At 43.2% G+C, this 48,782-nt stretch carries 51 protein-coding genes and 1 other RNA gene; 15 read left to right on the plus strand and 37 right to left on the minus strand.

Annotated features, from left to right (window positions below; translation table 11 throughout):
• The 3 genes from BP27_RS0110225 to BP27_RS0110235 all read left to right on the plus strand — a co-directional run.
• A partial coding sequence (locus BP27_RS0110225) for a transposase (protein WP_150112031.1) occupies positions 1-341 on the plus strand: 341 nt, incomplete at its 5' end.
• A gap of 245 nt (positions 342-586) precedes the next feature.
• Positions 587-2,251: a sensor domain-containing diguanylate cyclase gene (locus tag BP27_RS0110230; protein ID WP_027851472.1), complete on the plus strand. Its 1,665-nt coding sequence runs from the start codon at positions 587-589 to the stop codon at positions 2,249-2,251.
• A 68-nt stretch (positions 2,252-2,319) separates the two neighbouring features.
• Positions 2,320-4,029, plus strand: a complete 1,710-nt coding sequence (locus BP27_RS0110235) for a sensor domain-containing diguanylate cyclase (protein WP_027851473.1) — start codon at positions 2,320-2,322, stop codon at positions 4,027-4,029.
• On the opposite strand, the gene BP27_RS0110240 is transcribed toward BP27_RS0110235, so the two are convergent.
• From BP27_RS0110240 to dmeF, 4 genes are all read right to left on the minus strand, one after another.
• Entirely contained in the window at positions 4,026-5,294 is a 1,269-nt protein-coding gene (locus tag BP27_RS0110240; protein WP_027851474.1) for a 2-oxo acid dehydrogenase subunit E2, read from the minus strand. The two genes, BP27_RS0110235 and BP27_RS0110240, sit on opposite strands and share 4 nt — an antisense overlap.
• Positions 5,295-5,305: 11 nt before the next feature.
• Complete coding sequence (locus tag BP27_RS0110245; RefSeq protein WP_027851475.1) at positions 5,306-6,283, minus strand: alpha-ketoacid dehydrogenase subunit beta; 978 nt, start codon at positions 6,281-6,283, stop codon at positions 5,306-5,308.
• The gene (locus tag BP27_RS0110250) at positions 6,280-7,467 is read right to left on the minus strand and encodes a thiamine pyrophosphate-dependent dehydrogenase E1 component subunit alpha (protein ID WP_027851476.1); all 1,188 of its coding nucleotides are present in this window, start codon (positions 7,465-7,467) and stop codon (positions 6,280-6,282) included. Before BP27_RS0110250 ends, BP27_RS0110245 begins: the two co-directional genes overlap by 4 nt.
• A gap of 164 nt (positions 7,468-7,631) precedes the next feature.
• Positions 7,632-8,621, minus strand: coding sequence for a CDF family Co(II)/Ni(II) efflux transporter DmeF (dmeF, locus tag BP27_RS15955; RefSeq protein ID WP_051610508.1), 990 nt, complete (start codon positions 8,619-8,621; stop codon positions 7,632-7,634).
• A gap of 178 nt (positions 8,622-8,799) precedes the next feature.
• Here dmeF and metG point away from each other — a divergent pair, with 178 nt between their 5' ends.
• Complete coding sequence (gene metG, locus BP27_RS0110260) at positions 8,800-10,860, plus strand: methionine--tRNA ligase (RefSeq protein ID WP_027851477.1); 2,061 nt, start codon at positions 8,800-8,802, stop codon at positions 10,858-10,860.
• Between the two features lie 19 nt (positions 10,861-10,879).
• On the opposite strand, the gene BP27_RS15960 is transcribed toward metG, so the two are convergent.
• The 3 genes from BP27_RS15960 to BP27_RS0110275 are packed head-to-tail and all read right to left on the minus strand — an operon-like array spanning position 10,880 to position 13,267.
• On the minus strand, positions 10,880-11,635 hold the full coding sequence (locus BP27_RS15960) for an EI24 domain-containing protein (protein WP_036240052.1): 756 nt from the start codon (positions 11,633-11,635) through the stop codon (positions 10,880-10,882).
• A 31-nt stretch (positions 11,636-11,666) separates the two neighbouring features.
• Positions 11,667-11,933, minus strand: coding sequence for a helix-turn-helix domain-containing protein (locus BP27_RS0110270; RefSeq protein ID WP_027851478.1), 267 nt, complete (start codon positions 11,931-11,933; stop codon positions 11,667-11,669).
• Positions 11,933-13,267 carry a HipA domain-containing protein gene (locus tag BP27_RS0110275; RefSeq protein ID WP_027851479.1) on the minus strand — a complete coding sequence of 445 codons (1,335 nt, stop codon included), beginning with the start codon at positions 13,265-13,267 and terminating at the stop codon, positions 11,933-11,935. The genes BP27_RS0110270 and BP27_RS0110275 overlap by 1 nt, the downstream gene beginning before the upstream one ends.
• 217 nt (positions 13,268-13,484) lie before the next feature.
• Here BP27_RS0110275 and BP27_RS0110280 point away from each other — a divergent pair, with 217 nt between their 5' ends.
• Positions 13,485-14,864 carry a class II fumarate hydratase gene (locus tag BP27_RS0110280; protein WP_027851480.1) on the plus strand — a complete coding sequence of 460 codons (1,380 nt, stop codon included), beginning with the start codon at positions 13,485-13,487 and terminating at the stop codon, positions 14,862-14,864.
• A gap of 107 nt (positions 14,865-14,971) precedes the next feature.
• Here the strand turns inward: BP27_RS0110280 and BP27_RS0110285 are convergent, their stop codons facing one another.
• The gene (locus BP27_RS0110285; RefSeq protein WP_027848657.1) at positions 14,972-15,175 is read right to left on the minus strand and encodes a cold-shock protein; all 204 of its coding nucleotides are present in this window, start codon (positions 15,173-15,175) and stop codon (positions 14,972-14,974) included.
• Between the two features lie 219 nt (positions 15,176-15,394).
• Positions 15,395-15,856: a YaiI/YqxD family protein gene (locus BP27_RS0110290; protein ID WP_027851481.1), complete on the minus strand. Its 462-nt coding sequence runs from the start codon at positions 15,854-15,856 to the stop codon at positions 15,395-15,397.
• 93 nt (positions 15,857-15,949) lie between these two features.
• On the opposite strand from BP27_RS0110290, the gene BP27_RS0110295 reads away from it, so the two are divergent.
• Positions 15,950-16,417, plus strand: a complete 468-nt coding sequence (locus BP27_RS0110295; protein WP_027851482.1) for a flavodoxin family protein — start codon at positions 15,950-15,952, stop codon at positions 16,415-16,417.
• A gap of 40 nt (positions 16,418-16,457) precedes the next feature.
• Here BP27_RS0110295 and ffs read toward each other — a convergent pair.
• The 7 genes from ffs to BP27_RS0110325 form a co-directional block, all read right to left on the minus strand.
• An RNA gene (gene ffs, locus BP27_RS16990) (signal recognition particle sRNA small type) lies at positions 16,458-16,554 on the minus strand.
• A gap of 162 nt (positions 16,555-16,716) precedes the next feature.
• The gene (locus BP27_RS0110300; protein ID WP_027851483.1) at positions 16,717-17,097 is read right to left on the minus strand and encodes a putative zinc-binding protein; all 381 of its coding nucleotides are present in this window, start codon (positions 17,095-17,097) and stop codon (positions 16,717-16,719) included.
• A gap of 175 nt (positions 17,098-17,272) precedes the next feature.
• A complete protein-coding gene (locus BP27_RS17135; protein WP_150112051.1) occupies positions 17,273-17,431 on the minus strand; it encodes a YaeQ family protein in 159 nt (52 codons plus the stop codon).
• 34 nt (positions 17,432-17,465) lie between these two features.
• Positions 17,466-17,954 carry a GNAT family N-acetyltransferase gene (locus BP27_RS0110310; RefSeq protein ID WP_027851484.1) on the minus strand — a complete coding sequence of 163 codons (489 nt, stop codon included), beginning with the start codon at positions 17,952-17,954 and terminating at the stop codon, positions 17,466-17,468.
• Positions 17,955-18,626 (minus strand): glutathione S-transferase, encoded by a 672-nt coding sequence (locus BP27_RS0110315; protein ID WP_027851485.1) that lies wholly within the window; start codon positions 18,624-18,626, stop codon positions 17,955-17,957. It lies immediately after the preceding gene.
• A 7-nt stretch (positions 18,627-18,633) separates the two neighbouring features.
• Positions 18,634-18,972, minus strand: coding sequence for an MliC family protein (locus BP27_RS0110320; protein ID WP_027851486.1), 339 nt, complete (start codon positions 18,970-18,972; stop codon positions 18,634-18,636).
• 32 nt (positions 18,973-19,004) lie between these two features.
• A complete protein-coding gene (locus tag BP27_RS0110325) occupies positions 19,005-19,883 on the minus strand; it encodes a mechanosensitive ion channel domain-containing protein (protein WP_027851487.1) in 879 nt (292 codons plus the stop codon).
• Positions 19,884-20,031: 148 nt separating this feature from the next.
• On the opposite strand from BP27_RS0110325, the gene BP27_RS0110330 reads away from it, so the two are divergent.
• The 3 genes from BP27_RS0110330 to BP27_RS0110340 are packed head-to-tail and all read left to right on the plus strand — an operon-like array spanning position 20,032 to position 23,549.
• Positions 20,032-21,543 carry an aldehyde dehydrogenase gene (locus BP27_RS0110330; RefSeq protein WP_027851488.1) on the plus strand — a complete coding sequence of 504 codons (1,512 nt, stop codon included), beginning with the start codon at positions 20,032-20,034 and terminating at the stop codon, positions 21,541-21,543.
• Between the two features lie 25 nt (positions 21,544-21,568).
• Complete coding sequence (locus BP27_RS0110335) at positions 21,569-22,564, plus strand: response regulator (protein WP_027851489.1); 996 nt, start codon at positions 21,569-21,571, stop codon at positions 22,562-22,564.
• Entirely contained in the window at positions 22,557-23,549 is a 993-nt protein-coding gene (locus tag BP27_RS0110340; RefSeq protein ID WP_036240053.1) for a sensor domain-containing diguanylate cyclase, read from the plus strand. Before BP27_RS0110335 ends, BP27_RS0110340 begins: the two co-directional genes overlap by 8 nt.
• A gap of 15 nt (positions 23,550-23,564) precedes the next feature.
• Here the strand turns inward: BP27_RS0110340 and dbpA are convergent, their stop codons facing one another.
• The 3 genes from dbpA to BP27_RS0110355 form a co-directional block, all read right to left on the minus strand.
• Positions 23,565-24,959 carry an ATP-dependent RNA helicase DbpA gene (gene dbpA / locus BP27_RS0110345; protein WP_245597838.1) on the minus strand — a complete coding sequence of 465 codons (1,395 nt, stop codon included), beginning with the start codon at positions 24,957-24,959 and terminating at the stop codon, positions 23,565-23,567.
• Between the two features lie 107 nt (positions 24,960-25,066).
• On the minus strand, positions 25,067-25,993 hold the full coding sequence (locus BP27_RS0110350) for an electron transfer flavoprotein subunit alpha/FixB family protein (protein ID WP_027851492.1): 927 nt from the start codon (positions 25,991-25,993) through the stop codon (positions 25,067-25,069).
• Positions 25,993-26,742, minus strand: a complete 750-nt coding sequence (locus BP27_RS0110355) for an electron transfer flavoprotein subunit beta/FixA family protein (protein WP_027851493.1) — start codon at positions 26,740-26,742, stop codon at positions 25,993-25,995. Before BP27_RS0110355 ends, BP27_RS0110350 begins: the two co-directional genes overlap by 1 nt.
• 360 nt (positions 26,743-27,102) lie before the next feature.
• Here BP27_RS0110355 and BP27_RS0110360 point away from each other — a divergent pair, with 360 nt between their 5' ends.
• Complete coding sequence (locus BP27_RS0110360; protein ID WP_027851494.1) at positions 27,103-28,755, plus strand: electron transfer flavoprotein-ubiquinone oxidoreductase; 1,653 nt, start codon at positions 27,103-27,105, stop codon at positions 28,753-28,755.
• Positions 28,756-28,833: 78 nt separating this feature from the next.
• Here the strand turns inward: BP27_RS0110360 and ppnP are convergent, their stop codons facing one another.
• Positions 28,834-29,118: a pyrimidine/purine nucleoside phosphorylase gene (ppnP, locus tag BP27_RS0110365; RefSeq protein WP_027851495.1), complete on the minus strand. Its 285-nt coding sequence runs from the start codon at positions 29,116-29,118 to the stop codon at positions 28,834-28,836.
• Between the two features lie 327 nt (positions 29,119-29,445).
• On the opposite strand from ppnP, the gene BP27_RS0110370 reads away from it, so the two are divergent.
• The 3 genes from BP27_RS0110370 (at position 29,446) to BP27_RS0110380 (ending at position 32,363) form a co-directional block, all read left to right on the plus strand.
• Positions 29,446-30,441 carry a DUF1852 domain-containing protein gene (locus BP27_RS0110370; protein ID WP_027851496.1) on the plus strand — a complete coding sequence of 332 codons (996 nt, stop codon included), beginning with the start codon at positions 29,446-29,448 and terminating at the stop codon, positions 30,439-30,441.
• Positions 30,442-30,497: 56 nt separating this feature from the next.
• Entirely contained in the window at positions 30,498-31,526 is a 1,029-nt protein-coding gene (locus BP27_RS0110375) for a methionine synthase (RefSeq protein WP_027851497.1), read from the plus strand.
• Positions 31,527-31,598: 72 nt separating this feature from the next.
• On the plus strand, positions 31,599-32,363 hold the full coding sequence (locus tag BP27_RS0110380; RefSeq protein WP_027851498.1) for a TrmH family RNA methyltransferase: 765 nt from the start codon (positions 31,599-31,601) through the stop codon (positions 32,361-32,363).
• Positions 32,364-32,370: 7 nt separating this feature from the next.
• Here the strand turns inward: BP27_RS0110380 and BP27_RS15965 are convergent, their stop codons facing one another.
• From BP27_RS15965 to BP27_RS0110455, 15 genes are all read right to left on the minus strand, one after another.
• Complete coding sequence (locus tag BP27_RS15965) at positions 32,371-34,476, minus strand: ATP-dependent helicase (RefSeq protein ID WP_051610509.1); 2,106 nt, start codon at positions 34,474-34,476, stop codon at positions 32,371-32,373.
• Positions 34,476-35,045, minus strand: a complete 570-nt coding sequence (locus tag BP27_RS0110390) for a DUF1285 domain-containing protein (protein WP_027851499.1) — start codon at positions 35,043-35,045, stop codon at positions 34,476-34,478. Before BP27_RS0110390 ends, BP27_RS15965 begins: the two co-directional genes overlap by 1 nt.
• A gap of 1 nt (position 35,046) precedes the next feature.
• On the minus strand, positions 35,047-35,718 hold the full coding sequence (locus tag BP27_RS0110395; protein WP_027851500.1) for a TetR/AcrR family transcriptional regulator: 672 nt from the start codon (positions 35,716-35,718) through the stop codon (positions 35,047-35,049).
• A 66-nt stretch (positions 35,719-35,784) separates the two neighbouring features.
• Positions 35,785-36,609, minus strand: coding sequence for a TatD family hydrolase (locus tag BP27_RS0110400; protein WP_027851501.1), 825 nt, complete (start codon positions 36,607-36,609; stop codon positions 35,785-35,787).
• A 17-nt stretch (positions 36,610-36,626) separates the two neighbouring features.
• On the minus strand, positions 36,627-36,962 hold the full coding sequence (locus BP27_RS0110405) for a PilZ domain-containing protein (protein WP_027851502.1): 336 nt from the start codon (positions 36,960-36,962) through the stop codon (positions 36,627-36,629).
• Positions 36,955-37,938 carry a DNA polymerase III subunit delta' gene (locus tag BP27_RS0110410; protein ID WP_027851503.1) on the minus strand — a complete coding sequence of 328 codons (984 nt, stop codon included), beginning with the start codon at positions 37,936-37,938 and terminating at the stop codon, positions 36,955-36,957. The genes BP27_RS0110405 and BP27_RS0110410 overlap by 8 nt, the downstream gene beginning before the upstream one ends.
• Positions 37,935-38,594 (minus strand): dTMP kinase, encoded by a 660-nt coding sequence (gene tmk / locus BP27_RS0110415; protein WP_027851504.1) that lies wholly within the window; start codon positions 38,592-38,594, stop codon positions 37,935-37,937. Before tmk ends, BP27_RS0110410 begins: the two co-directional genes overlap by 4 nt.
• Positions 38,587-39,639, minus strand: coding sequence for an endolytic transglycosylase MltG (gene mltG / locus BP27_RS0110420; RefSeq protein WP_036240055.1), 1,053 nt, complete (start codon positions 39,637-39,639; stop codon positions 38,587-38,589). The genes tmk and mltG overlap by 8 nt, the downstream gene beginning before the upstream one ends.
• Positions 39,640-39,649: 10 nt before the next feature.
• Complete coding sequence (locus BP27_RS0110425) at positions 39,650-40,501, minus strand: aminotransferase class IV (RefSeq protein ID WP_027851506.1); 852 nt, start codon at positions 40,499-40,501, stop codon at positions 39,650-39,652.
• Positions 40,502-40,505: 4 nt separating this feature from the next.
• The gene (gene fabF / locus BP27_RS0110430) at positions 40,506-41,741 is read right to left on the minus strand and encodes a beta-ketoacyl-ACP synthase II (RefSeq protein ID WP_027851507.1); all 1,236 of its coding nucleotides are present in this window, start codon (positions 41,739-41,741) and stop codon (positions 40,506-40,508) included.
• Positions 41,742-41,887: 146 nt separating this feature from the next.
• Positions 41,888-42,121, minus strand: coding sequence for an acyl carrier protein (gene acpP, locus BP27_RS0110435; RefSeq protein WP_027851508.1), 234 nt, complete (start codon positions 42,119-42,121; stop codon positions 41,888-41,890).
• A 132-nt stretch (positions 42,122-42,253) separates the two neighbouring features.
• Positions 42,254-43,006, minus strand: a complete 753-nt coding sequence (fabG, locus tag BP27_RS0110440) for a 3-oxoacyl-ACP reductase FabG (RefSeq protein WP_027851509.1) — start codon at positions 43,004-43,006, stop codon at positions 42,254-42,256.
• Positions 43,007-43,019: 13 nt separating this feature from the next.
• Positions 43,020-43,964, minus strand: coding sequence for an ACP S-malonyltransferase (gene fabD, locus BP27_RS0110445; RefSeq protein ID WP_027851510.1), 945 nt, complete (start codon positions 43,962-43,964; stop codon positions 43,020-43,022).
• Positions 43,965-44,080: 116 nt separating this feature from the next.
• Positions 44,081-44,413 carry a hypothetical protein gene (locus tag BP27_RS0110450; protein ID WP_027851511.1) on the minus strand — a complete coding sequence of 111 codons (333 nt, stop codon included), beginning with the start codon at positions 44,411-44,413 and terminating at the stop codon, positions 44,081-44,083.
• A gap of 11 nt (positions 44,414-44,424) precedes the next feature.
• Positions 44,425-45,144: a pseudouridine synthase gene (locus BP27_RS0110455; protein ID WP_027851512.1), complete on the minus strand. Its 720-nt coding sequence runs from the start codon at positions 45,142-45,144 to the stop codon at positions 44,425-44,427.
• Between the two features lie 55 nt (positions 45,145-45,199).
• Here BP27_RS0110455 and hisC point away from each other — a divergent pair, with 55 nt between their 5' ends.
• Positions 45,200-46,261, plus strand: coding sequence for a histidinol-phosphate transaminase (gene hisC / locus BP27_RS0110460; protein ID WP_027851513.1), 1,062 nt, complete (start codon positions 45,200-45,202; stop codon positions 46,259-46,261).
• Between the two features lie 213 nt (positions 46,262-46,474).
• On the plus strand, positions 46,475-47,827 hold the full coding sequence (gene gdhA, locus BP27_RS0110465; protein ID WP_027851514.1) for an NADP-specific glutamate dehydrogenase: 1,353 nt from the start codon (positions 46,475-46,477) through the stop codon (positions 47,825-47,827).
• Between the two features lie 51 nt (positions 47,828-47,878).
• Here the strand turns inward: gdhA and BP27_RS0110470 are convergent, their stop codons facing one another.
• Positions 47,879-48,370: a hypothetical protein gene (locus BP27_RS0110470; RefSeq protein ID WP_027851515.1), complete on the minus strand. Its 492-nt coding sequence runs from the start codon at positions 48,368-48,370 to the stop codon at positions 47,879-47,881.
• An 85-nt stretch (positions 48,371-48,455) separates the two neighbouring features.
• Positions 48,456-48,782, minus strand: a 327-nt coding sequence (locus BP27_RS0110475) for an IS30 family transposase (protein ID WP_027851516.1), incomplete at its 5' end; no start/stop codon positions are given.

Raw genomic sequence — 48,782 nt, forward strand, 5'->3', positions numbered from 1 at the left:
ACTGCAGTTGGAGCATGTATCAACGAGTGGTGACAGCTTATAACGAGCCAGATCGCAGACGTGGCAAAAAACTAATGCAAGCACTTATAAAAATAATCACAGCGCCTGACTTACCGATAGAACTTATTGAAGTTAAACGCTTAGGAAAAACATTAAAAAAACACGCTCAGAGCATCCTTGCTTACTTCGATCGCCCAGGCACTAGCAATGGACCAACAGAAGCGATTAATGGCAGGCTGGAGCACTTACGAGGCATAGGACTGGGTTTTAGAAATTTAACCAACTACATAGCAAGGTGCTTGTTAGAATCGGGTGGGTTCAAAAAGCACCTACACCCTTAAATGCGAAGAGCCAGATAAAGATATAAACAAAGCTAATTTTTATACCGCCATAAAGCAAGAGGAAATTCTGTTTACTCTAGAAAAAGCTACTTAACACAAGTCCCTAGCAATAAAGTCTTAGGTGCATCGGGTTTACATTGGTGCTTTAGCCCTTATAATTGACACCTTGTTTTTGAAAATGCATGGGATGCTATACTTTAAAATAGTTAACTAGGTATAAAGGAACACCTTAAACTGGAACCCTCTTGAACCAAACCCCAGTAAACACAGAAGCTTTGCACTCTGACTTAAGGTTAAAGCATTTAACCTTAAAGTATTTTTTTGCCTTTTTTTCAGGTATTTCTCTCTTTCTATTTTCTATCAGCCTACCCATTTACCTCCACTATGTACAAGGCATAGAAGACCAGCTAATAGCACAAGAAGAAACCTCTGTTGTAGCAGCTAGACAGATGATTCAAAGAGAAATGTATGAGCAACTACACATCTTCGATATGGTAGTTAAGTCTAATATTTTAAATGCTTATATTAATGACAACAGCTTAGAAAACCAGCTTAGGTTAGAAGATTTCTTTAAAAGCATTTCAACCTCCTTCCATCGTTTTGATCAAATTCGGCTGCTCGATAACACAGGCAAAGAAGCCATTAGAGTGAACCTAGTCAAGGGTGAAGGTGTGCTAGTCGCAGCCGATGAATTGCAGAACAAAGCCGACCGCTATTACTTTAAATCAGTTCAGCAAATGCCTGCTGGGCAAATCTACGTTTCACCTATGGATTTAAATATAGAAAATGACGTTATTGAGCTACCCCACAAACCCACCCTACGCATTTCGACGCGTCTTTATAATGAACAGGGCGAAGCGGCGGGTGTATTTGTTATTAACTACCTAGCCAAAGGTATGCTAGAGCGTTTTCGGCATTTAATGACCCAGCGTACCAACCAACAAGGAATGCTGCTAGACAGCCAGGGTTACTGGTTAAGTAATCATGTGCGTAGCAATGAGTGGGGTGCCGATTTAGGTAAACCCGACCATAAGTTTGCAAGCTTCTACCCCAAAGCTTGGCCCTCTATTAAAGCTAACAGCTCGGGTATTCTCGAGATAGATAGCGGCATTTTTCGTTATAAAGCAATTGAGCCGCTTAATTACTTAGAAGATCAACCAGCCCACTTTCGTCTTGAACATCACCCAACAATCACTAAAGAATCTTTTGCTAATACTAGCTGGAAGTTAGTTATTTTCATTCCACGTGAAAAAATTAATCAACGTACTTTTTTATACCAACCTTTTGGACGTGCCCTAACAGCTTTAATTCTAGTGTTAGTAGCTGTCTTATCTTTTTTTGGTGCTTCTTTCCTAGTACAGCAAAAAAATGCCGCACAAAAAGAAAAACAAACCCGTTTAATTTTAGAAAAACAAGCCAATATTGATGCATTAACTGGCATTAATAACCGCCGTAGTTTCTATGAGCTAGCTGAAAAAGAGCTTAAGCAAGCCAAACGTAAAAACACGCCCCTTGCTGTCTTAATGCTGGATGCCGACCACTTTAAAAAAGTAAATGACACCTATGGCCATGCTATTGGCGACCTAGTACTGAAATACCTAGCTAATAGCATAAAAACTACCCTGCGTGATGTAGATTTATCAGGACGAGTGGGCGGTGAGGAGTTTGCAGTTTTACTGCCTCAAACACCTCTACAAGAAGCGCTTGAAATTGCAGAGCGCCTAAGAAAAGCACTCGAAGCCTGCCAGGTTCCCTTACCTGAAGGCGATTCAATCAGTTTCACGGTATCCATAGGTTTAGCCATGCTGACTATTCAAGAAGAACAGTTTGATCAACTAATGAATAAGGCAGACTTAGCCCTTTACCAAGCTAAAAGCCAAGGGCGTAACCGTGTAGAACAAGCAGTCTAGTCAACTTAAGCAGCTAGACTATTCTTAATAGAAAGCTTTATGCTTTAGCGATACATAGAGAAACAAAATTGCCTACTAACACCCTTAAAGACCCTACTAACCCAGAATTAAATGAACTGGGTAATACGAAGATCAATCGCATGATTCTAATGCGATTTACTTTATTTTTATTACTACTAACAGCTCTTTTGGTTGCTCTTAGCCTACCCATTTATTCGGAGTATGAGACTGGCTTAAAAGAACAGTTATTAGCCCAGGAAGAAGTCTCTGTTGTATCAGCCAAGCAAATGATTCAAAAAGAGATGTACGAGCAGCTTCATCTACTCGACATGATTGTTGAATCTAACCCTTTAAAAAACTACCTAGATGAAACTGACTCTAAGCAAAATAAGCAGTTATTAGAGGCTATGCTTAAGAATATTTCTGCATCCTTTCATCGCTATGATCAAATACGTGTTTTAGATAACTCAGGGCAAGAAAAAGTTAGGGTTAATTTAATTGATGGTAAAGCTGTCACAGTTGCAGAAGAGTTCCTGCAAGATAAATCAGCTAGCTATTACTTTAAAGCAGCAAAAAAAATTCATATTGGACAAATTTATGTTTCAGCAATGGATTTAAACGTAGAACAAGGGAAAATAGTTGAGCCTTATCAACCTACTTTGCGTTTTACGACTCCGCTAGAAGATTCACAAGGCAAGCCTAAGGGAATGCTAGTCATCAACTACTCAGCCAAAGGAATGCTAGAGCAGTTTCGAGACATTATGACCCAAAGGGTAGATCAGCAAGGTATGCTCTTAGACAGCCAAGGCTATTGGTTAAGTAACCATGAGCGCAGCAATGAGTGGGGTTTTGATCTAGGCAAACCTGAACATAAATTTGCTAGTTTTTACCCTAACGCCTGGCCAAAAGTAAAAGAGAGTAAATCAGGCACCTTTGAAACCGATAAGGGTGTTTTTCGCTATGTCAGCATAGAACCACTCAATTTTAAAGATTACCAACCAGCCCACTTTCGTATTGAACACCAGCCACTGATAGCTGAGTCAGCTTTTATCAATACCAACTGGAAAATGGTTATTTTTATTCCTAAAGAGTTAATCAATAGTTACTCTTTTTTATACCAACCTTTAGGTCGTGCACTAAGTCTGCTGCTCATACTTCTCTTGCCCGCTATCGCTTTTTTAAGCGCCTATTTTTCAGTGCAAAGAAAGATCAATAAAATTAAAGATCAACAGCTAGTCGCCCTTTTAACCCATCGAGCAAATTTTGATGCACTAACAGGCATTAATAACCGCCGCGCTTTTTTTGAACTAGGTGAAAAAGAGCTTAAACAGGCACACCGCCAAGCAATACCTTTAGTTGCGCTGATGGCTGATGCCGACCACTTTAAAAAAGTGAATGACACCTATGGTCATGCGGTAGGTGATTTAGTTCTTAAAGATCTGGCCAAAACCCTAACTAACACCTTAAGGGATGTAGATATCTGTGGCCGCATTGGTGGTGAGGAGTTTGCTGTATTGCTTCCACACACACCAGAGGAGGAAGCACTTGAAGTGGCAGAACGCCTAAGAGAAGCTCTAGCAGCAAGAAAGGTACCCTTGCCTGATGGGAATACTCTTAGCTTTACTGTTTCTGTTGGCCTAGCCCTGCTAACAACTGAAGACCAACACCTAGACAAGCTAATGCAAAAAGCTGACCTTGCTCTTTACCAAGCGAAAGAGCAAGGCCGTAACCGTGTGGTGGTTTATCAAGAAACACCCGCAGTAGAGGAATCCACCTAACTTAGCTCGGTCAACATTCTAGCTGGCTTTTCTAGGTAGCTTTTCCAGAGGTTACAAAAGCTTGCTAAGGTTGCGCCGTCAACCACTCTATGGTCGGCTGACCAGCTGATATCCATAATCTGCCGTGCCTCTACTTCACCTGCTGCATTAAAACGTGGCAGCTTTTGCATTCGCCCTAAAGCCACTATAGCCACTTCTGGCTTATTAATAATGGGTGTAGCCACTGTGCCACCTATCACGCCAATATTAGAAATGGTTATACTGCCACCCTTCATGCTAGCTGGAGGCAAGCGTACTTCACGCGCTAGCTCGGTCACTTGAGTAATTTCACCTGCTAACTCTCTTAGCGTTTTATTTTGAACCTGCTTAATGTTAGGTACTAGCAAACCTTTGCTACTCGCTACCGCCATACCAATATTGATATCGCTTAGGTAAGTTAGCTGGGTGCAATCCGCATTCACTTGGCTATTTAAAATAGGGAACTGCTTCACTGCTAAAGCCAGTGCCTTCATAAAAAAAGGCATTAAGCTTAATCGCTGACCGGCCTGCTCAAACTCCAGTTTAAGTTCTTGGCGTAGTGCTTCTAGTTCCGTGACATCAATGGACTCAGCATAGGTAAAATGCGGAATGGTGGAATAAGCTTCTTGCATTTGCTTTGCCATAGCCGCTTGAATACCCTTAATGGGTTCAACTCTATTCACCTCAGGCTTGGCTAAGTTTTGATCTTGCTGGGTCTTATTTTGTTGAGCCTCGCTTTGTTGAATCTCGCTTTGTTGAGTGCCAGCTTGCTGTAAAGGCAAGAGGTCTTCTTTTAATACCCGCCCCTCTTTACCGCTGCCGACCACTTGGTTTAAGTCTAAATCCAGTTCTCTAGCTATGCGTCTAACGGCTGGACTGGCTAAGGCTTTAGCATTAGGGCTCACGGATACTTGATCGGCAGCTTTTGTTTCAACTTCTGCAACTTTTGTTTCAATTTCTACCGTTTTTGATTCAACCTCTGCAGTTTCTGTATTAGCCGCTGCCTCACCAGCAACCTGAATTTCAAAAAGTGGCTCACCTACCTTGGCTATTTCACCTTTTTTCCAATAATGCTTAGTAATAACGCCCGTGTGCATAGCGGTAATTTCAACCAAGGCTTTATCAGTCATCACATCGGCTACAGGCTGATCTTCTTCAACCGTTGCACCTTCCGCTAAATGCCACTCAACCAGCTCACACTCAACGATGCCTTCACCGATATCTGGCAGAATAAAATCGATCTTCATTGTTTGTCTCCTTAATAATCCATGCTGGATTGAATGGCATCTAGGGTTCGTAAAGCGTTAGGAAAGTATTCTTTTTCTAGCGCCAGCGGGAAGGGTGTATCCCAACCGGTAACCCTTAAGATAGGAGATTCAAGGTGAAGAAAGCAGGCTTCTTGTAAGCTGGCCGCTAATTCAGCACCAAAGCCGCTTGTTTTAGGCGCTTCATGGTTAATCACTAAGCGACCCGTTTTTTTAACCGAGGCTGCCAAAGTGGCTCTATCCCAAGGTAAAAGTGTACAAAGGTCAATCACCTCACAAGAAATACCTAACTCTGCTGCTTTGTCTGCCGCCTCTTCTATTACCTGTACCTGTGCACCCCAGGCGACCAAAGTTATATCTGTGCCTTCTCTAACCACTTCAGCCTTACCTAAGGGTAGCTGATAAGGCTCATCAGGTACTTCGCCCGTAGAAGCACGATATAGCTTTTTGGGTTCTAAAAATAATACTGGGTTGTTATCTGCAATAGAGGCTAAGAGCAACCCCTTAGCCTGATAGGGATTACGGGGCACAACCACCTTTAAACCAGGTGTATGAGTAAAATAAGCTTCAGGTGACTGGGAATGGTAAAGCCCACCATTAATGCCACCGCCGTAAGGTGTCCGCACTGTTAAGCTACCCACATCAAACTCATTACCTGAACGATAGCGGTACTTGGCAGCTTCGTTAACTAATTGATCAAAGGCAGGAAAGATATAGTCTGCAAACTGAATTTCAGCTACTGGACGTTGTTTTTGTGCGGCCAAACCTATAGCAAAACCAATAATGCCTTGTTCGGTTAAGGGGGTATTAAAGCAACGACTGGGACCAAATTTTTCTTGCAAACCGCTAGTCGCACGAAATACACCACCAAAGGCACCTACGTCCTCACCAAAACATAAAACGCGTTCATCTTGTTGCATGGCCGTTTCTAAAGCTGAATTAACGGCTTGTAATAAATTTACTTTACTCATTTAACTAGCCTCCCCGCTGTCGCTGGATAAGCCGTAGGGTTGCGCAAGATATGCGCTTTGGCTTCTTCTAGCTGCTCTTCCAAGTGCCAAGGCAACTCATCGTAAACATCACTAAATAGTGTTTCTAAGGGTGGCTTAGGCAGTTTTTCAGCCTTTTTCATAGCTTCTGCCACTTGCTTTCTATGTTTGGCAAGGCTGCTTTCTTCTTGCTCTTTAGTCCACCAACCCTGTTTAATTAACCAATGACTAAAACGAGCTACAGGGTCTTGCTCTCGCCATTTGCTTTCTTCTTCTTTACTACGGTAACCACTCGGGTCATCAGAGCTAGAGTGAGCACCTAAGCGGTAAGTCATGGCTTCAATTAATACTGGCTGAGGCTCTTCAACTGCTATTTTTCTTGCTAGGCAAGTGGCTTGGTAAACGGCTAGGGCATCATTACCATCCACCCTAAGGGTTTTAATTCCATAACCTGCACCACGGCTAGCAATGCCATCACCTGCAAATTGTTCATGCGTTGGAGTGGAAATGGCGTAACCATTGTTGCGGCAGAAAAAAATAACTGGGGCTTTTAAAACGGCTGCCATATTTAAACCGGCATGAAAGTCACCTTCTGAAGCTGCTCCCTCACCAAAGTAACAAATAACTACCTGGTCTTTTTTATCTTGCTTTAAACCATAGGCATAACCCGTGGCTTGGGGTATCTGTGTGGCTAAGGGCGAGGAAATAGTCACATAGTTAAGTGCTTTTGAACCATAGTGAACAGGCATTTGTCGACCTTTACCTAGGTCTAGTTCATTAGAGAAAATTTGATTCATAAACTGGTCAACACTAAACCCCCGATAAGCCAAAGCACCCTGCTCACGGTATTGGGCAAAAATAGTGTCTTCAGGTTTAAGCGCTGCAGCACTACAAATGTCTGCAGCCTCTTCACCTATTTCAGTCATGTAAAAGCTAATACGCCCTTGACGCTGTGAGGCCAGCATTCGCTCATCTAAGGCACGTATAAAAAGAAAGGTATCGTGAATCTTTAAGGCATGTTGTTTAGATAAATCGGGCGCTTCAGCGGTGGGGTAAAGCTCACCGTTTTGCTGCAAGAGACTAAACGTGGGAATTACTGATTTTTTAGGATCTAAAAAATCTGCTTGGTGAACCTGCTGATGGTGCAGACTAGGCTGATCAGTCATAGCATTACCTACTCAGTTACTTTATTGTTTTTTAAACCTTGCAGATTGTGTCCGCTAGGTTTACCGGAAGGCAGGAAGATCATTCTTGCCTTAAGCTGGTAACTTATTGCTTAGAAACAGATTAACAGTATTAGCAAATTTATGACAAGTTTTAAAAATTCATCTTACACGGCCGCTTCGCACGCCTGACAAAAATGCACTTCTATAATGGGGTGGTGCAAACCTGGTAAGTCGCCTAGCTGCTGCTTATAGGTATTGGGCGAGTTATCTAGATGGCTAACTAGGCTAGCGGTTAAAGTCCAAGCGCCTTGCCCTACAGACCAAAGGTGCAAATCTAAAACCTGTGTTCCCTCAATGGCATTTAACTTGCTTAAAACATCTTCCCTTAACTTATTAGGGGCTTCTGCATCTAACAAAATACCACCCGTTTGCCGTAACAAGCCCACTGCCCAGCGCAGCACAACAACCGAAGCCACCAAAGCAATGGCAGGGTCTAACCAGAGCCAACCCCATAACCAGGCTGCAACCAAGCCTAAAATAGCTGCAACCGAAGTTACCGCATCGGCAATCACATGCACCAGTGCCGCCTTTAAATTATTATCTTGTTGGTGTTCATGGTTATGCGAATGCCCATGATCCTGGCTAGGTTCATGGCTATGCCCGTGCCCCTGGCAAGCATCTTCACTACCTGCCAATAACCAGGCTGACAACAAGTTAATGACCAAACCTATAACAGCCACTAGTAAAGCTTCTTTAGCCATTAAAGCCTGGGGGTTAAGCAAACGATGAATGGATTCAAACACTAACCAAACCACTGATGCCCCTAAAAACAAGGCGCTGGTATAAGCGGCTAAATCAGCAATTTTTCCGCTACCAAGGCTTAAACGCCTGTCTTTGGCATGGCGGCGCGAAAAGTAATAGGCTGCCGTTGCCAAACCTAGCGCTAAAGCATGACCACCCATGTGAATACCATCGGCTAGCAATGCCATCGAACCTGTCACCCAGCCACCAAATATCTCTGCTACCATGGTCACTAGGGTTAGGATGGTTACAAACAAGGTGCGCTGTTCAGCCTTGCGCTTTTTACCCTGCCCAAAATCATGGGCTAAATGTAGCTTTTCTGCTGTTGTACAAGCCTGCCTATTTTTATCCAAGCAACACCTCAATAAAAAAACCAAAGATTAAACTCATATTGAATCGGTTATTCCACCATTAAGGATGAAGACACCTTATAATTCAAGCAGTTCACTGGTGCAGACCAGGTAAAAAATCGCTAAGATAGAGCCATTGTTTACTTCTTCACTTTATTGTTATCAAGAACTCAGGATACTCATGCCTCAACAATTGCCCACCCAACGCAAAATACTGGTTACCAGCGCTCTACCCTATGCCAATGGCCCTATTCACCTAGGCCATTTATTAGAATACATTCAAACCGATATTTGGACTCGCTTCCAAAATAGCTATGGCAACCTCTGCACCTATGTTTGTGCAGACGATGCCCACGGCACAGCCATTATGCTGCGTGCTGAGCAAGAAGGCATAACCCCTGAACAGCTGATTGATAGAGTCAGAGTTGAGCATCACGAAGACTTTAAAAACTTCCATATTCATTTTGATAACTATTATTCAACCCACTCAGATGAAAACCGCTACTTTTCTGAGCTTATCTATACGCGTTTGCGCGACTCTGGGCACATTGCCAGGCGCGAAATCGAACAAATGTTCGATCCAGAAAAAGGTATTTTCTTAGCTGACCGCTTTATAAAAGGCACCTGCCCAGAATGTAAGGCAGAAGACCAATACGGGGACAACTGTGAAAAGTGTTCAGCCACCTATTCACCTACCGAGCTAATCAATCCACGTTCAGCTATTTCAGGCGCTACCCCGCTACTTAAACCCTCTGAACACTATTTCTTTAAGCTACCCGATTTTCAAAATTTCTTAGCTGAATGGACGCAAGATGGCCGCCTGCAAGATGAAGTAGCCAACAAGCTTAAAGAGTGGTTTACCGACGGTTTGCAAGAGTGGGATATTTCCCGTGATGCACCCTACTTTGGTTTTGAAATTCCTGATGCACCAGGCAAATACTTCTACGTTTGGCTAGATGCCCCCATAGGTTATTTAGCCAGCTTTAAAAACCTTTGTGATCAGCGCTCTGACTTAAACTTTGATGACTACTGGAAACCCGATTCAACCGCTGAGGTTTACCACTTTATTGGCAAAGACATTGTTTATTTCCACGCCTTGTTTTGGCCAGCGATGCTAGAAGGTGCTAATTTCCGCACCCCTAACAGCGTTTACTGCCATGGCTTTGTTACGGTTAATGGTGCAAAAATGTCTAAATCTCGTGGCACTTTTATTAAGGCCCGTACTTATTTAGATCACCTTAACCCAGAACACCTGCGCTACTACTTTGCTGCAAAACTTACCAGCCGCGTCGATGACCTAGACCTCAACCTAGAAGACTTTGTATTTCGCGTCAATTCAGACCTAGTGGGCAAGCTAGTGAACATTGCTAGCCGTTGTGCAGGTTTTGTTAAAAAGGGAGGTGGTGTACTTAGCCAAATGAGCGAACCGGCCCTTTTTCAGCGTTTTGTCGATGCGGGTGAGAAAATTGCTGCCGATTACGAACGCCGTGAATATGGCCGTGCTATGCGCCAAATCATGGAGCTAGCTGACGAAGCCAATACTTGGATTAATGACCAAGCCCCTTGGGTGCTTGCCAAGCAAGAAGGCCAAGACGCTCTAGTGCAGGGTATTTGCTCAACGGGTATCAACCTTTTCCGCGTATTAATGGTTTACCTAACACCCGTTTTGCCAAAAATGTCTCAAACCACGGCTGATTTCTTAAAAGTCGACAGCATGAACTGGGCTAGTCGTAGCCAGCCGCTAGAAAATCATGCCATAGAAAACTTTAAACCCATGATGCAGCGGGTTGATGACAAGCAAATAGACGCTTTACTAGAAGCTAGTCGTGAAGATGTGGCCAAAGAACTAGCTTTGCAGGCAGGCACTGAACAGGCTGCTGTGCAAGAAGATGGCCCGCTACAAAAAGATCCCATCGCTGAAGAAATCAATTTTGATGATTTTATGAAAGTGGATTTACGCATTGCCAAAATTATTCAATGCGAAGCCGTGCCTAAGGCGAATAAGCTGCTTAAACTTACCCTAGATTTAGGCGGCGAAACCCGCACGGTTTTTTCAGGCATTAAAAGCGCTTATAAACCAGAAGAACTCGAAGGCAAGCTAACTGTGATGGTCGCAAACCTTGCCCCTCGTAAAATGAAGTTTGGTTTATCAGAGGGCATGGTGTTAGCGGCTGGTGACGGCAGTGATATTTATATCTTAGAACCCCACGAAGGCGCACAGCCAGGTATGCGCGTGGTTTAGTTCCTTTTAAGTTGCTGCTTTAAATTGCTTGCTTCACCTTCAACTGCAAGGCCCAATGCGCCAGAAAAATCACTGCGATGACTGGCGCAAAAAAACTAACAAAAGGAAAGACAGTTAAGGCATAAATAAGCATCAATCCCAGTGTTGGTGTGCTCTGCCATAAAGAGCGCACCGCCTGAAACTCCTGATCACTTAATACCACTTGGCCTACATCTAGAAAAATAGCGTAGCGGAAAAACAAAAAGCCCAAAAACCACAGCCAAACAATATTCACTAAAGGAATAAATAATAGCGGAACCCCAAGCAGTAGCAGCAGCAGTAAAAACACCCCATAACCCAGCATCTTCATTATTAAGCCAAAAAAACTGCCATGCCCTTGGTATTCCACACTCGGGTAATGAATATCCCTGACGGCTTTAACAAGGCTATCGGTCATAAAAGCGGTAATAATCAGCGCCACAATTAGCACTAGGTAACTGCCCAATAAAAAACTGACAATACCAACAAACAAGGTAAACAAGCTCAGAATTGTCCAAACCAGTATTGCACCAACAACAGGGATACTGGCTAACCATTGTTCTACACTGTCAGCTGCTGCATTCATTTCAACAACATAAGTATTTTGGGTTAACCAATCACTGGTTAATAGCAAACCAAAAAAGCTATAGCCTAAAATAGAGACCAACACCATAGAAATTAAAAAAGGCAAAAATAAGCGCCATAAAATAGCAGGGTGTTTAAGGTCTAACAGGGTTTTCCAAAGTAGCGACAGCATTTTTTATTCTCTGGGTGGTTTTAAACTGAGTTTAATTGGGCGGGCATTTAATAACACCCATTCTCATGCCAAATAACTTAAAAATATTATTAAGTGTCTGCAAGGTTGGGTTGCCTTGATCATACTCTACTTGTCGCAAGGCCCTTAAAGAAATCTTGCACATACGAGCAAACTGGTCTTGGCGCAAACCTGTCACATCTTTTCGTAAAGAATAGACTGCTTGACCAATACTTATTTCCCCTTGAGTCAATTGGTCTAACAAATCACTCAAATATTGCTCACGCTCTAAAATATCCATTACCGAACCAAGCCCCTGTTAGATAGATACTTGGGTAGGTAACTCAAAGGTATCCTAGGGTGCTGCCAAGTTTGTTCAGGCAGACCTAAATCTAACAGAAGGTCAGGTAAAGCTAAAAGCTTACTGGCTAGCTTACATAACTCATCATAGAGCCATTCTGCAGATAAATTAGCTATTTCTGCTGTCATTTGACAAACTTTTAGCCAATTAACCTCTCCACCTAACTCAGCCGACTGGGGCCACTTAGTAGTACGAGTAACTCCCTCTTCATCCATCACCATGGGAGCCAAATCATAAATAGGTGCCAGCTTTAATGTTTGTTCAGTACGAATAATAGAGAGGTTGCGACCATGGTTATCGCTATTGCCCACTACTAAATTTAATAAATCACGACTTAAATAGTCTAGGACTAAGGCAGGAATATCCTCTACCTGACCCTCTTTTTGCCATAACTTTAACAAGCACTTTAATACATCCAAATGCTTTAAATAACTACCGGGTATTGTTACCTTCAATAAAGAATAAATAGACTCTAGAGCAAACCTATCAACCTGGTGGTTAGTGTGTTTTCGATCAAAACGCTGCATCCATAAACTAGGTTTACTTCCTTCCTCTAGCCTTAAATCAGCTTGATCGACGGTTAAAAAGCCAAGTTTATCAATAGCTTGGTAATAACAGTATTCACTACGCAAAATGTCTTGATCAACAGTACCAGCACGATTACGTGGAAACTTTATAAACCAGTGTTTCATTGCCAAGTTATCTGCAAGCACAGCATCTGGATAGAGCAAACCTTGGCTCGTCTCTGTCAGTAACAGCTTGGGGGCTTCACCTCCTGCACCTGTTGCACCACCGATAGCAGCTCCCTGCTCATAAGCATATTCAAGAAACTGTTGATCTCTCTGCACAACTTCATTGCGAGAAAAGCCTAACTCTTTCGCTGATTTTAACAATTCAGAGGCTTCTTTAATTCGCAGATGACCTATAGGTGCAGGCGTAGCAGTAGCCAACAAGAATACATCCATAGCAAGGTTGTTAGGACGAAGCTCCCCATAACGCGCTTCTAAAAAGCGTCTTGCTGCTCCAGCTGGAGTAATATCTTGCAGTAAAGCCAGTACCTCTGAACCAGAATAAGTATCCCAACTTAAAGGATGGTTAGCGCTTAGCGACCAAGCCAAACGAGTTGAAAGCTTCTCTAAGTGCTCTACTAGATAGTCAGGTTTGTACCCAAGCTTACAGCCTGCCTTAAGGCCTACTTGAGGGTTAAAAATACTAAGCTCAGCTGCATCCCACCAATGATTTTCTACATAAATCTGTAAAGTTAGCTTGTACATTACAACGTCACCCCAACTCTTACCCAAGCTTAAAAGGCATTTTAATGCCTAAAATATTAGCACAGGCCTTTATAACAGGCAATTTAATGCCTAAAATATCGAAAAGCAGTTATTTATCGGCATTATATTGCTTAATCAAATCATCGCTTACTCTTTTGCTTAAGTTGCTCTAAACTGGCTAGGTAAATGCGATTAATTATCAAAAGGTTTAACCATTATGACAAATATCCGTATAGAAAAAGATAGCCTTGGCGAAATAGAAGTGCCTGCTAATGCACTTTATGCTGCTCAAACTCAACGAGCTATCAATAACTTTCCTATAAGTGGGCAAGCTCTGCCTGAAAGCTTTATTCGCGCTTTGCTATTAGTAAAAATAACCGCTGCTAAAGCCAATGCACAATTGGGTTTAATTAGCCAAGCAATGGCTGAAGCCATCGAAGAAGCAGCGGATTTACTGCTAGCTGATGACGATTTAATGCGTCATTTCCCCATAGATATCTATCAAACTGGCTCGGGCACTAGCAGCAATATGAATGCCAATGAAGTATTAGCTACTTTGGCAACCCGCATTTTAGGGAAAACGGTGAGCGCTAATGATCATATAAATTGTAGCCAAAGCAGCAATGATGTGATTCCTACCAGCATTCACCTCAGTGCAGAATTATTACTCAATGAAAAGCTTTTGCCTGCCCTTAGGCAGTTAGAAAAAAGCTGTTTTGAAAAAGCCCAAGAGGTTGGACACCTAGTTAAAACGGGTCGCACCCACCTAATGGATGCCATGCCAGTCACTTTAGAGCAAACATTGGGTAGCTGGGCCACTCAAATTCAACACAATATACAGCGCCTAACTAGCCTACAGCCACAACTGCAAAGTTTAGCCCAAGGCGGTACTGCAGTAGGTACGGGTATTAATGCTCACCCTGAATTTGCAGGAATTTTTAATAAGCTGCTGAGTGAGCAAACAGGTTTAGAATTTAAGCCTGGCGAAAACCTTTTTGTTTTAATTGGTTCGCAAGATACAGCTGTAGCCCTGTCTGGTATGTTAAAAACCACCGCAGTGAGCTTAATGAAAATCAGCAATGATTTACGCTGGATGAATTCAGGGCCTTTAGCGGGTATAGGTGAGATTGAGTTAGAAGCCTTACAACCCGGCTCTTCAATTATGCCAGGTAAAGTCAACCCAGTTTTGCCCGAAGCGGTTGCTATGGTGGCGGCTAAAGTGATGGGGAATGACACTACAATAAGCATTGCTGGGCAATCTGGTAACTTTGAATTAAACGTAATGCTGCCACTTGTGGCCGCAAATTTAATTGATAGCCTAGAAATTCTTAGCAGCGCCAGCAGGCTATTAGCCGATAAAGCCATTAGTAGCTTTAAGGTTAATGAAGCCCAGTTAGAAGAAGCTTTAGCACGCAACCCTATTTTGGTGACTGCACTTAACCCGTTAATTGGCTATGAAAAAGCTGCACAAATAGCCAAACAAGCTTATAAAGAAGGCAGAGCAATTATTGATGTTGCAGCAGAAAAAACCGATATTTCTCGTGAAGAACTAACTGTTTTGCTTGACCCAGCACGCTTAACCCAAGGCGGCGTGTAAGTTATTGGTGAATAACAGCTTGTGAATAGTAGCCATAAAAAAACCCACCAAATAAGGTGGGTTTTTTTATGCAGCTAACTGGTTAAAACCAGTTGAACTCTAAGTTATTAGATAACTTGGATGTTCGCAGCTTGCTTGCCTTTAGGACCAGTGGTCACATCAAAGGAAACTTTCTGATTTTCTGCTAGAGACTTGAAGCCTGAAGATTGAATTTCAGAGAAGTGAGCAAATAGGTCGTCGCCGCCATCATCAGGAGTAATAAAACCAAAACCTTTAGTGTCGTTAAACCATTTTACTGTGCCGTTAGCCATTTCGATAATACCTTATAAAAAATTAGATTAAGAACTTGTAGGAGAAATTTCCCAGGTTCAATGTTGCGGGAATTAAGATAGGCCTAATCTAGGACTGGGGTTACCGAAAACTTATAGCTAAACTTCGATCACAGTACTGTCTAAACTTTAATTACTACCTTGCAACCAACGAGCGCTAGATTGCGCCTATTCCAAGGTTAAGTCAACTTATATCTACATTTATTTATTTTGGCGCTGATAACGGGTTAAAATTCTATCTAACTGATTAGAGAACTCGCGCCTATCTGCCTGACTTAGCGCTGCTGGTCCTCCAGTTTGAACACCACTAGAACGCATCGTATCCATAAAATCACGCATATTCAGCCGTGCCTTAATCGTATCTAAAGTGTAAAGCTCGCCTCTGGCATTCAGCGCCAAGCCACCTTTTTCAATCACTTCAGCTGCTAAAGGAATGTCGCTGGTAATCACTAAATCACCAGCTTCTACTCTACGCACTATTTCATCATCGGCTACATCAAAACCTTGCATCACCTGAATAGCACTCACCCACTCAGAATTAGCAGGCACACGCGAAGGCTGGTTAGCTACCATAATTAATGGGATTTTTACTCGCTCTGCGGCTTTAAATAAAATTTCTCGCAGCACACCCGGGCAAGCATCGGCATCGACCCAAATTTTCATTCGCTTTCCTATTTTTAACTAAAACCCACACTAAAAAAATAATTGATTGCTGTTATTCTACTACGAACACGCGCATTTAAAGGAGATGAATTAATGCCTAACAAAGAACTATTAATTGTTGCCCATGCCCCCTCACCTAATACGCAAGCTTTAGTTGAAGCACTTTTGAAAGGCACACAACACCCAGATTTAGACAAGGTAACCAGCCGTTGGGTAGCACCTTTAGAAGCCACGCCTGAAGATGTGTTAGCTGCCGATGCGATTATTTTAGGTACTACAGAAAACCTAGGCTACATGAGCGGTGCGTTAAAAGATTTTTTTGATCGCTGCTATTACCCAGTGCTTGAAAAGAAGCAAGGTTTACCCTGTGCTCTGTATATACGAGCAGGGTTAGATGGTACAGGCACACGTCGCGCTGTAGAAAGCATAGTGACAGGCTTACGCTGGAATTGGGTGCAAGAGCCGCTAACCCTTAAAGGTGAATGGCAAGAAAGCTTTTTAGAAGACGTTGAAGAGCTAGGATTAACTGTTGCGGCGGGTTTAGACAGCGGAGTTTTTTAGTTCTTTAAAACTTAAATGCTCGTCCTGAAATGGAGATGGCCCCTACCAGCCACATCCCGGCACACAACTCCATCACTACCGTTGCTCCCTTCCGGGCCTGGCGGGGTTCGTGACTTCGTGTTGCGAGAGGACCAATAAGGGCCACCACAAAACTTACTAAAAACTGCAACCTATTACTGCCTGATTGCGAGCAGCATAGTATCAAGAGCAACCAGCCTTGGCAAGACCTCAGTCAAAAAAGACTGAAAAATCAATAGCTAGCTCCAAAATCGCTAGCCTTAAATCCAGAGTTAAAAATTTTATATGCTTTTTAAAGGGATGAGTTTATCTAAAAAATCTTGCTTAACTTTTTCAACAATTGGATAGAGCTCATCGCCATATTCTTCATCACAATGTTTTTTTAGGCCTTCCTCTGATAGTAAAATATAATGATCTTCAGTCACATCAATCGTATTTAGACTGCGTTGCGCGCACCTTAAAGGGCAACCATCAATCACTAAAATAGGCCGACCAGAACGTGCTAGACGCCTTAAGGGTTTTACCCTACCGCCTATGCCGGCAATACAGGACATTTCTGCTAGCTGGTTTCTATCAAGGTACACAGCTACACGGTTAGCTAACTGGGCTACCTGTGAACAGCCAGAACAAGAATAAACTATAGGGAAGGATTGCTTATCCATAGTAAATACTCCTCATTAATTAGGCTTTAGGAGATTTTACAACTAGAAACAATACTAGCCCTTAGTTTTGCTAACTTAAATACCAAGTAATAGGAAGACACCTACCTCTAAATGAATAGATACCCCTCAAGCAGTGCTTTCATTTGTTTTCCAGTTAATTATTCATTTTAAAAAATTAAACTAGCTCAGTAACCACTAGCTCACACTCTTGCTCACCTGCCGCCACATAAACCGTATCACCACTGATACTCAGCGACCAATTCATGGTACGTTCAACAAAACTAGCTTCTGAGATAGCAAGGTTTAGTTTATAAATAGTTGGCTTGGCGGCCATAGAAAATCACTCAAGTAGAGGGTTAGAAAACTGATTAATCACTTAATTTCTTTTGCCAAAAAACGGCACTGCCTGTGCTTGGATCTAACGCATAACCAGCGAAGCCAAACTTTTGATAAGCTGATTTAGCTACCAAGTTATCACTTAGCACTTCTAGGGTAATTTTGCAGCAGCCCCTAGCTAAAGCCAGCTCTTCAACCTTTCTGAGTAGTTTTAAACTAATTCCTAAACCTCGATACTCTTTAAGAACACAAAGGTCGTGAATATTAATCAGGGGCTTGCAGGCAAAGGTTGAAAAGGCTTCAAAGCAATTAGCTAAGCCTACAGGTTGATCATCTAGATAAGCTAGTATGCTCAAGGCATGGGGAAGCTTGGCTAAACTAGGCACTAGCTGATCATAGACATCTTTGTCTAAAGCCTCTCCTCCGCCCATAGGGTCCATAGCATAAGCATTTAGCAAAAAAGGGATGACTTGTTGGTGTTGTGGGTTAAGGTAGTCGGCTTCTACTAGCTTTAGGTTCATTTATTTCAATGGCCTTGGAAATATTAAGGGTGTATCACCTTCCTGCCAGGGTTGAATTTTAACCATAGCAAGCTGAAATAACGGATGCTCTAACCAGTCTTTTAGCCAGGTTTGTAGCTTAGGGTAAGGCAAGCTGTAAAACACCTCCCTGTCAACATGAGCAAACTGGCGTACAAAAGGCATAATGCCTAAGTCAGCAATACTAGGACTAGCGCCTAGCAAGTAGCTTTGCTTAGCTAACAAATTTTCTAGCTGCTGTAAGAATAGCTCGCCTTTTTTTCGGTAATCTAGCTGGGTTAGCTCTGGATAACGGTCAGCATATTTATAACGGTCTAGCCAAGGCTTAAATTCTTGATCATTTATCTCAATCAGTTGATTAGCAGTGGCTAAGTCAACTTTTAGTAAACCTTGTGGGTCACTTTGCTCTAGCGCCCATTCCAGTATTTCTTTGCTTTCTTCAATAACGTCTAATTCAGCAGCTGCTTTTTTGGTTTTTTGGTTTAACACTAAAACAGGCACTGTACCCTTAGGGCTAATCGCTAGCAGGTGTTCTGGCTTATTTTTTAAGACAACTTCTCGCAGCTCAACTTTAAGCTCAGCAAATAAAATACCTAACCGGGCACGCATAGCATAAGGGCAGCGGCGAAAAGAGTAGAGGCAGGGTAAAGACACGACTCAATCACTCAGTTATACAGGTTTCTAGAAGGTCACCTGTCTGGTTGTTTTGATGTAAGAAAAGAGTTCCAGCTACACCTTTCCCCTGCCCTTTAGTCCACCAAACCAAGTCATTATTTACGTAACGTGAACCACTAGCAGCTACACTAATACTCATTTGATGCTGCTTGCCCTTGTATTCAATAATAGCTAGCTCGGTAGAAGGGTAGCTTGCCTCTATCACTTCCCCACTTTCACATTGATAGCTATAAACTTTTGCGGGCATTTCACTGGTTAAAGAGCTGCTTCCACAGGCTACTAAAAATATGCTTTGAATAAGCAACAAAGGTAAAAAAACTCTCATACAAGCCTCTATTTAAGTAGTAAAAATTTGCATTAAGATTGTAACGCATCTTGGGCTAGTTTTTCTGCAGGCAAATAATCTTTCTCAGCAAAGACTTCCGTTAAAATCGACTGCTCTATAAAGCTTTTTTGGGAGGTCTTAGCAGGTACACGCACAATCAAATGTACTTCTTCTGCATCAGGAAACTGTAAACTAACCCTAGGATCAACTGTCGGCACTTCTAAACCACGCTGAGTCGCTACCTTTTGCATGTGGCGGCGTATGCTTTCCAAATTATAAGCACAATGTTTGGTTGCTGCTGCTAATAGAGCTTGCTGGGCGGCTCGCCAATTGTCTTCACGCATAAAAGGCACTGTAAAAGCATGGAGAACATAGTCATGGGTAAAGCTTTCATTAACCACCGGTTCTGAAACAAAGAGCGAGTTGGGTAATACTATCATCCGCCCAGTACGCTGATGAGTGAGTTTGCCTGGCCCCACCTCTAAAATAGTAGTAGCAAGCAGGTTTTGATCTATTACATCCCCTCTAAAGTCCTTTACTTGAATACGGTCGCCTATATCAAAAGAGCGTGCACCTGTTTTTAGCAGGCTTCCTGTAATACACATGATTAACTCTTTAGTAGCTACCACAAAAGCCACAGCTATAGCCACTATAGAAAGCGCTAGGGTACGCAACTCTTCACCCCAGATCATAAACACGCCTAGCAGAGTTAATAACAATAAACCGTTGCGTGACTGCACCAGCCACTTACGACGCAACTCGTTCGACTTTACACTACGACGAATAAGGCGATTACCTAATGCACGCAATACCAGCATAGAGGTAACTAAAACGAGGGTACTGAATAATAGACGTACAATTTCATGAGAAACTGAAAAGTCATTAACCCAAACTTGCACGGATTCCAACATGAAGGTTTTACTTCCTTTAAGAGTTCTAAAAAATCATGTAACAAAAGTAGTTTTTTTAAAGTAGCATTAACGCTAGGCTATTTATTACTAGAGTTTATGCCACTCACTACTCAGCAGAAAGCATTAAAAACAGTTCAATGAGGCCAAAATGAATAAAAAGAAACATCCAACCCGTGAAGACTGGGAAAAACTTGCCGCCAACCTTACTTTTCCTCACCAAGCTTATATTAATGGCGAATACCTAAATGCTGCCAGTGGTGAAACTTTTGATTGCATTAGCCCTGTCGATGGTAAAACCTTAACCCAAGTAGCTAGCTGCGATGTAGCAGATGCAGATAAAGCGGTTAAGGCGGCTAGGGCTGCTTTTGAGTCGGGCGTATGGCGTGACTTACCGCCTGCCAAGCGTAAACAAATTCTGCAAAAATTCGCTGACTTAATCACCCAAAACCGTGATGAATTAGCTTTACTAGAAACCCTAGATATGGGTAAACCTATACGTTTTTCTAGTAGTGTAGATATCAGCGGCGCAGCTCGCACAATCAGCTGGACAGCCGAAGCGATAGACAAGGTGTACGGTGAACTAGCTCCTACTTCAGTTGATAAAATTGGCATGATTACCCGAGAAGCTGTTGGGGTGGTAGTCAATATTGTGCCTTGGAATTTTCCGTTACTCATGGCCAGCTGGAAATTCGCGCCAGCCTTAGCCATGGGTAATTCAGTTATTTTAAAACCCTCAGAAAAATCACCTTTAACTGCCTTGCGTGTAGCAGGCTTAGCCAAAGAAGCGGGTATTCCTGATGGTGTTTTTAACGTACTGCCAGGCCTAGGCTCTAAAGTAGGTAAAGCCTTAGCCTTACATATGGATGTCGATACCCTCGCCTTTACTGGCTCTACCGCTGTGGCTAAGCAACTCATGGTATATGCGGGTGAATCCAACATGAAGCGGGTTTGGTTAGAAGCTGGTGGTAAAAGCCCTAACATTGTTTTTGCCGATGCACCCAATTTAGAAAAAGCCGCCCAAGCCGCTGCCCAAGGTATTGCCTTTAATATGGGACAGGTTTGCACCGCAGGTACACGCTTATTAGTGGAAGCCAGCATTAAAGATGAGTTTGTGGCTTTAGTAAAACAAGCCTTAGTTAAGTGGCAGCCAGGCCATCCTTTAGACCCAAAAACATTAAATGGCGCGATTGTTGATAAGCAACAGTTAAGCAAAGTTTTGGGCTATATTGAAAAAGGTCAACAAGAAGGTGCTAACTTAGCTTTTGGTGGTCAACAAGCTTTTCAAGAAACAGGTGGCTGTTATGTTCAACCAACCATTTTTACTGAAGCTGAAAACACTATGCAAATTGCTGCTGAAGAAATTTTTGGCCCAGTATTAAGCGTGCTAACCTTTGATTCTATGCAAGATGCTGTTACTCAAGCCAATGACACGATTTACGGTTTAGCCGCTGCGGTTTGGACAGCTGACCTAAACAAAGCCCATAAAACGGCTAAAGCCTTAAGGGCTGGTAGTGTATGGATTAATAACTATGATGGCGGTGATATGACCGCACCCTTTGGTGGTTATAAGCAATCAGGCAACGGGCGAGATAAATCTTTACATGCCTTTGATAAATACACTGAAATAAAAGCCACTTGGTTAAGCCTAGAAGCTGATTAATTAAAAATAATAAGGTATTGCAGCTATGACTTTACCGGTAGTAATTTGTGATGACTCGGCGCTAGCTCGTAAACAGCTAGCTAAGTCATTACCCGGTGGTTGGGATATAAGCCTTACTTTTGCCACTAATGGACAAGAGGCAATAGAAGCCATTAAACAAGGCAAGGGTGATCTATTATTTTTAGACCTAAATATGCCAATCATGGATGGTTATGAAACCTTAGAAACTATCCGCCGTGAAGATTTATCTAGTTTGGTGTTGGTGGTATCAGGTGATATTCAACCCGAAGCCAAAAAGCGAGTTATGGCTTTGGGTGCTTTAGACTTTATTAACAAACCCATTAACCCAGAGTTAGTCACTCAAATATTATTGAATTACGGCATTATTAGTAATAGCCAACCACAAAGTACTGCTGAGTTAGCCCGTTTTGATGACCAACAGCCTGATTTAACCGACCTAGTGCAAGAAGTGGTTAATGTGGCTATGGGGCAAGCAGGCAAACAGCTAGGCGACCTATTAGGCACCTTTGTTCACCTACCCATACCCAAAGTGCATTTGCAGCCTTATCAACTCTTACCTAGCTTAATTAGCACTCGTCAAGCACTTACCTACTCGGGTGTTTCGCAAGGTTTTATTGGCTCAGGTATTGCAGGCGAAGCCATCGTTATTGTCAGCACAGACAACCTACCTGTTCTAGCTAAACTAATACCTACGGGGCAACAAGATTTACAAGCAGGTGAGCTAGAAATTTTAACCGACCTAGCTGGTTTGCTCGCTGGTGCTTGCCTAAAAGGTATTTCACAACAATTAGACGTACAGTTTAGTCTTGGTCACCCTACGTTATTAGGACAACATACTGAGCTACACAAGCTATTAGGCGATAATCAGCAACAACAGGTTTTAGCAATAGATTTAGACTACCAATTACCTGATAAAAACATTCAATGTGATTTACTACTGGTTTTTACTGAAGACTCTTTACCCGCTTTAACAGAACGCATGGGATGCTTAAATGAATAAGCCAGAACAACAACCACCCGAAATTGCTGACTTTTACTGGATGCTGCAAATGCTGCAAACAGTAGACGTTGGCCTCGTTATTTTAGAGCGTGATTACCGCATTAAACTCTGGAATGGGTTTATGGAAAACCACAGTGGAATTACTAATAAACATTTAATTGATAAAGAAATCTTCAGTGTTTTTCCTAACCTACCCAGAACCTGGATAGAACGTAAGGTTGAATCGGTTTTTAAACTTGGCAGCCCTGCTTATTCCACTTGGGAGCAACGCCCACACTTGTTTCCTTTTAAAAGCTACCGCCCCTTAACTGGGCATTCAGAACGCATGTATCAAAATATCACTTTCATGCCCTTGCTCGACCCTAGCCGCAAAGTAAGTCAGGTGTGCTTACTGGTTTATGATGTGACAGAAAGTGTTACTAATAAATTGCAGCTTGAAGATGCCAATATTCAGCTAGAAAAACTTAGCCGCACCGACCGCTTAACAGGCTTAAATAACCGTGGTTTTTGGGAAGAGTGTTTGCAGCAAGAATTTAGGCGCAGCAAACGAGCCAGTGAACTAGGCAAGGTAGAATCTAGCTTAATTATTTTTGATATTGACCACTTCAAGCCTGTGAATGACACCCACGGCCACCTAGCAGGTGATCAAGTCATAAAAGCTGTTGCTCAATGCTTAAAAGAAACCGCCAGAGATACAGACTTTGCTGGTCGTTATGGTGGTGAAGAGTTTGTATTACTGCTACCTGATACAGGTGTTGAAGGTGCTTTTGAAGTGGCTGAACGGTTAAGAACAAAAATTCAGTCTTTAGTCGTTCAGCATGAAGATTTAGAATTGAGCGTTACCGTAAGTCTTGGTATATGTGATTTTACCACTGACCTAGACAGTTTTAACTTATGGTTAGAAAGAGCTGACCAAGCGCTTTATCACTCCAAACACCAAGGCCGAAACCAGTCGAGTGTTTGGAGTAAAGAGCTAGAAAGCTAAACTAAGCAGGCTAGGTTAAAGTAAACGGGCACGAAAACTACGCCCTTTAAGCTTACCTTCACTAATTAACTGTAAAGCTTGTTTAGCAATTTTACGCTCTACTGCTACAAAAGTGCGTCTAGCTGTGACGTTAATCTTGCCTATTTGCGCTCCTGCCAGCTGCTGTTTAGCGGTTAATGCACCTAGAATATCCGTTGGACGTAGCTTGTCTTTTTTACCACCATCAATCAATAGGGTTTGCATTAATGCTGGCTTAGGCTGCTTTTGTAAGGCCTTTTCATCAGGCAAGGCTTCTGTTTCTAGGCTTTGCTGTAAATAGTCTGCCAAAGCGGCTAAACGGAACTCCTCGGCAGCGCTGTAAAGTGTACAAGCAATGCCCTGCTCCCCTGCTCTACCTGTACGACCTACACGGTGCACATGCACCTCTGGGTCAAGCGATAGCTGGTAGTTAAACACCATATCTAAAGCAGCAATATCTAAACCACGTGCAGCAACATCAGTCGCTACTAAAATGCTAATACTTTTATTGGCAAACTGAACCAAGGTTTGATCACGGTCTTTTTGTTCCATATCGCCATGCAAGGCTTGGGCACTAAAACCTAATTGGCTTAAACCATCGGCTAGGTCTTGAGTTTCTTTGCGGGTGGTACAAAAAATAACGCTTGATTCAGGTGCATAGTGCAGTAACAGCAAACGTAAAGCAGTAAAGCGCTCAGCTTCACTATTTAACTTGTAAAAATGCTGCTTAATACTGTTAGCAGTATGATTGGCCTCTACTGTTATTTGCTCTGGGTCTGTTAATAAGCGCCCAGCTAAACTGGTAATTTTTTCTGGAAAGGTTGCACTAAATAACAAGGTTTGGCGCTGTTGGGGTAATTGTTCAACAATGGCATCTAACACTTCTTGAAAGCCCATATCGAGCATACGGTCGGCTTCATCAAGTACCAGCATCTTGACGTTTTCTAGGTTTAAATTACCTTTATTTAAGTGATCATCAATACGTCCTGGCGTACCCACAATAATGTGTGCGCCATGTTCTAAGGAATGCGCTTGCGGGCCAAAGGGTTGTCCACCACAGAGGGTTAACACTTTAACATTGTGCATAGCACGCGCTAAACGACGAATTTCTACAGCCACTTGATCGGCTAATTCACGCGTTGGACAAAGCACTAGGGTTTGAATTCTAAAGCGTTCAACCTCTAACTTTTGCAACAAACCTAAACCAAAAGCCGCCGTTTTACCCGAGCCAGTTTTAGCTTGGGCTATAACATCTTGCCCAGCCAATATTTTGGGTAAAGCAGCCGACTGAATTTCGGTCATTTCGTTATAACCCAGGGTTGCTAGGTTAGCTAAAAGTTCAGTTTGTAAGCTTAGGGAAGCAAAAGCGGAAGTGGTCAAAGAGCTGGTCAAGTGAGTACCTAAAAAAATTAGAAAAATAAATTAGAAAAAAGAAAGACCAGCCGGTTAGGGCTGGTCTTTTAGTTTACAGCAATTACTCAGTAGCTAAAGTAATAAACTTACAGCTTACCTTCAAGTTCTGGTACAGCGTCAAACAAATCAGCAACCAGACCATAGTCAGCGACTTGGAAGATAGGTGCTTCTTCGTCTTTATTGATAGCAACAATGACTTTAGAGTCTTTCATACCCGCTAAGTGCTGAATAGCACCCGAGATACCAGCAGCAATGTAAAGCTGTGGTGCTACTATCTTACCGGTTTGACCAACCTGCAAGTCATTAGCGACATAGCCAGCATCAACGGCTGCACGGGTTGCACCCACAGCACCACCGAGTTTGTCAGCTAGCTTGTAGATAATGTCGAATTTATCTGCACTACCTACACCACGACCACCTGATACAACCACTTTAGCAGCGGTGAGCTCTGGACGGTCTGAAGCAGCTAGCTCTTCACCTACAAAGCTAGATAGGCCTGCATCGGTCACTTCTGAAATAGCTTCAACGCTGGCAGAGCCTGTATCGGCAACCGCATCAAAGGAAGTACCACGCACCGTGATCACCTTAATGGCATCTTCACTTTGCACAGTAGCTATGGCGTTACCTGCATAGATAGGACGCTTGAAAGTGTCAGCGCTTTCTACTGAAATAATTTCAGAGATTTGTTCTACATCTAACAAAGCAGCAATGCGTGGCATAAAGTTTTTACCATTGCCAGTTGCGCCCGTTAAAATGTGGGTGTAGTTCTTGCCCAGCGTTGCAACCAGTGCAGCGGTATTTTCTGCTAACTGGTTAGCATAAGCAGCATTGTCTGCAACGAGTACTTTACTGACGCCATCTAGCTTAGCACCAGCTTCTGCAGCAGCTTGACAATCTGCACCAGCCACCAAGAGGTGAATGTCACCACCAATGGCTTTAGCGGCAGCTACTACGTTTGCAGTTACGGGAATTAGATCAGAATTATGATGATCAGCAATTACTAAAATGCTCATTAGACCACCTTCGCTTCGTTTTTCAGTTTATCAACCAGCTCATCTACGCTGCCCACTTTAATACCCGCAGAACGCTCTGCAGGCGGCTCTACTTTTAGAGTTTTCACTTTAGAAGCAGTCTCTACACCATAATCAGCTGGCGTTTTGGTATCCATTGGCTTTTTCTTAGCTTTCATAATGTCTGGAAGCTTAGCGTAGCGTGGCTCATTCAAACGTAGATCTGCACTAATAACCGCTGGCAAGTTAATTTGAATGGTTTGCATACCACCGTCTATTTCACGGGCAACCGTAGCTTTGCCATCTTCAACCGTTAGCTCAGCAGCAAAAGCACCCTGAGAGAAGCCAGCTAATGCAGCAAGCATTTGCGTGGTTTGGTTGTTATCCGTATCTATGGACTGTTTACCCATTAGAATAACTTGTGGTTGTTCTTCTTCTGCAATTTTGGCTAAAATTTTTGCAACAGCTAAAGAGCCTAGCTGCTCGTCTGTTTCTACCAAAATACCGCGATCAGCACCTAATGCCATAGCAGTACGCAGTTGTTCTTGAGCATTTTTTGGCCCAATAGAAACTGCAATGACCTCTGTCGCTATGCCCTTTTCTTTTAAGCGAACTGCTTCTTCTACAGCAATTTCACAAAAAGGGTTCATAGACATTTTAACATTGGTCAGATCGACATCTGACTGGTCCGCTTTAACACGAACTTTGACGTTGTAATCAACGACACGTTTGACAGCGACAAGAACCTTCATAGATTCTCCGTTTTCTAGTGGTTGAACAGAACAGACAACCCAGCATTGGGCTATCACCTAAAAATTTTGACTTACTATACTGACCTAGCTAGTTACATAACAAGTAAATAATGACTGCAATGATGCTTTCAGTCAAACTTCACCTTAAACTGACGAGTCACATATTTATGACTATACTGTGCGCTTTAAAGGTTACCCTGCTAGCACTTAACTTTACCGCCTACACTTTACACTTAAATTACTTAAGATAGGTGTTAGTTAAAGTCTTTATTTTAGCCAGCTATTGACCAAAAGCAAACGACCGTTTTAAATACACTCTATCCGAGTGTAAAAAAGATAACAAGCCTGAGGAGACAAGCTATGGAACGCGATTCTATGGATTTTGATGTACTAATAGTAGGTGCGGGTGTTGCTGGCCTTTCAGCAGCCATTCGTCTAAAGCAACAAGCCAACGAAGCGGGCCAAGAGCTAGAGGTATGTGTTGTTGAAAAAGGTTCTGAGGTAGGTGCACACATTTTATCGGGCGCAGTTATTGAGCCACGTGCACTAAATGAGCTCATTCCAGACTGGAAAGAAAAAGGTGCGCCGCTTAAAACACAAGTAACCGAAGATCAGGTTTTTCTCTTCCGTAGCGAAACCAAAGCATCTAAGCTGCCTAATTTTGCAGTGCCTAAAACCATGCACAACGATGGTAACTACATTATAAGCTTGGGTAACTTAACCCGTTGGTTAGGTGAACAGGCAGAAGAATTAGATGTTAACGTCTTCCCTGGTTTCCCTGCTGCCAGCATTATTTATGGTGAACAAGGCGAAGTTCAAGGCGTTATTACTGGTGATATGGGTATAGGTGCCGACGGTCAGCAAAAAGACAGCTTCACCCCGGGCATGGAGCTAAGAGCTAAATACACGCTTTTTGCAGAAGGTGTACATGGCCATTTAGGTAAACAGTTAATTGCTAACTATAAGCTGTCTGAAGGCAAAGATGCGCAGCATTACGGCATAGGCATCAAAGAGTTATGGGAAATTGACCCAGCTAAACATCAGCCCGGCCTAGTAGTACACGGTTCAGGCTGGCCACTACCTAAAGATACAGGCGGTGGTTTTTTCTTGTACCACGACCAAGACAACCAAGTAGAAGTGGGTCTAATTGTCGACCTATCTTATTCCAACCCCTACTTGTCACCCTTTGATGAATTTCAACGTATGAAGCACCACCCTGTTCTAAAACAATACTTAGAAGGTGGTAAGCGTATTTCTTACGGTGCTCGCGCAATTACCAAAGGGGGCTATAACTGCCTGCCTAAAATGACCTTCCCAGGTGGCCTACTCATTGGTTGTGATGCTGGTACGCTAAACTTTGCCAAAATTAAAGGCGTTCATACCGCCATGAAATCTGGCATGGTTGCAGCTGAAAGTGTATTTGAAGCAATAAAAGCAGGCGATGAAGGTGGCAAAGAACTAACCAGCTATACCGAAAAATGGGAAGCTAGCTGGGCAAATGCTGAACTGAAAAGCTGCCGCAACTTTGGCCCTGCCATGCATAAGTACGGTACTTTCTTGGGTGGTGCGTTTAACTATATCGACCAAAATATTTTTGGTGGAAAAATGCCCATCACACTTCACGATACTACGCCTGACTACGCCATGATGAAGCCAGCTAGCGAGTGTGAAAAAATTGATTATCCTAAGCCAGACGGTGTACTTAGCTTCGACAAGCTCTCCTCTGTGTACTTATCAAGTGCAGTACATGAGGAAGACCAGCCAGTGCATTTACGACTAGCAGACCCAGACTTACCTATCCGGGATAACCTGCCTAAGTATGATGAACCTGCACAGCGCTACTGTCCTGCTGGCGTATATGAAGTGGTTGAAGATGAACCGGGCAAGCCCAAGTTCCAAATCAACTTTTCTAACTGTGTTCACTGTAAAACTTGCGATATTAAAGACCCAGCCCAAAACATTACTTGGGTTACACCTGAAGGTGGCGGCGGTCCTAACTATCCTAATATGTAACTTGGCTTGTTAGCCCTGTTTTTAACAGGCAAAAGAAAAGGAGGCCTCGGCCTCCTTTTTGTTATTTCTAATTAGAGATTAATCCATATAACGGCAAAGGTAAGCACTCTGCTCTTCTACCTTTACTTGAAAACTACTCTTGGCAGGCACGTTAAAGCTTTGGCCTTTATGAAAAGTGCGCAAGGCAGGGTCACCAGGTAACAATACTTGTAAACTACCCGACACTACAGACATCTCCTCATCTTGAGTGGTCGAAAATTCATATTCACCCACCTCCATAACACCCATAGTTAAAGAGCCTTCACTGTTAGTTAAAGCAATCGACTTCACTTGACCATTAAAATACTCATTCACTTTTAGCATGCTAGTAGCTCCGCAGATGTTGTATAGCAATGTCTATTCCTTTCAGCACTATACTCAACTGGACTGGCAAAGCAACTCAAGAACCCTAGGCATCAGCTCTTAACAAGCAAGCTTTGCCTGAAAACCTTGGCTTAAAATGGCCTCAAATAAACAGCCAAGCCAGCATCATGAGAAAACCTCACGCAAAAGCTGAAATAAGATCAATTTTATTCATGTCGATAACAGCGTATAAATGTATCCATTCTCTGCCCTAGGCAAGTGAGACCTACTAAAGACCTTGAGAGTAACTTTTTAATACATAAACCCTTGATTGGATACCAGAAGATTATGAGTAACGATTTTATTTTTACTATTAAAAGCCTAGATTTTAATGAAGACTATCGCCCTTCAGACAACACAAGAGCAACCACTAATTTTGCAAACCTAGCTAGGGGTGAAAGCCGCGAACAAAACTTACGCAATACTTTAAATATGATCAACAAGCGTTTTAACGCTCTAGCCCATTGGGATAACCCTAAAGGTGACCGTTATTCGGTTGAGTTAGAAATTATTTCGGTAGATATGCAGGTTGCCACACAAGGCTCACAGGCTGAGAAGGCAGCTAGCTTTCCTGCAATTGAAGTTCTTAAAACCAACATTGTTGATCACGCCACTAATAAGCGTATAGAAGGTCTGGTTGGTAATAACTTTTCTTCTTATGTACGCGACTATGATTTTAGCGTTTTACTATTAGACCATAATAAAGATCAGCCTCAATTTAGCGTGCCTGATGACTTTGGCGACTTGCATGGTAAACTGTTTAAATACTTTGTAAATTCAAAAACTTACCAACAAAATTTTAGTAAGCCGCCAGTTATTTGCCTTAGTGTTTCAGACAACAAAACTTATCATCAAATTGAGAATCAGCACCCAGTGCTAGGTATTGAGTACCAGCCTAACGAAACCTCTTTAACTGAAGCTTATTTCAAAAAAATGGGGTTAGATGTTCGTTACTTTATGCCCCCTAATAGCACGGCACCCTTAGCTTTTTACTTTTTTGGCGATTTGCTGAACGACTACACTAACCTTGAATTGGTTAGCACCATTAGCACCATGGAGTCTTTCCAAAAAATTTACCGTCCAGAAATATACAACGCTAACGCTACGGCAGGAAAAATTTACCAGCCCAGCTTAAAAAACCTAGACTTCTCTTCAACCCATATAGTTTATGATCGTGAAGAACGTAGTCAGCTAGCCATACAACAAGGGAAATTTACCCAAGAGCATTTTATTAAGCCTTACCAAAACCTGCTTGAGCAATGGTCGGCTAGCTACGCAGCTTAAACTAACCCACTGTAATTTTAACTTTTTAATTAACCCTATTTAACTTGGAATTTATTATGAGCCTACTACTCCCCACTTCTACCGCTGGCAGCCTACCTAAACCTTCTTGGTTGGCTGAACCAGAAACCATTTGGTCGCCTTGGCGGTTAGAAGGAGAACAGCTAATTGAAGGCAAGCAAGATGCTTTGCGTGTGTGGCTGCAAGAACAACAACAGGCAGGCATTGATATTGTTAGCGATGGCGAGCAAACCCGTCAACACTTTGTAACCACCTTTATAGAACACCTAGATGGCGTGGACTTTGAAAAGCGTGAAACAGTAAAAATTCGTGATCGTTACGAAGCCAGTGTTCCAACCGTGGTTGGTGCAGTGAGTCGCCCTAAAGCAGTTTTTGTTGAAGACGCTAAGTTTTTACGCCAAAACACTAAACAACCCATTAAGTGGGCTTTACCTGGCCCTATGACCATGGTTGACACCCTTTACGATGCACATTACAAAAGCCGTGAACAGCTCGCGTGGGAATTTGCCGGCATCTTAAACCAAGAAGCTAGAGAGCTAGAAGCAGCGGGTGTCGATATCATTCAGTTCGATGAACCTTCATTCAACGTATTTTTTGATGAAGTCAACGACTGGGGTATCGCTGCGTTAGAAAGAGCTGTAGAAGGGCTTAAATGTGAAACCGCCGTGCATATTTGTTACGGCTATGGCATTAAAGCTAATACCGATTGGAAAAAAACCCTAGGCTCGGAATGGCGCCAATACGAAGAAGTTTTTCCTAAGCTACAAAAATCTAGCCTAGATATTATTTCGCTAGAATGCCAAAACTCTCACGTTCCTATGGACTTAATTGAATTGATCCGTGGTAAAAAAGTGATGGTTGGCGCAATAGATGTTGCTACCAACAAGGTTGAAACGCCTGAAGAAGTAGCCGCTACACTACGCAAAGCACTTGAATTTGTTGATGCAGAGAAACTCTACCCTGCAACTAACTGTGGTATGGCACCCCTAGCGCGTGATATTGCTCGTGGTAAGCTGAACGCTTTAAGTGCTGGTGCTGCCCTGGTTCGTAAAGAGTTAACCACCTAAAACCTAGTTAGCTTAGCGTCATTTTTTGTTTTGCTATACTACTTTGCTACTTGCTTTCATTTAAGGTTGCTCATGCTTAGTAAAAATCAAGCCAAAAGCTTGCGTGCTTTACACCGTAAAAAAACACGTCGTGAACAAGGGTTGTTTTTGGTGGAAGGTGAAAAGGTAGTCGCTGAGTTATTGGCTTCTAACTGGTGTGTTTGCAACCTTTATGCAACAGCTGAGTTTATTGCAACTTATCAAAGCTTAATTAGGTTGTCTGAGCTTGTGTTAGTTGAGTGTTCTGTAGAGGAGCTGACATCTGTCAGCACCTTGGTGACTAACACGGCTGCTTTGGCAGTAGTAAAAATGCCTGAAAAATCTACCCCTCCTCCCATCGATCAAAACAGTTGGTTACTAGCTTTAGATGGTGTTAATGACCCAGGTAATTTAGGTAGCTTATTACGCATTGCAGATTGGTACGGTATTCAGCAGGTGGTTTGCTCAACAACAACAGCTGAAGTGTATAACCCTAAGGTTATTGCTGCCTCTAAAGGTTCTTTTTTGCGTGTGGCCGTTAGCTACCAGCCCCTAGATAGTTTTTTTAGCCAGCTTCCTGCCGCTACACCCGTGTTAGGTGCTTATTTAGAGGGTGAGTCTATCCACCACTTAGAAAACTGCCCTAGCAGCGGCGTTATCTTATTGGGTAGTGAGGCTCAGGGTATAAGTCAGGCTTTAGCTGCAAAGGTGACACGTAAAATTACTATTCCAGCCTTTGGTGAGGCTGAGTCTTTAAATGTAGGTGTGGCAGCAGCAATTATTTGCGACAATTTAAAGCGCCTTAGCTCCACCCACTAAAGCTAATTTAACTGGGCTCACCAGTAAATTCATAACTCAGCAGCTTGGGTGCTGGTAGTGAACTAACTGCTTGCCAATAACTGAGTAACAGTTCTGGTTGATGTACCTTGATTAAGGCTGGCAAGTTTTCTGGCTGGTTCAATACTTCGGCTATTTTTTTGGCATCATTCAACGCTGCTTCTTCTAAAAAGCGGCTGGGCTGATTCGATGTTTCACTGCGCGCCAGCACTAACGCATGTTTAGCGCGTGTAATGGCAACATAGAATAACCGCCTTTCTGCTTCTTCATCGGCTGGTGTTAAACGGCTAAAGCCAGAAGTATAAGGGAAATCGCCTTCATTTAGCCCATAAACGCCCACCCAGTCCCACTCTAAGCCTTTAGCTGCATGTACTGTTAAAATGACTAGCTGCTGAGCTGCCTGCTGATTAGCAGCTTGGCTGGCTGCGCCTTCTTTGCGAGCTAACTCTAATTGATTAACCCATTCACCTAAGTCATGGATGCTACTTTTTTCTGCGTAGCGTCTTAAACCTTCTATTAGCCTTAGAGCTTCTTCGGCACTTTCTTTACTCGGTGCTGTTTTGCGTATTTTTTCTAAGGCATCGGTTTCGCGCAGGGTAAAATTTATAAAAGCTAAAGGTTTTAGCTGTTTAGCGTGACTAGCTAGTTTATTAAGTAAATCTAAGCGATTTTTAACCCGATTGCGTTTTCCTTGGGGTAGCCGGTCAATTACAGCCATTAAAGCTGCTTCATTCCCTACTCGCCCCTGGAGTAAAGCCTGACGCTCTTGTTCAGTTAAATAAAGTGTAGGAAAACTGAGTAGCTGATAGAAATCTTGCTGAGCATCTGGATGCTGGTAGTTAATGACTAGGCCTGTTTGGCTGTTTAATGCTAAGCGTGCATAAGCTAATAAACCGCGTATTTGTGGGCGGTTAAAAATAAAGTGCTCTTGCCTGGCTAGTTGAAATGGCTGATGGTTTTTAAGCAATTCTAACTGTACATCTAAGCTTTGAGACCAGCTACGCACTAAAATAGCTGCTTTGCCTTCTGTTTGTTTTGCCTGCCAACTGGCCAACTCTTCTAATAGCCAACCACTCCCCTGACCTTGAGATAAAACCGTAGGCTGGGCATTTTTTGCTGCTAGCGTTATTTGTTTAGGTCGTTCACGGTTATGAATAATGGCTTGGTTAGCTGCTAAGGCTAGGCTGTGCCCAAAACGAAAGGTATGCGTTAAAGGGTAATCTTCTACTTGATTAAAGTCTTGCTGAAAGCGGCGCAACATGTATTCAGGGCGTGCACCCCGCCACTCATAAATACACTGGTCAATATCCCCTACCACCATGACTTGTGCTTTACCTGCTAAGGCTTTAATTAATGCTTGCTGTACTTCGTTTATATCTTGGTACTCATCAACAATCAAATAGTCTAAAAAGCCCTGCAAACGCTTTAATAGCTCAGGCTGTTTAGCGAGTAATTTAAGGGGTCGCCAGAGCAGGTCATCAAAAAACATCAATCTTTGTTCAGCCAGCACTTCTTCTAATTTATTAAACGCCTGGGGGAAGTGTTTTTGGTTGGGAGTCGTATCTAGGGCCTCAAAAACTTCGACTGCATCACTTAAGCCACTTTTAACTAGGGTACAAAAACTCTTAAAGGCATCTAAGGCATCTTCTTCAAGCCAAGCTTGGCTTTCTTCACCCTGCTCATTAGCGAGATGGGTTAGCGCTTGGCGGGTTAAACGGTCAACCATCCACTCTTCTTGTTGTAGCTGACGTTTTTTTAGTAGCCCCCAGCGACCAAAGGTTTGTGTAAGTCGGTGGCCTAAAGAATGAAAAGTGCGTACATCGGGTAGTTGTAGCTGTAGGCCTTCTAAGCTTTTGACTTGTTGAGCACGGCGTTCTAGTTTACCCATAAAATCTTCACGCGCTGCTCGGTTATACATAACCACTAATAACCGTTTAGCTGGTACGCCTTGACGTAGCAGATGAATAACCCTTTCAACTAGGGTAGTGGTTTTACCTGAGCCAGCTACAGCCCTCACTCTGGCATGGCCTTGCTGGTGAGTAATAACCGCCTGCTGTTCTTGGGTAAGTTGCTTTTGTATCGAAAGTTCTGACATTAATCAAAACAACCTAGCTGAAATTCAGCACTTGCAGAGGTTAAATAAAGGCAGGTTTTTTGGTTTTCTTGACGTGTTTCTGCAAGGTCAACTAGCTGGTAAAACACTTGGGGTAAAATTCGTGCTTCTAATTGATCACGCACCCTAACATAAGGGCGAGGTTCACCCGAGGCTTGAGTTACCACGCGTAAAGGATGGTCTGCATTGAGTTGAAAACTATCGCTCAGGTTGGTTTCTAGTATTAAGGTTGGCTGGCCTTTTTGTATGGTTTGCTGGGCAGCCACAATTAAAAAGGGTACTTCAGCTACTTTGACTAGCACTTTTTCTACTGGGGTTATGAGGTAATAATGAGCGTCTTCTTCTAAACGCAAGAGAGTAGAAAATAACCTAACTAACTCGGTACGAATAAAGGGTTGGCCCTGATGAAACCACTGGCCTTGGTGATCGATGCTTAAATCTATATCTACAACCTGTTCTGGCTGCCACTCATGTATAGGTGGCAGGCCTTTTTCATGGGGGTTAAGGCTTATCTTTGAAGCAAGTTGTAGAAGTACGCTGGAGGTAGACATATTAAGGCTTGACTGATGTTGAGTCTGGCTTGTGCTTGCGCCCTCTTTGCCCACGATTACCTAGACGCACGCCTATATCCATCATAAAACGAAAGAACTCTTCTTTGTCTTGAATGACGTCTTGAAAAAATTCCGATTGGTATAAAACGGCTGCACCATGCACAAAAGCCCAAGAAGCGCAGTAATGAAAATAAGGCGGTACATCTTCTAACAAGCCTTCTTCCATACGCCCAGTAATTAAACCAGAGAGGCTTTCTAAGTTTTTGGCACGAAAACGGTGCAGCTCTTCGATCATTTCTGGAATGACATTGGCTTTAACCAACTTTTCTTCTAAACGATTAAACAACAAGTATTTGTCTGGCTGCTGCATACGAAATTCAAAGTAGGCTTTAGATAGAGCTTCTTTGTTTTCAGCTATTTCTGGCAAGGTAAACAGTTCAGCCATTTCGCGCTCGTAATCTAACATTAGGCGCAAGAAAATTTCTGCCTTAGTGCTGAAGTGTTTGTAAATAGTGCCCTTGCCGATATTGACTTTTTCGGCAATCATTTCCACCGTTACCTTGTCTTCACCCAGCTCTAAGAACAGGTCGAGTGCAATTGCCAGTATGCGTGCTTCACGCTGCTTAAAATCCCTTACTCGCCGCGCTTGTTTTTCTACCGGTGTCTCAGCCATAACCTGCCCTCAAAAAATATGACCCATATCGTTGTTTTAGTCACAAGAGTAAACACCTTTTGCCATTCAAGCAAGTAAAGCCTCTTGTTTAGCTACTTTTGCTAACAGTTTAGGAAACAAACGAAAGAAGTTTTCCGTGGTTTGTTGGGCTAAAAACTCTGTATCTAAGCCTCTTAACTCGGCAATAAACTCTGCTACATCACGCACATAGCCGGGTTCATTTTGTTTTCCACGGTGGGGTACAGGTGCCAGGTAGGGTGCATCGGTTTCTACTAGCATTCGGTCTAGAGGTATCTGTTTGGCTACTTCTCTTAAAGCATCAGCTGAATGAAAGGTTACTATGCCGGAGAAAGAGATATAAAAACCCATACCTACGGCTTGTCTGGCAAAATCTAGGTTTTCGGTAAAGCAGTGAATGATGCCCTGCCCACCCTGCTCACTGAAGGGCTTAAGTAGTGCTAGGGTATCTTCGCTGGCTTCTCGAGTGTGTACTATCACTGGCTTTTTAACTTCTAATGCAGCATCTAGGTGGCGCTGAAAGTAGTCTAGCTGCACTTCTTTTGACTGCTCTGAGTAATGGTAATCTAGCCCTGTTTCTCCTAGCGCAGCGATATCTTCAGCTTGCCCCCATTCAATTAGCTGCTCAGTAGTAACGGGTTGCTCTGGCTGATGCAGAGGATGCAAACCTAGCGTTAGGCTAACGTCTTGAAAAGGTGCGGTGAGATCGCGTAGCTGCTGTATATGCCAAGGATTAACATTAATGCATAAAAAATGTTTTACACCCCTTTGTCTGGCGGTATTTAATACACCTTCTAGGCCTGCTGCTTCACCGCTAGAGGTTTTAGCTAGTTTGAGCATATCTAGATGACAATGGGAATCGACCAACCACATATTAACGCCTCTAAAAATTAAATCGTGTGAGTCGGCTTATCGTTACCGGGTAAGCCTGCTAAAAGTTCTTCTATGTAATGTCTGGGGGAATCTTCATCTTCTGAAAAATGCACGCCTATACCAGGAATTTTACGCCCTTGCGCACCAACGGGGGTACGCCAAGCTAAACTACCAACGACTAGAATTGGCTCTGCTTCATCGAGTAGCTGTAAATTAATTTGCACTGTTTCTCCTGGGCGAATCACTCGACTGGTGGGAACAAACAGCCCACCCCGCTTTAAGAACGGCATATAGTGGGCTTTCAGTGCTTGCTTGTCTTTTAACACGAGTGTTAAAGGTTTGATTTCACTCATGGTGTAGCTCCTGGGTTAACCTTATAAGTAGACTTTCTAAAAACAAGTCAACATTAGGGTTGGTGTGCAGTTGATGATGCATGGCTTGTAGCTCTTTTTCTAAGTTCAGTAAACTACGCTGACCCATTAGTTCATAAAGCTGCCTATACAGGGAAAGCTGCCGTACATCCTGGACTCCTTCTTTACCTAATAAACCATACCTTAAACTATCGGCCAACCAACTTTGTAAGCTGGTTAGTAGTGCAGGTAAGGCTAGGGCCTTTAACTTAACAGCCTGCTCTATGGGGTTAACTCCCCTAACAAGGCTTTCCATCACCTGCCCTAGTAGGTGACGTCTTTCTTCTGCCTCTGGCGTGGCTAACTTAAGGGCTGCCAAAGGTCGCCCACCTGCTGCTTTTAATAGCACTAAAGGTTGCTGCTCTTCACTTAGCTGGGGCTTTAACCAGGCTTCACCCTCTTCTAAACTAGGTGGAGCAACAGGCCATATCTGGCAACGGCTGCGTAATGTTGCTGGTAGACTAGATGGCTGATCACTAACCAAAATAAACTGCGTTTGCGGTTCAGGTTCTTCTAGGGTTTTTAATAAGGCATTAGCAGCATTAATATTCAGCGCTTCTGCTGGCCAAATCAACACTACTTTATAACCGCCCTGCTGAGAGCTTTTTTGCATTTGAGTGGTCATCTCTCGTACCTGGTCCACTCGAATTGCCTTGCCCTCTGCCTCTGGTTCTAATGTAAGTAAATCTGGATGAAAACCTGCCTCTATAAAGTGGCATGAACGGCAGTGCCCACAAGACTGTTGGCCTTGATGATTAGTGCATAAAACAAAATAGGCTAGGGCTCTAGCTAAAGTACGCTTACCTAAACCCGGCAAGCCAGTGAGCAATAAGGCATGTGGAAGCTGTCGCTCTTGTATTTGTTGCTGCCATTGTCGCCATATTAGTGCGTGCCAAGGCATGGATTGAAAAGGCTTCATACTGAACTTCTTGTTGCTAAGGCTTCATCTATGAGTGGTTTTAGGTATTCGCCCACCTGCGTTTTAACGGCTTCTAAATTTAATGAGGCATCAACTAATCGAAAGCGCAACGGGTGTTGGTGCGCTCTTTGTAAATAAGCATCTCGAACACGTTGAAAAAAATCGAGCTGTTCTTGTTCAAACCTATCCCTTTGCTGGCCTCGATTATCAACCCTGAGTGATGCTGCTTCAACAGGCATATCAAGCAAAAGGGTGAGGTCTGGCTGTAGATCACTGTGTACTAGCTTTTCTAGTAAAGCTAACTGAGTTTCACTTTGCCCACGCCCCCCACCTTGGTAAGCATAGCTGGCATCAGTAAAACGATCGCAAATAACCCAAATGCCTTTAGCTAAAGCAGGGCGTATAACTTTATCTAGGTGGTCTGCTCGCCCAGCAAACATGAGTAATAGCTCGGTTAAATGGCTGGGCGCATCTGTGTCACTGGCTAGGAGTAGATTACGAACTGCCTCTGCAAAGGGGGTTCCACCTGGTTCGCGAGTTTTTACCCAGGGAATAGCAGCTGCATCGAGTTGGGCGGTAATGAAATTGATATTGGTGGTTTTACCTACCCCTTCTCCCCCTTCCAGGGTAATAAAGCGGCCTTTTTGTTCACTCATTATTCGTTTCCTGTTCACTGGTCGGCGCAGGCCATGAGCGATAATCTTCACGACGCTTAAGCTGGTATTTTTTTACTGCTAGATTGTGTTCCGCTAGGGTAGCAGAAAACTTATGGGTGCCATCACCTCTGGCAACAAAGTATAAGGCTTTACCCTGAGCAGGGTTTACGCTGGCTCTTAATGCTGCTTCACCAGGTAGGGCAATAGGAGTGAGCGGTAAACCATGCATCGTATAGGTATTCCAAGGTGAAGGTTCGCGTAGGTTACGACGGGTAATCTTACCTTGGTAGTTTTTGTCCATACCATAAATAACAGTGGGATCGGTTTGCAAACGCATACCCTTTTGCAAGCGCCTAACAAACACCCCTGCTATATCTTCTCGCTCATGGGGTGCGCCAGTTTCCCGTTCAACTATGGAGGCCATAATAAGCACATCGTAAGGTGTTTTATAGGGTAAGCCTTTAACGCGACTAGCCCAAACGTCTTTAAGCAATTCTTGCATAGTGAGGTTGGCTTGACGCATTAAGTCTAAATCTTGCATGCCCTTGCTATAGGTATAAGTATCAGGAAAAAACCAACCCTCGGCAGCTTCATTGGGCTGACCTAAGTTTTCCATAATTTTGGCTTCTGACCAGTCTGCTGTGGTGCTGGTTAGCTTCTCTGCTTTAGCTAGGGTTTCTCGCATATCGCTAAAGGTCGACCCTTCGACCAGGGTTATTTTATAGGTGACCACTTCACCCACTTGTAGTTTTTTATACAACTGAGTCAGGGTCATTGGGGGTTGTAACTGATACTCACCCGTACGTATAACACCTGGATCATCTGTTAGCCTTAACCAAATACGCATAGGGAGACTGCTATCAATAACACCTTCTTGCTCTAACTGATTAAGTAGACCTATAAAACTTCGACCTGGTGTGATGTCTAAGATGCGAGCTGAGTCTAGCTGAAGTGGTTGGTTTAGCTGCTGATTAAACCAATAGGCGCTTGCTGAAATACTTAGTAATAAACAAACAAGCAAGGCGAAAACAATTTTTTTTATCATCTTTTGCCAATTAGTTAAGTGGCAGACCTAACAAAGGATGGAAAGCTGCCATAAGTTGTTGGGTTTGTGGCCCGACTGACCAATGAGCTAGCGTGCCACTGGTGTCTTCAAGGCGGATCACAGGCCAAATACCTTGCAGGCTATTACAAACAAACACTTCTTCTGCTTGTTGAAGCTCTGCTAATCCTGCTGAAGTTTCTATTACTTGATCAGTTGTTAGGTGTTGTAACAACTGTCGCCGCATAACGCCTGCTAGGGCACCGCTTGCTAAGGAGGGGGTGTGCCAAGCACCTTGACTATACCAAAACACATTCCTTGCTATGGCTTCGCTCACCTCGCCTTTTACATTGTACTGTAAGGCTTCTAAAAAGGTGTCTGGGCAACCCTCACTGGCTAGAATTTGGCTTAAACGGTTAAGGTGCTTACTTGCCGGTTCTGGGTTGCTGCCAGGACAGGCTTGCCACCAGCAAGCAATGCCTTGATAGGCTGACTGATTTACAGTTAGACGGCGAGGATGTATAAAACGGTGCCAGGCTTGGTGTTTAGCTCGACGGTAGCCCACACCACCAGGGCCAGCTAAAAGCATAACTTTTAACATACCTTCTTGTAAGGCTTGAGCTAGGTCGTCTATTTCTAGCTTTAACAAAGGCCAGTCAAAAGTTTCTGTTGAATACAGCAGTGACGCCAACCCTTTTTGTAAACGCCACAAGTGATCTTCTATAAAAACAGCTTGGCCTTGAGTAACTCTGAGGGTGGTAAAAACACCCTCACCAAAAGCTAAAGCTCGGCTAGCCAAGAGCCAATCTAAATCACTGGCTGTTGGCTGACGACCATCTAGCAGCATGGGTGGCAAAGCAGTCATCAAGTTAAACTTTACTAAAAATTAGACTGCCGTTGGTTCCACCAAACCCAAAGGAGTTAGTGAGTGCATGGTCAATTTTCATTTGACGCGCTTCTTTAGGTACATAATCTAGATTACAGCCTTCTTGAGGGTTCTCTAAATTGATAGTAGGTGGCGCAACTTGATCTCTAATAGCCAGAATACAGAAAACTGCTTCAACAGCACCTGCAGCACCTAATAGATGGCCTATCATCGACTTAGTTGAGCTCACAGCTACCTTGCTAGCTGCACCCATCACTGATTCAACAGCACGGCTTTCTGCTAAATCACCTGCTGGTGTTGAAGTACCATGGGCATTGATATAACTGATGACATCAGCATTAAAGCCTGCATCTCGAATAGCATTACGCATAGCCGCCGCTGCACCGCGACCATCTTCGGGTGGAAGGGTCATGTGATAAGCATCATCACTCATACCAAAGCCTGTTAGCTCAGCATAAATTTTAGCGCCTCGGGCTTTGGCATGTTCGTATTCTTCTAGCACTAGCACACCTGCACCATCACCTAAAACAAAACCATCACGGTCTTTATCCCAGGGGCGACTGGCGGTTTGTGGATCATCGTTACGAGTAGACAAGGCGCGAGCTGCGGCAAAACCACCTAATCCTAAAGGTGTGCTGGCTGCTTCTGCACCACCACAAACCATAACATCAGCATCACCGTAAGCGATGGTACGTGCTGAATAGCCAATATTGTGGGTTCCTGAAGTACAGGCTGTTGTTATGGCAATGTTTGGGCCTCTAAAGCCAAAACGTATAGCAAGGTTGCCAGAAATCATATTAATAATAGAGCCAGGTACAAAGAAGGGGGAGATTTTTCTAGGTCCGCCCTTTTGTAGGGATTCGTGGTTTTTTTCAATCATAGGTAACCCACCTATCCCTGAACCTATTGCACAACCAATACGGTCTGCATTGTCTTCTGTGGTTTCTAAGCCTGAATCGGATATAGCCTGAATTGCAGCTGCCATGCCGTACTGAATGAATAAGTCCATTTTGCGGGCATCTTTTCTTGGCATATAGTCTTCAACTTCAAAACCTTTTACCTGAGCACCAAAGCGAGTGGTAAAGGCGGAAGTATCAAATCCTTCAATGGGCGCTACACCGCTGCGGCCAGCAAGAATGCCTTGCCAGGAATCATCTAGGTTAGTTCCTAACGGGCTAACTAGCCCCATACCTGTAACCACAACTCGTCTGCGCGACATGCCCTTCTCCTCTGCAATTCAGTAATTCTTGAAATTATCGGGGATTATATCCCATAAAATAAAAAACCGCTGCACCAAAAGGCGAAGCGGTTTTTAACAGGTAACTAAAAACTAGCTACTTGTATCAGACTCATGTCCAAGAAAACTTACTGGTTAGCTGTGACGTAGTCCATAGCTTCTTGAACAGTAGTAATCTTTTCAGCTTCTTCGTCTGGGATTTCGGTCTCGAATTCTTCTTCAAGAGCCATAACCAGCTCAACAGTGTCCAGAGAATCAGCGCCTAGATCCTCGACGAAAGAGGAAGAGTTTTGAATCTCACCTTCTTTAACACCTAGTTGTTCAGCGACGATCTTTTTTACGCGCTCTTCGATGGTACTCATATGTTTCATTACTCCTGGTTAAAATCTTGCTGTGCTATTGCTCTTAAATTTGCACAGTAGTTTATAAACCGAAACAGACTGTTGCAACCAAAAAATTAATTTTTAAGTTAAAACAGTCTACTCCGATGAATTCTAGCGCATATTCATGCCGCCATTCACGTGTAGCGTCTCACCAGTAATATAGGCTGCAGGTTCAGTGGCTAAAAAACCAACAACTGCTGCTATTTCTTCTGGCTGACCTAAACGTGCTAAAGGTATTTGCTTTACTAGAAGTTCTTTTTGAGCTTCTGGTAATACTTCTGTCATGTCTGTTGCAATAAAACCTGGAGCTACTGAGTTAACCGTAATATTACGCGAACCCACTTCTCTGGCTAGAGATCGAGTAAAGCCTTCTACACCAGCTTTAGACGCTGCATAGTTAGCCTGCCCCAAGTTACCCATAGTAGCGACTACAGAGCTGATATTAATGATGCGACCCCAGCGTGCTTTAGTCATGCCTCTTAGGCAAGCTTTGCTGGTGCGATAAACAGACTTGAGGTTGGTATCTATAACAGCATCCCATTCCTCATCTTTCATGCGCATCATCAAGTTATCTTTGGTTATACCTGCATTATTAACCAGTATTAAAGGCGCACCATACTCTTCAGTAATGGCTTTAAGAAGGTCGGTAACAGATGCTGCATCTGTTACGTTCAACACCTTGCCTTGACCTGCCACCTTAGCAGCCTCTAGGCCTTCGCTAATGCTTGCGGCACCTGCTTCACTGGTTGCAGTGCCTATTACTGTAGCACCTAAGCGACCTAGTTCTAAGGCAACAGCACGCCCGATACCGCGACTAGCGCCGGTTACTAGGGCAATTTTTCCTGCAAGACTTTGTTGAGTCATATTATTTCCTCTATTACTCAGCACGCAATAAATCTAAAGCAGCTTGAACTGAGTTAGGGTCATTCACCGCTAAGGATCTGGCTGTTTTAACAATACGCTTATTAAGACCTACTAGCACTTTGCCTGGTCCACACTCAACGTAGGTATCAACACCCTGCTCAGCCATAAACTCAATGCTTTCTATCCAGCGTACTGGACGATAAAGCTGCTCAACTAGGTTAGCTCGTATTGCCGTGACATCTGTTTCGGGTGTTGCATGAACATTTTGCACAACAGGTACGCGTGGCTTACTGAGTTGAATTAAGTTTAACTCATCGGCTAGCTTCTCTGCTGCTGGACGCATTAGCTCACAGTGCGAAGGTACGCTAACAGGTAAAGGCATAGCTTTACGCGCACCTGCTTGCTGACAAGCTAAAATTGCTCGTTCAACCGCAGCAACATTACCGGCAATAACAATTTGGCCTGGCGCATTATAGTTAACCGCAGAAACAATTTCACCTTGTGCTGCTGAAGCACAGGCTTCTTCTATTTTTTCTGCATCTAAACCCAAAATAGCGGCCATAGCACCCTGCCCACTAGGCACTGCTTGCTGCATAAACTCACCTCGGGTACGCACTAGACGCACACCGTCGGCAAAGCTCATGGCACCACTACAGACCAGGGCTGAGTACTCACCTAAGCTGTGGCCTGCTAGCCAAGCTGGAGGGGCACCCTCTAGTTCTTTCCAAACACGCCATACCGCAACACTAGCAGCAAGTATGGCTGGCTGGGTTATATCTGTTCGATTTAAGTCTTCAGCAGGCCCTTCTTGTACTAGGTGCCAAAGATCGTATCCAAGCGCGGTCGACGCTTCTTCAAAAGTTGAGCGTACAACTGCGTAGCGCTCAGCTAACTCTGAGAGCATCCCTAACTGCTGGGAGCCCTGCCCGGGAAATATAAAGGCTAGGGTTGAAGCCATAAGTCATCTAATCCTGTACTTAGGTCGTTATTATCGGCGCGCATTCTAACATAGCTTCACTAGAAGGCTAGAGTTTAGACTAAGCAATCTTGGTGCGAACTTGTTAATTACTTGCTTCAGCCTTGATTTGCATTAGGTTTTGGCTTGGTTATTACATCCATGTATTCACGCTGAATAACGGTTTCTAAAGCATTCATTGCATCGACTAGTTCTTCAAACACCATGCGACGATCTTGTAATTCCTTTGCTTGTTCAAGGCTAGGCGCAGCATCCTTCACATCTGCTGCTAAGTCAATTAAGGCTTTAACATAGTTTGCACGGGCACAAGCTACCATGGTTATGATAGGCTCAAGGTCATTCAGCGCCAGCTCTGGCACTAAGGGATTAATAATCGTTCTATTAATGTCTTTGCGTAGCCCTTCTAGTTCAAGCAAGAGACGATTTTTCATTTTTATTCCTTTTATTTTTCAGCAATTAAAGCCATTTCCGCTTCTGTTAGCTCTCGCCACTGCCCTGGCTCTAGTTGATTTTCATCTAACCACAAGTTTCCTACTGCTTCACGGTGCAGCGCTTCTACATGATTGCCTAAAGCAGCAAACATACGTCTTACTTGATGATAACGCCCTTCTGTCAAGGTAAGGTGTACCAACTGTGACGTTAAGCGTTTTAATGTTGCAGGCAAGGTTAACTGCTCCTCTCCATCTAGCTGCAAACCTTCAGCTATTCTAGCTTCTGCATCCGCAACCAAAGGCTCTGCTAAGCTGGCTCGGTAAACTTTTGCTTTACGGTATTTAGGAGAGATAATTCGATGCAGCCACTGTCCATCATCGGTCAACAAGAGCAAACCTGAAGTATTAACATCTAAACGACCCACTGGCTGAACCCGCTCTTTATTAACTAACCCTTCCAACAAGTCTGTAACAAGGGGGTTATGACTACTTTTATTACTGCACTCATAACCCAAGGGTTTATGCATTATAATGTAGCGCAAGCCGACCAACTCTAAAGGTTCATCTAGCCAACTAACCTTGTCTGTGGGTTGTATTTGTTGTGCTGCATTCTTAACAACTTCACCATTAACGGTGACTTCACCTCGATGCAGCACTTTTTTGGCTAAACTACGTGTAAGATCTGTTGTTGCGGTTAAAAACTTGTCTAGCCGTTGAGTTTTTGCTGACATAGGGTTTAATCTTCTCTCTTTGTTTAATTTGATTCACCTAATTTAAAGGTTTGCTATGAGCCGCTTCTGGAGTCCACTTGTTCACCAACTCACACCCTATGTGCCTGGCGAACAACCTAAAATCCCTAATTTAACTAAGCTAAATACTAACGAGAGCCCTTATGGCCCCTCGCCCAAAGTCTATGAGGCTATCAAGCAGGCTGCCAATGATACCTTAAGACTTTATCCAGATCCGCAAGCACAAGATTTAAAGCAAGCTTTGGCTAAACACACGGGCTTGCCTGCTGACCATATTTTTGTGGGCAATGGGTCTGACGAAGTTTTAGCACTAGCTTTTCAAGCGCTATTAAAGCAGGACAAGCCGCTGCTTTTCCCTGACATTAGCTATAGTTTCTACCCTGTTTACTGCCAAATGTATCAGGTTAATTATGAACAAATTCCGCTAGATCAAAACTTTAATATTAATTTAGCTGACTATAACCGCCCTAAGGGTGGCATTATTTTCCCCAACCCCAATGCACCCACAGGCATAGCACTACCACTTAGCGAAATTCGTCAGCTTCTCGATAATAATCCAGACACGGTTATTTTAGTGGATGAAGCTTACGTTGACTTTGGTGCTGAATCTGCGGTTGCTTTGGTTAAAGACTATCCCAACCTATTAGTGACTCAAACCTTCTCTAAGTCTTGGGCTTTAGCAGGTTTAAGGGTTGGGTTTGCAGTGGGTCAGCCTGAATTAATTGAAGGTTTAATTCGTGTAAAAGATAGCTTTAATTCCTACCCTTTAGACAGACTAGCCTTAGCAGGTGCCATTGCCGCCGTTGAAGATCAAGACTACTTTAATACTGCTTGTAGAAAGGTGATTTCTGCGCGTGAAAAGCTAACTCAAGCACTTAACCAGCTGGGTTTTGAGGTTTTACCTTCTAGCGCAAACTTTGTTTTTGCACGCCATCCTAAGCATGAAGGTGCCTGGTTAGCGCAAAAGTTAAGAGAAAACGCCTTGCTAGTTCGCCATTTCAATCAACCACGCATCCATGATTTTTTACGCATCACCTTGGGTACAGATGATCAAAACAAGCTTTTAATTCAACTGCTTACCAACCTAACAAACCAATAAAACTTTTAGCTCAGGTTAAACCCTAGGTTTCCTGAGCTATTTTAGTTTTTCCTAAGCCCACCTATACCGAATCGGCATAGCGCATACCCTAGACGCATAACTCATTTATAAGCTATATTGCATCGTCAAAAAAATTGTAGCGCTTCCAATAAGCTATTAAATACAGCTTCTTCTAAGTCAGCACTCTAGTAACTCTACCATCAAGGAAACATCATGCCCTACGTACAAGAGACCTTAAACCGTCTGCAAAAAAGCAGCCCTGCACAAACCGAATTTTATCAAGCGGCTGAAGAGGTTTTGGAATCTATACGACCCTTGCTTGAGTCGGACAAGCGCTACCTTGATGCCAATATTGTTGAGCGTATTATTGAGCCTGAGCGCCAAATTTTATTTCGGGTTACCTGGTTAGATGATCAAGGTAAGGTTCAGGTCAACAAAGGTTATCGTATTCAATTTAACTCTGCGCTGGGTCCTTACAAAGGTGGCCTACGCTTTCATCCGAGTGTTAATGCTGGGATTATTAAGTTCTTGGGCTTTGAACAAGTATTTAAAAATGCGTTAACCGGCTTATCTATTGGTGGCGGTAAAGGTGGCTCTGACTTTAACCCCAAAGGCCGCTCCAATGCTGAAATCATGCGCTTCTGTCAAGCCTTCATGAGTGAACTGTATCGCCACATTGGCGCAACAACAGATGTGCCAGCGGGCGATATAGGCGTGGGTGGTCGTGAGGTAGGTTATTTATATGGTCAATACAAGCGCTTAACAGGTAACTATGAGGGTGTATTAACCGGTAAAGGCTTGAGCTGGGGTGGTTCATTAGTGCGCACTGAAGCCACCGGTTATGGCGCGGTGTATTTTGCAGAGAATATGCTTAATAGTGTGAGTGACAGCCTAGATGGTAAAACCTGCCTAGTTTCAGGCGCGGGCAACGTTGCTATCTATACTATTGAAAAGCTTTACCAGGTAGGTGCTAAGCCCGTTACTTGTTCAGACTCGCAAGGTACTATTTACCATGCAGAAGGCATCGACCTAGCACTTTTAAAAGATTTAAAAGAAGTGCGTGGTGTCTCTTTAGAAGAATACCTAAAAACCCATGCCAGCGCCCAGTACATCCCTGTGGCTGACTACCCTAAAGATGGTCATGCAGTATGGCGCTTTGAAGCTCAGGCAGCCTTCCCTTCAGCTACCCAAAATGAGTTAACTGAAGCTGATGCTAAAGCGCTACTAGCTAATGGTGTTATCTGTGTGAGTGAAGGCGCCAACATGCCCTCCACTGCCAAAGCTATGGATCTATTTATAGAGGCTAAAATTGCTTACGGTCCTGGTAAAGCTGCTAACGCAGGTGGTGTAGCAACCAGCCAACTAGAAATGGCGCAAAATGCCAGTATGACCTCTTGGGACTTTGAAAAGGTTGACCGTCATCTTCAGTCCATTATGTGTGGTATTTTTGAGCGTAGTGCTGAAACAGCTAAAGAATTTAATGACCCAACTAACTTGGTTTTAGGCTCTAACATTGCCGGCTTCCGTAAAGTAGCTGATGCCATGATAGAACAAGGCGCTGTTTAACTAGCTAGCCAAAAAGAACCGCCTTGGGCAATCAAGGCGGTTTTTTTATATTTATTGATTAAGATTTAAAAAATGCAGCGCACTTGCATTCAAGGTATCTAAATCTAGTTGCACTTCTCGCTCGCGCCACCAAAGAACTAGGGTTGCAGAACCCAGCTCTACTGCAAAAGCATCTTTAGGTAGTAGAGTTAACCAATCAGCTAAGCTGGCTTGCTGCTGTAAAGATAGAAAATTTAACTTTCCGCTGGCTAACTGCCAATCAGGAAACACCAAGTCTCCTCTATCCCTACCCTCTTCTTTTTTTAACAAACAAAAGTAACCTGCCAAAGCTGGTGCATCAGCAGGCCTTAACCAGCGATAACCAGCACCTTCTAGCTTAATTTCATCATTCACTCTATGAGGCACTAGGTCTACCCTAATACCTAGCTCACGCGCCTTTTCTCTTAGTCTTATTTGTTCTTTTTGCCTAGCAGTTGGTTTTAACATGCTCATAGGAAAAAGTATTAATACCACAATAAGTAATACCCACCAAAATCCACTCAATGACATCTCCTACGAATTTAGTTTATAGTTATACTACTCAGTCAGTTACAGGAAAAAAACATTATGAGCAATGAATACCTTGGATTCAACTTGCTAGTGCAACAGCCTGTAATTCTTCAAACAATACTTCATTTGGTGTTTTCATTCCAAGTGTTTTCCTAGGTCGGTTATTTAAACGATGCATAATGAATTCAAAATGCTCATCATCTAAGTGCTTAAAGCATGAACCTTTGGGGCAGTATTGACGTATTAAGCCATTTGTATTTTCATTCAATCCACGTTGCCAAGAAGCATAAGGGTCTGCAAAGTAAAAGTCACAATTCAGTGCTTTTGCAATGGCTTGATGCTCAGCAAACTCTTTACCATTATCTGCCGTTAGAGTATGTACTAAACCAACAGAAGCAAAGGGTGT

This window comes from Marinospirillum insulare DSM 21763, from assembly GCF_000686905.1.
Lineage (GTDB): Bacteria > Pseudomonadota > Gammaproteobacteria > Pseudomonadales > Halomonadaceae > Marinospirillum > Marinospirillum insulare.

Excerpts from the sequence above, each read along its gene's own strand:
- BP27_RS0110240 (WP_027851474.1), bottom strand. The coding sequence starts at position 5,294 with ATGAAGATCGATTTTATTCTGCCAGATATCGGTGAAGGCATCGTTGAG.
- BP27_RS0110245 (WP_027851475.1), bottom strand. The coding sequence starts at position 6,283 with ATGAGTAAAGTAAATTTATTACAAGCCGTTAATTCAGCTTTAGAAACG.
- BP27_RS0110250 (WP_027851476.1), bottom strand. The coding sequence starts at position 7,467 with ATGACTGATCAGCCTAGTCTGCACCATCAGCAGGTTCACCAAGCAGAT.
- metG (WP_027851477.1), top strand. The coding sequence starts at position 8,800 with ATGCCTCAACAATTGCCCACCCAACGCAAAATACTGGTTACCAGCGCT.
- BP27_RS15960 (WP_036240052.1), bottom strand. The coding sequence starts at position 11,635 with ATGCTGTCGCTACTTTGGAAAACCCTGTTAGACCTTAAACACCCTGCT.
- BP27_RS0110270 (WP_027851478.1), bottom strand. The coding sequence starts at position 11,933 with ATGGATATTTTAGAGCGTGAGCAATATTTGAGTGATTTGTTAGACCAA.
- BP27_RS0110275 (WP_027851479.1), bottom strand. The coding sequence starts at position 13,267 with ATGTACAAGCTAACTTTACAGATTTATGTAGAAAATCATTGGTGGGAT.
- BP27_RS0110280 (WP_027851480.1), top strand. The coding sequence starts at position 13,485 with ATGACAAATATCCGTATAGAAAAAGATAGCCTTGGCGAAATAGAAGTG.
- BP27_RS0110285 (WP_027848657.1), bottom strand. The coding sequence starts at position 15,175 with ATGGCTAACGGCACAGTAAAATGGTTTAACGACACTAAAGGTTTTGGT.
- BP27_RS0110290 (WP_027851481.1), bottom strand. The coding sequence starts at position 15,856 with ATGAAAATTTGGGTCGATGCCGATGCTTGCCCGGGTGTGCTGCGAGAA.
- BP27_RS0110295 (WP_027851482.1), top strand. The coding sequence starts at position 15,950 with ATGCCTAACAAAGAACTATTAATTGTTGCCCATGCCCCCTCACCTAAT.
- BP27_RS0110300 (WP_027851483.1), bottom strand. The coding sequence starts at position 17,097 with ATGGATAAGCAATCCTTCCCTATAGTTTATTCTTGTTCTGGCTGTTCA.
- BP27_RS17135 (WP_150112051.1), bottom strand. The coding sequence starts at position 17,431 with ATGGCCGCCAAGCCAACTATTTATAAACTAAACCTTGCTATCTCAGAA.
- BP27_RS0110310 (WP_027851484.1), bottom strand. The coding sequence starts at position 17,954 with ATGAACCTAAAGCTAGTAGAAGCCGACTACCTTAACCCACAACACCAA.
- BP27_RS0110320 (WP_027851486.1), bottom strand. The coding sequence starts at position 18,972 with ATGAGAGTTTTTTTACCTTTGTTGCTTATTCAAAGCATATTTTTAGTA.
- BP27_RS0110325 (WP_027851487.1), bottom strand. The coding sequence starts at position 19,883 with ATGTTGGAATCCGTGCAAGTTTGGGTTAATGACTTTTCAGTTTCTCAT.
- BP27_RS0110330 (WP_027851488.1), top strand. The coding sequence starts at position 20,032 with ATGAATAAAAAGAAACATCCAACCCGTGAAGACTGGGAAAAACTTGCC.
- BP27_RS0110335 (WP_027851489.1), top strand. The coding sequence starts at position 21,569 with ATGACTTTACCGGTAGTAATTTGTGATGACTCGGCGCTAGCTCGTAAA.
- BP27_RS0110340 (WP_036240053.1), top strand. The coding sequence starts at position 22,557 with ATGAATAAGCCAGAACAACAACCACCCGAAATTGCTGACTTTTACTGG.
- BP27_RS0110350 (WP_027851492.1), bottom strand. The coding sequence starts at position 25,993 with ATGAGCATTTTAGTAATTGCTGATCATCATAATTCTGATCTAATTCCC.
- BP27_RS0110355 (WP_027851493.1), bottom strand. The coding sequence starts at position 26,742 with ATGAAGGTTCTTGTCGCTGTCAAACGTGTCGTTGATTACAACGTCAAA.
- BP27_RS0110360 (WP_027851494.1), top strand. The coding sequence starts at position 27,103 with ATGGAACGCGATTCTATGGATTTTGATGTACTAATAGTAGGTGCGGGT.
- ppnP (WP_027851495.1), bottom strand. The coding sequence starts at position 29,118 with ATGCTAAAAGTGAATGAGTATTTTAATGGTCAAGTGAAGTCGATTGCT.
- BP27_RS0110370 (WP_027851496.1), top strand. The coding sequence starts at position 29,446 with ATGAGTAACGATTTTATTTTTACTATTAAAAGCCTAGATTTTAATGAA.
- BP27_RS0110375 (WP_027851497.1), top strand. The coding sequence starts at position 30,498 with ATGAGCCTACTACTCCCCACTTCTACCGCTGGCAGCCTACCTAAACCT.
- BP27_RS0110380 (WP_027851498.1), top strand. The coding sequence starts at position 31,599 with ATGCTTAGTAAAAATCAAGCCAAAAGCTTGCGTGCTTTACACCGTAAA.
- BP27_RS15965 (WP_051610509.1), bottom strand. The coding sequence starts at position 34,476 with ATGTCAGAACTTTCGATACAAAAGCAACTTACCCAAGAACAGCAGGCG.
- BP27_RS0110390 (WP_027851499.1), bottom strand. The coding sequence starts at position 35,045 with ATGTCTACCTCCAGCGTACTTCTACAACTTGCTTCAAAGATAAGCCTT.
- BP27_RS0110395 (WP_027851500.1), bottom strand. The coding sequence starts at position 35,718 with ATGGCTGAGACACCGGTAGAAAAACAAGCGCGGCGAGTAAGGGATTTT.
- BP27_RS0110400 (WP_027851501.1), bottom strand. The coding sequence starts at position 36,609 with ATGTGGTTGGTCGATTCCCATTGTCATCTAGATATGCTCAAACTAGCT.
- BP27_RS0110405 (WP_027851502.1), bottom strand. The coding sequence starts at position 36,962 with ATGAGTGAAATCAAACCTTTAACACTCGTGTTAAAAGACAAGCAAGCA.
- BP27_RS0110410 (WP_027851503.1), bottom strand. The coding sequence starts at position 37,938 with ATGAAGCCTTTTCAATCCATGCCTTGGCACGCACTAATATGGCGACAA.
- tmk (WP_027851504.1), bottom strand. The coding sequence starts at position 38,594 with ATGAGTGAACAAAAAGGCCGCTTTATTACCCTGGAAGGGGGAGAAGGG.
- mltG (WP_036240055.1), bottom strand. The coding sequence starts at position 39,639 with ATGATAAAAAAAATTGTTTTCGCCTTGCTTGTTTGTTTATTACTAAGT.
- BP27_RS0110425 (WP_027851506.1), bottom strand. The coding sequence starts at position 40,501 with ATGACTGCTTTGCCACCCATGCTGCTAGATGGTCGTCAGCCAACAGCC.
- fabF (WP_027851507.1), bottom strand. The coding sequence starts at position 41,741 with ATGTCGCGCAGACGAGTTGTGGTTACAGGTATGGGGCTAGTTAGCCCG.
- acpP (WP_027851508.1), bottom strand. The coding sequence starts at position 42,121 with ATGAGTACCATCGAAGAGCGCGTAAAAAAGATCGTCGCTGAACAACTA.
- fabG (WP_027851509.1), bottom strand. The coding sequence starts at position 43,006 with ATGACTCAACAAAGTCTTGCAGGAAAAATTGCCCTAGTAACCGGCGCT.
- fabD (WP_027851510.1), bottom strand. The coding sequence starts at position 43,964 with ATGGCTTCAACCCTAGCCTTTATATTTCCCGGGCAGGGCTCCCAGCAG.
- BP27_RS0110450 (WP_027851511.1), bottom strand. The coding sequence starts at position 44,413 with ATGAAAAATCGTCTCTTGCTTGAACTAGAAGGGCTACGCAAAGACATT.
- BP27_RS0110455 (WP_027851512.1), bottom strand. The coding sequence starts at position 45,144 with ATGTCAGCAAAAACTCAACGGCTAGACAAGTTTTTAACCGCAACAACA.
- hisC (WP_027851513.1), top strand. The coding sequence starts at position 45,200 with ATGAGCCGCTTCTGGAGTCCACTTGTTCACCAACTCACACCCTATGTG.
- gdhA (WP_027851514.1), top strand. The coding sequence starts at position 46,475 with ATGCCCTACGTACAAGAGACCTTAAACCGTCTGCAAAAAAGCAGCCCT.